This is a genomic window from Clostridium paridis (assembly GCF_016765615.1).
Taxonomy (GTDB): domain Bacteria; phylum Bacillota; class Clostridia; order Clostridiales; family Clostridiaceae; genus Clostridium_T; species Clostridium_T paridis.
This window is the reverse complement of record NZ_JAESWA010000019.1, coordinates 173,015-230,685: the sequence shown is the minus strand read 5'-3', so window position 1 is coordinate 230,685 and position 57,671 is coordinate 173,015. Positions and strand designations below refer to the sequence as shown.

Genomic DNA, 57,671 nt, shown 5'->3' with positions numbered 1-57,671 from the left:
TCAACTTTAGGTCTCGGAATAAAAGATTGTGGCGAAACCTTTCTTATTATTTTAGTATCGCAAAAATATTGAACTAAAATAGAAAGTGCTCCATATTCCTTGCAGTTAGGCTCAGCATTTATTCTTTCTGCAACTTCCTTTTGAATCATTATAGTTAGAGATTTAAAATTATATCCTTCATTTAAAAGTCTTGCTATTATAGGAGTTGTTACATAGTATGGTAAGTTAGCTACTAATTTAACACTTTTCTCTTCTCCTATTATTTTATTAAAATCTACTTTCAATGCATCCTCATGTACTAATCTAAAATTAGGATTATCCCCTAATTCATTTGTTAATATAGGAATTAATTCAGAATCTAACTCAATTGCTACAACCTTCTTTGCTTTTTTTAAAAGCTCTCTAGTTAACGTTCCTACTCCTGGCCCTATTTCTATAACCAAATCATCTGGACCAATCTCTGCTCCTGAAACAATATCCACTAGCACTGAATCATCTATAAGGAAATTTTGCCCTAAACTTTTGGTAAATTTAAAGTTATATTTTTTTACTAAATCTTGAGTACTTATATCCATAAATTATTTTTCACTCTCCATAAGTTTTTCTACTTCATTCATAGCTTCTACAAACTCTTCCTTGGTTATTCCATAGTTATTTAATCTTGAGATTAATTGATTGCTATTGCCATAACCTATTCCTAAAGCTTTCCCTAACAAATGTCTTCTCTCCTTAGCCTTATTGTCTCCAGTTAACTTAAAAAACATCATATCTTCAATGGTAAAGAAATCTCTCTTTTCTATCACTGTAGCTTTCGCTCTTTTTAATGCTTTTAATATAACCTGAGGTGTGGCATTTTCTACTCCAATATCCCCATCCTTGGTACCTTCGTCTCTTCCTATATAGGCATGCTTGATTCCAGGTACTCTTTTAGATATAATACTTCTAATCTTTTCACCAGCGTAGTCTGGATCAGTAAGCACTATTACACCCTTTCTTTTTTGAGCTTCTTTTATTCTATCTATTACCTTACTATTTATTCCAAATCCACCTACAGCAATTATTTCAGAGTCTACAGCTTTTTTAACAGCTGTAACATCATCTCTTCCTTCTACTACTATAACTTCCTTAATCAATGGAATTTCTCCCTTCATTAAAAATTGAAAAAGATGACTCACTTCTGAGTCACCTCTTCATTTTACCACTGTCCTGGATATGCGACAACATATAGATTTACACTTCTTACTCCCCAACTATAACACTCTCTATTGGAATTCATATATATATCTATTTTATTATTCTTTATGGCTCCACCAGTATCTTCTGCAATAGCATAGCCGTATCCTTCAACATAAACCTTTGAACCTAAAGGAACTATTCTTGGATCAACAGCTATTGTACTTATTCCTGATGGATTTCTTCTTGGGGTAGTTCCTGTTGCAGTCGTACCTCCTCCAGTATAGGCGCTTGCCTTAACGGACATTACTTTTTGATAGTAAAGTTTTGTATCTCCACCTCTGGAGAGCGCGATGAAATTTCTAGTACCTTCTGATACTATTTTATTAGTAGGTTCCTTAGTAACTTTTTCACTAACTGTTTTCCTACTAACTTCTACACCGTCTTCGTAACTTACTCTTACTGTAACTTCCTTTTCTCCTGGAGTTCCTTCCTGAACAGTTTTTGTAAATCCTTTATCCATATTGTCATCATTTTTAACGATGGTATCAAAGTCTAATGTTTTAGTTTCAACTACATCTTTTGTTTGAACTCTTATTATTTTAAACTTCAACCCTTCTGTTATTGGGGTGTCAGCATCAACACTTAGTTTATCATCATCACCAAGTTGAATGTTTTCAGCTGCTAACATATCATTAATGTTACTTTCGGCAGTTTCAATTTTTTGGTCCTTACCATCTACGGTAACCTCTACTGGTACAGCTTTCTTAACAGTTATTACCTCATTGTCATTAAGCATAGTATCTAATCCAGGTTCTACCTTATCTTTAGATGATAGAGATATGTTGCTGCCTTGTAGCGCCCCTTTAACAGTCCCTGCGTATGTCAATATACTCTGTTCTTCGCCGTCTATACGAACAATCACTGTCTTTTTCATGTTGTAAATTGTCAGTATTAACATGGATGCTACTATTAAAAACAACACGATTTTTGCCTTAGGACCGTTAGAAAAAACTCTTTTAGCATTAACCTTGAATTTTTCTACCATAATATTCCCTCCTTTGGCAAGAGTGTCTTTTGCATTATAAACGAATTTTAAATGCTTGTCAAACTTAACATCTCCTGCAATTTGTTGTAACTGTTAAAAATGCAACTTTTGCATAATAAATAATAAATAAGATGATGACTTAATATATCTATAATCTAAAACTTCTAACCCACCCTCAATAAATTCTCAATTTTAAAGTAACCTAGAAGATAAAATTCAAAAGGGGCTGTATATCTTGTTAACTTTACTACAAGATTTTTTAGATTATTTTAAACAGTTACGTAATAGGGAATGTACATTTCTTCAGCCCAAAGCTTGGTTATAGGATTTTCTTTTGTTTGTTTCACCACCAAAATAAAACTTGCAAAGATAATTTTACCTTATTTTTCCATATTGAACAACCTGTTAATATTATCATTAAATAGTTTGTTCGCTGATTCTGGGTGAATTTCTTTGATTTCAGCCAATTTTTCTATAATATACTCAATATAGCTAGACTTATTTCTCTTTCCTCTATAGGGAGTAGGTGCCATATAAGGACAATCTGTTTCAACTAATATCCTGTCCATTGGTACATCTTTAGCTACTTCTACTATCTTTTTTGCATTCTTAAATGTTACCACTCCTGTAAAACCAATATAATATCCTAATTTTATACATTCTCGTGCAAATTCTACGCTTCCAGAAAAACAATGAATAACTCCTATTACATTTGGATATTCTTTTAGTATTTCTAATGTATCTGCATGAGCATCCCTGTCATGAATTACTACTGGCAATCCTAATTCCTCTGCCAAACTCATTTGTTTTCTAAAAATTTCCTTTTGTACTTCCCTAGGTGGATTTTCATCCCAATAATAGTCTAAACCTATTTCTCCTATAGCCTTTACTTTTGTATTTTTACTTTTATCTCTTATTTCTTGAGCTGTATCTTCTGTAAATTCATCTGCATTCTCTGGATGTATTCCTAATGCACAATAGAAAAAATCATAATTATTTGCTAATTCATATGACTTTCTTAGTCCTTTTAAGGATGAACCACAATTTAAAACAGCAGTTACTCCCTCTTGATGAATTTGTTTTAATACTTCTTCCCTATCTTCATCAAAAGCCTCATCATCATAATGTGCATGAGAATCTATTATGTTATACTTATTTTCCATTCTTTACACCCCACATTTATAAATTATTGCATATTTTTTTATTTTTATTCATATAATAACTAATTACCTATAATTACATTGTTTATTATAGTTTTACAATTAAGTAAATTCAACACTCTAAATATATTATTAGTTGAACTTAAAACTCTGTACAACTATTATTTTCATATGTACAATAAAGATACAATAAGGTTTTTATAGGAAACTTAATTTATTCTTGTTTAAAAATGTCGGTTTCTAGACATTTTCAGGCATGAATAAATTATTAGTTGAACTTAAAACCTTATAAGGTTCTGCGAGAAAAAAATCGACGGCTCATAATTGCCTAGACGATTTTTTTATGATTGACCATATTATAAAACAGTAAGGAGGTTTTATTTTGGATAACTCTATATTACTAGAAGGATTGAAAGCCTGTAAATTATTTAAATCTTTTTCTGAAGAAGAATTAAATTCTCTAGCTACCTCAAAAGAAGCCTTTTTAAAAAGTTATAGTTCTGAAGATATTTTGTTTATGGAAGGTGAAGAATGTAACCATCTTAGCGTGGTTGCGGAAGGAACCATCGAAATAGTTAAATTAGACTCTGAAGGCAATATACTTATAGTTTCAACCTTAGAAAAAGGGAATGTTTTTGGAGAAAATCTTCTTTTTGGCGATATGCATTTCTATCCCATGTCAGTAGTATGTAAAAACTCTGCTAACGTATTTCACATAAGAAAATCTTATGTTGCAACCTTACTACAAAAAAATTATGAATTTTTACTTATATTCTTAAAAGTATTATCAAATAAAGCTATGGCTTTAAGCTCAAAATTAAAACAGGTTAGCATGAAATCTCTAAGACAAATGATTTGTGATTATATTTTAGATATTTATAATAAAGAAAAGTCTTTAGATATTTGTTTGAATATGTCAAAAAAAGAGTGGGCTGATAAACTAGGTGTTCAAAGACCTTCCTTATCAAGAGAACTTATGAACATGAAAAAAGATGGCTTAATTGATTATGATCGTAAAAATATTAAAATATTAGATTTAGAGGAAATCGAAATTAATAAATAGTTTTATTTTGACACTTATTTGACACATTAATAATATATATTTAATATTGTAAAGTTGTTAAAGCATTATTATTTACCCTTATACCATCATATTTTAAGACTCTTGAATAAATCTTATCCCCCTTTGATCAGATTTTCAAGAGTCTTCTTTTTTTACACTTTTTCTTCCTTAAGTTTAATTAATTCTTCCGTTGCTTTAATCTTATCTATTCTCTCAAAAAGCACTGAAACTTCCTTAACGTTTGGTTCTTTGATTTCAATAAAGCTCCAAGTAGGATCTTGTATTGAAAGAAATTCTCTTATTTTCTCACATGAGAAAGGTATAAATGGTTCTAATAAATTTGAAAGATTCGCTATTATTTGAACGCAAGTATACAGTGTCTTTTCACAATTTTTTTTATCTTTTTCAATTTTTATCCATGGTTTTTCATCATCAAAAAATTTATTAGCTTTTCTTATATATGCGAAAATATCTTCTAGTGAACTTCTAAATTCTCCATCTTCTATTTTCTCTCCTACTTCTACATATAAATCAAAAAATTCCTTTTCCCATTTAGGATTTAATTCACAATTTGAAAGCTTTCCACCAAAATTTTTGTGGATAAATACCAATGTTCTGTTAACAAAATTTCCGAAGGCACCTAGAAGTTCTCCATTATTTGAATTTATAAATTCCCTCCAAGAGAAATCAGTATTCTTAGTTTCTGGTCCGTTAATAGTCAAAAAATATCTTATTGCATCAGGATCATAATTTTTCACCATATAAGGAAGCCATACTGCCCAATTCTTCGTAGTAGAAAATTTCTTTCCTTCTAAATTCATATATTCTGAAGATATTATTCTTAAATTAGGCTTTTTAATCCCAAGCCCATTTAAAAGAGCTGGAAAAATAACAGTATGGAATGGTATATTGTCTTTTCCGTGGACGAAATAAATTCTTGAATCTTCATCTTGCCAATATTCCACCCAATCTTCCCCTCTATCTTCACAAACCTTAATACTTGAAGATAGATATGCCATTACAGCCTCAATCCATACATATATTCTTTTGTCCTCATACCCTTTAAGCGGTACTTCAACTCCCCAGGAGATATTTCTAGTTACAGCCCTATCTCTAAGACCTTCATCAAGATATCTTTTAGTAAGTTTTATAGCATTATCTCTCCAGCCATCTTGCTTAATCCAAAGCTTTCTTACATCATTCTCAAACTTAGAAAGAGAGAAAAATAAATGATTCACCTCTTTAACTTCTGGTTCTTTTCCACAAGACTTACACTTTCTATCAATTAAGTCCTCTGGGTCTAGAATTTCTGAACATTCCTCACATTGATCTCCTCTTGCTGTACCGTGACAATGTGGGCAAATACCTTCTATCAATCTATCAGTTAAAAATTCTCCACATTCATTACAATAATACTGGGTAACAGATTTTTCATATATATATCCTTTTTCATAAAGCTCAAGTATAAATTTTTTAACGATTTTATGATGATATGGTGAACTTGTTTTACCAAATAGGTCATAAGAAAATCCTAGTTTTTCAAAACAATCTTTAAATTCATCATTGTATCTCTCAGATATTATCTCAGGTGCTACCCCTTCTTCTTTTGCTTTTATGGATATTGGTGTGCCATTACAGTCACTACCTGAAACAAATATTACTTCATCGCCCATTAATCTATGATATCTAGCCAGAATATCTCCTGGCATTAAGGAGGATAATCTACCTACATGTAACGATCCATTGGCATAAGGCCATGCATTTCCAATAACTATCTTCACAATATACCTCCTATTTATAAAATCAGAGTTTAGATAATAAAAAACCCTATTACCTAACCTCTGAAATTTATTGTGTATTTTCTATACTATCTTACTTCACTTCCAGTTGGTAATTCTCCTGGATTAACTACAAAAAGTTCTGAATCATCATCAGTTGCTGCAGCTAAAATCATGCCTTGAGATAATTCACCTCTTAATTTTACAGGCTTTAAGTTTGCTACAAGCACAACATTTTTCCCAACTAACTCTTCAGGTTTATAATATTTTGCTATTCCGGAAACCACTTGTCTTTGCTCTCCACCTAAATCAACCTTAAGTTTTAAAAGTTTTTTAGCTCCCTTTATTGCTTCTACTTCTAAAACCTTAACTACTCTTAGATCTATTTTTTCAAAATCTTCTATAGTAATTTCTTCTTTTATAGGCTTAATTTCAATTTGTTTATTAGCTTTTATTGAAGCTTCTTTTAGTGCCTCTAGTTCTTTAAGCTTTGCATCAACATCAATTCTAGGGAATAGGTTCTCACCTTTTACCACTTTTGTGCCTGCTGCTGTTCCATCAAATGCTGAAAGAGAATTCCAAGTGTCAACTTCAGTATTAATTTGTACACTTATCTTCTTTGATGTATCAGGTAGGAATGGAAGTATTAATACACTGATAAATCTTAAGCTTTCTGCCAAGTTATATAGAACAGTTCCTAACCTATCCTTCTTTTCTTCATCTTTTGCTAATATCCATGGTGTTGTTTCATCGATGTATTTATTAGCTCTTCCTATAAGTGTCCATATTTCTTCTAAAGCTTCTGGTATTTTTAAGTGATCAATTGCTTCTTCAACTTTCTTTGGTGTTTCTAGTGCTAACTTAATAAGCTCATCATCTATGTCTTCTTTAGCTAAAGGTGCAGGGATTATTCCTCCAAAGTATTTTTCAACCATAGCTACTGTTCTAGATAATAAGTTACCCAAATCATTACATAAATCGGAATTAATTTTCTTAATGAATATTTCATTATTAAATAATCCATCTGCTCCAAAAGGTATTTCTCTTAGCAAGTAATATCTTACTGCATCTACGCCAAATTCTTTTACTAGTACTACAGGATCAACTACATTACCTTTAGATTTTGACATTTTCCCACCATCTACTAGTAACCAACCATGACCGAAAACTTGTTTTGGTAATGGTTCACCTAAGGCCATTAGCATAATTGGCCAATAAATTGTGTGGAATCTTAAAATATCTTTTCCAATTAAATGTACGTCTGCTGGCCAATACTTTTCATATAAAGATTTATCTTCTCCACCATATCCTAATGCTGTAATATAGTTAGAAAGTGCATCTATCCAAACATAAACTACATGATCTGTATCAAAAGTTACAGGAATTCCCCAATTAAAACTTGTTCTTGAAACACATAAATCTTGAAGACCTGGCTTTAAGAAGTTATTAACCATTTCATTTTTTCTTGATTCAGGTTGTATAAAATGCGGATTATCTTCTATATGCTTAATCAATCTATCAGCATACTTGCTCATTTTAAAGAAATAAGCTTCTTCCTTTGCTTTTTCTACTGGTCTTCCACAATCAGGACATTTACCATCTACAAGCTGAGTTTCAGTCCAGAATGATTCACATGGTGTGCAATACCACCCTTCGTATGAATCTTTATATATATCCCCTTGATCATAAAGTTTCTTAAATATATCTTGAACTGCCTTCATATGATAATTTTCTGTAGTTCTAATAAACTTATCATAGCTTATATGCATAATATCCCAAAGATCTTTTATTCCAGCAACAATTCCATCAACATATTCTATAGGCGTTACTCCCTTTTCTTCAGCTATTCTTTGAATCTTTTGACCATGCTCATCTGTACCAGTTAAGAACATTACGTCATATCCTGTTAATCTTTTAAATCTAGCTAACGCGTCTGCTGCTACTGTTGTATATGTATTACCTATATGCAAATTTGCTGATGGGTAATATATTGGGGTTGTAATATAATAGGTTTTGTTTTTACACATAAATGAATTCCTCCTCTTGTATAAAAAATCGTCAAGGCGATTATGAGCCGTCGATTTTTTTCTCGCATCTGCCTTTCCAAACGTATGTGAGGAAAAATTGGCAGGCGACTAATTTTATCTTTTACTCTTTAGGGAATCTAGTAAATTTTCAGATTATAGTTCAAACTTATAGTGTTATTCATAACCTTAAAATATTATAAATCTCTAAAGAGTAAAAAAAAAGTCTCTACATAGGATTTTCCCTATGTAGAGACGCATTATACGTGTTACCACTCTACTTTATGCTAATGTTACCAAATAGCACCTTTGTAAGTAACCTGATGATTACCTTGCAATGTAACGGTTGCTCCCGTGACTCCCTAACATTATGATATAAATTATACTCTAATCATATAGTTCAGAAGCCCTACTCCAAGACCATCTTCACAAAATTTTCACTCACTGGCTTTCACCTTTTCCAGCTCTCTTATAAGAGTTTCCATCTTGCTACTCTTCTTTTCCTAGCATTTAATTAAGAATTTATTTTCAGACTATAAATAATATATTATTCCAAATTTAAATTACTGTCAATATTATAAGGTTTTAAAAAATTTATCCAGTATGGGTTCTACTTCTCTAAGATTTTTATTTAATATATCTTTTGCTTCAGGTGTTAAAAATTCAAGATGTTTTCCTAGCTCTTCAAGCATCTTATCATTTTCTCTTTCCAAAAGTTTTTTGCCCTCTTCAGTAAGTCCATAAAAGGTATTTCTTCTATCATTTTCATCAGTTTCTCTATATACAAGATTCTCATCTGATAATCTATTAAGCATAATACAAATACTTGAAGTAGACACTTCTATAGTTTGAGATAACTCCTTTAAGGTTATTCTTTCTTTTGAATTTAATGCAGTAAGAGTCCTAAATTGCTCTACTGTTAATCTAGTATCATATTTATAAGTATTAAATTTTCTAATTAATCTCTTTGTAAGTATTGCAAAATCCATTAAAGTTCTTGCAGTTTCTTTATTATCCATAGATTCCTCCATTTTTTTGCTTCTCTTTAAGATAACCAACTTCAGCTATTGGTTTACGTATTGGTTATCTATAATTTTACTACATTATATTATAAAATTACATAAATTCTTAAATTCAGGCATTATTTATCAAATTTCTTTTAAAACCAAGCATATATTCCTTCTCCTAAGGTTCTAATAATTAAATAAATATTGTATTATATTATATAGGGTTTTAAGTTCAACTGATAACTTATTTATGTAAGTATAAGTTAAGTTTCCTATAAAAAACCCTATAATTGAAACTAATGAAATCTAACATTTGGAGGTACCTTATGAAGTTAACAACCTTACCTAAAATCGGACTAAGAAATGTTAAAACTGCACTATCCGTATTAGCATGTATATTATTTTTTGAAATAATACGTTGGGGACAGTCACCATTTTATGCCTGCATAGCATCTGTTATATGTATGGGTGATTCAGTTGAGAACTCTATGAAAGCTGGAAAAAACAGATTAATCGGTACTTTAGTTGGTGGATTAAATGGTATAATCTTCATATTTATATATCCTTTTGTTCCAATACCTCTACCTTTACTAGTTAGTTTAGGAATCGTAATAGTTATATATACTGGAGTTTTAATAAAAAAACCTGCTTCCGTATCAATTAGCTGTGTAGTTTTTCTAGCTATAACTACAAATCTAAAAGGACTTACAAGTTATGGCTATGCAATCAACAGAATTATTGAAACAGCTGTAGGCATAATCATTGCAATCTTTGTAAATAAATATGTAAATTTCCCTTCTAGGGATGATTCTTTGTCTGAATAGTTATAACTTATAATAAATTAAGAGGAACTCAAAATATTTTGAGTTCCTCTTTTAAATTTCTATCCTATACTTCCTCTTGCTTTTCCCATTCTAACTATCCATTCGTTTAGGATTTTTAATTCTTCAGTTTTACTTGAAAGCACATCTTCTTCAACACCCATTAAGTGCATTACTATAGGCTTAGTTGTTTTTAAAAGTGTGTGATAGAATTCATTATCATTAAGATATTCGAAATCTACTCCTAGATCTAAAATTTCATTTGCTAGTTTTAAATCTTCCTCATATTCTAATCTAGCAGATTCATCTATTATTTTCTTTGGAACCTTTGCATTTGCAAATAGAGCTGCAAATCTAAAGTCCTTTCTTATTTGTGGGTAGAATTCTTTAAGTTTATCTATTCCTTCTTGTCCGTACTTTTCTTTTATTTCTTTGAGACCTCTTCCCATTCCTAAAAATTCTGGTGGCATACCTAATGTATACATAGCTCCAGTATAAGATATTGCTCTAGGTACTGAGAATTCTACATTAAGATCAATAGAAAGTAATTCTTCCTTTAATTTAGCATCTTTTACCCAGTCTGCAATCTTATCTATTTCCGGAAGTTCTCTTGAATACTCAAGACCTGTTTTAGTCTTAGTTAATCTATCTCTATTCTTAGGAATAAAGTCAGATACGAAAGAAACTGTGTTTATTATTTTTAGGAAAGTTGTTAAGTAATATTTTGAAAATATACCTATGTATTCTTTCATTAACTCTACATCTTCCTCTGAGAAGTTTCTAGGAACTGATTTTTCTATACTACTATTAAGCTTATTTACAGCTTCTTTTGCCTTTTCAGGACCATGGTCATATCTTAAAGCTGATTGAAGAGTAAAAGTTTTAACCCCACCATATGTTTTAATCATGCTATCAACATTTTCAGCAGTAAAATGTCCTCTAAATGGAAGTGATCCGCAACCTAATATTGGTGCCACTTCAACATCATGTTCCGCTCCCCACTTATATGCCTTATCAATTGCCATAAGTACAGATAAAACTCCTGATATTAATCCATAGGACATCGCTGAGTCTGAACGAGCAAGCATGAATCTTAAGGAGTCAAATTTAGCACCTTTCTCCTCTGATGCATGGTAAAACTCATCAAATATCTTATCTATATTTACTAATGCTGGTACTCCCTCAACTAGTGGAATTATTCTTATTGAGTTTTCTTCAAACTTTATATCGTAATTTTTATTTCCTAATTCAATAACTGAATTAACTCTGTCTTGAAATTGACATACTTCTTCACCTGTCTCAACCATTGGCACAACTACTTCTTTTATAGCTTGATATCCTGTGTGTTGATAAGCTTGAACGTTTGTTTCAACTATTGACATTATACTCATTAATTGTCTAAATACTGATTCTTTATTTGCATTAGGAATTCTAGGTGTAATTGCTACATCTTTTCCTGGAATTATTCCTTTTCCTATTAACCCTAAAGCTACTTGAGATGTTTGATGATAAGGTGTCAATTTTCCTTCAAAGTCAATCATTATTTCATCTATTCCAAGACCCCCATCTTTTTGGAATGTTAAACCCTCTATAGCCTCTTGTGGTTCTTGTTGTATAGATACATATGTATCTACATTATCTGGATGCTGCGTCATCATTGAGTAAGGAATTTTATTCATAATGTACCCCCAAATGAATTTTTATTTATCTTATAGTTTCAATTTTAACACATATTTTAATAATGTAAAGACTTTGAGCGTTACATATGCAAGTTTATTTTTTTCAACTTGCAACATGTAATTAATTTCATATATTTTTATAAGCTATTATAAAGTTCCCGATTTAATGATACTAACTATAAGCCACAAGCCTAAAATAGCTGCTACAAAATATCCCGCTAAACCTATTAGTGACATTCCATAAATTTGTATAGGTCCTTGATTGTATATTATTAATGAGGATCCAATAATCATGGCTGCAATGATCATTGAAAATACCACTCTATTTACCATTTTATTTAAAGCTTGAATTGATTTGTCTAAGTCTTCAACCTGAAGTAAAAACTTAGCTCTTCCTCCTTTTACACTATCTACAAGTTCCAAAAATTTTGTTGGTATAGAGAAGGTACTCTTAGCGAAATCATATGCTCTATATATTAATTCTTCTCTAGTCATATCTTTTAGAAAAAAGAACTTATTTCCGCTGCTTATGGTATTCATAAGTAATGTTAATATATCAACGTTAGGAGATAACTCTGTAATTACTCCCTCAAATATCACCATGCTTCGAGCTAGAAGCACAAGATCTCTTGGCATCAATATATTATTTTTAGACGAAATAAGCATCAACTCTTGCAGCATTTGAGAAATTTTTATGTTTTTTAAGGAGGTGCCTAAATATATATCTAAAAAGTTTTCTACATCCATATAAAGGACATTTCTCTCTACCTTTCCATTCTTAACTCCAATTGATAGTATAAAATCAACGATTTTATTAATATCTTTAGTTCCTAATGCTATAATAACATCATTTAACGATGCTTTGATTTCTGGAGAAATTTCTCCCATTATTCCAAAGTCTATAAAACATATCTTCTTCTCAGATATAAATATATTTCCTGGATGAGGATCACCATGAAAAAAACCATCTTTAAAAACCTGTTTAAAATATATAGAAACTAATTTTTGAGATATATCATCAAGATCATATCCCTTACTTATTAATGTCTCCTTATCATTAATTTTATAACCTTCAATCTTTTCCATTACCAATATCTTTTCTGTACTAAATTCATTAACTACATCAGGTACTCTAAGAGGTATTACATTAATATTGTTTTCTTTAAACTGTTTTAAATTTTCCCCTTCAATTCTAAAGTCCAATTCTTTTTCTGTCATTGCTTTTATTTCATTTAATGCTTCTAAAGGATCAACTAAAGTTTCTTTTATTCTTCCTTTTATAAGTCTAGCTAACCGAATTAATATCCTCATATCCTCTTCCATTAGCTTTTTAATGTTTGGTCTTTGAACTTTAATAACAACTTTTCGTCCATCTCTTAATATTCCTTCATGTACCTGTGATACTGATGCTGATGCTAATGGAACTTCGTTGAACTCCAAGAAGCATTCATTTATTTCCTTTTTCATTTCTTCTCTAAACACATTTTTAACATCTTCAATGGACATTTTAACTGCATCATTTTGTAGCTTTTTTAGTTCTATAATATACTCTTCCGGAACAATATCTGGTCTAGTACTTAAGATTTGCCCTATCTTTATAAAGGTAGGACCAAGTTTTTCAAAAGCTTTTCTAAAATTTTCTGCTTGTTTCTTTTTATCTTCAGCTTTATTATCTTTTATCAGCCCAATTCCATAGTATGTAAGAACAGATATAATCTGTCTAAACCTATCTAAAGTATACTTTTTCACTTGCTCCTCCCACCTTTACAATACTTTTAAATATAAGATAAGAGGATGTTAATCATTCTTTGACATCCTCTTCATTACTTTGTGCTTTTAAACAGTCTTCTGTTCTAAAGCCTCTATTCTCTTAACTAATTCATTTAATTCTTCTCTTTTTACATAACCAAGGTCGCTTAGCAATCCTTCTACATCTTCTCTATTTAATGGTTTAACTTCTTTTGCTTTATTAGAGAAGTTTGTCTTTAATTCCTCAGTTAATTCTTTTCCGTCCTCAACTGTTATTCTACCCTTTTCAACTAACTCGTCTATTACCTCAGATGCCTTCTCATAAGTAGTTGATACTGCTCCAACTCCTGCTAGTAACAGTTTTTTAACTTCACTTATCATAAAATCATCTCCCCTAAACTTATTACCTATATTATACCACTTTTGCAAAATTATAATGTAACTTTTTATATTTATGTTTATCTTTGAAAACTTATTTCATAAATTCTTCTATTTCGTGAGCTTCTTTTATCATATTCTTTGTCAAAACCTCATTACCATCTTCAGTAATAAGCACATCATCTTCTATCCTTATTCCAATTCCTTCTTCATTAATATATATACCTGGCTCTACAGTGAATACCATACCTGGTCTAAATTCCACATTCCTCTTACCTACATCATGAGTATCTAAACCTAAACTATGTCCTATAGAATGCCAGTAGTATTTTCTAACATCTTCTTTATCTTCTATAAGACCTAGCTTTACACATTCCTCACCAATCCATTCAGTGGCTTTATCATTAATATCCTTAAAGCTTACTCCTGGTTTTAATTCTTTTATTACTTTTTTATTTACTCTTAAAACTGCTTCATATACTTCTTTTTGCCTCTCTGTAAACTTACCGTTTATTGGGAAAGTTCTAGTGATATCCGCATTATAATATTCACATTGTGCTCCTAAATCAAAAAGGATTAAGTCTCCATCCTTCATTTCTGAATTATTGTTAATATAGTGAAGTATAGTAGCATTCACACCTGCAGCTGCTATTGTCTTAAATGCAAAATCCTTAACGCCTCTTCTTTTACAATTAAAATCAAAGTATGCCTCTAATTCATATTCTTTTAAGCCTGACTTAGAGTTTTTCATTAAAAGCTCAACGCCTTCAACAGTTATGTCTATTGCTTCCCTAATATATTTTATTTCTTCTTTACTCTTTATCATTCTAATACTAGCAATTTCATTATAAATATTCTTAATTTCCTTATCAGGATATTTAAACTTTAGTTTTTTTGCAAATTCCTCTTCTAGTGTAGCTCTTTGAGTATAGCTATCCCTTTCCAAGTTAAGATATACTGTTTCAATACCTTCCTTAAACATAAAACTGTGAAGTTCATCCTCAAAATCTTTTGTATATTGTATTTCTTCGAACGCGCCTCTTTCCTTTGCTTCATTATCTCTAATAGATTTCCCTACCCATTTTTCTAGCTCCAAATCTGGTTCCTTAATAAACAATATCTCCTGGTCTTCTTTTCCTTTAACCAAAAGTAAAATTATGTCCTCTTCATCTATTCCTGTAAGATAATAAAAATTTCTATTCGGAGTAAACTCATAAGCTTCATCTGCAGTTTTTTTAGGAGCCTTACCTGCAAAAAGAAGCGCTATACTATTTTCCTCCATATGTTTGAATAATGCTTCTCTATTCTTTTTAAAAACTTCTGCTTTCATATAATTAAACTCCTTTACGTTTTTTATTTATATATAATGCATTAAAGAATTTACATGTCGCCGTCCAACTCTTAGACGTCTTAACTAAGAGTTGGACCAGAGATGTAATATGATTTTGCATTATATTTACAATAATTATATCATACAAAATTACCTGCAAAAGTAAATTTACTTCATTTGTATTTAAAGTGCTTTTTATATATAATTAACCTCAGACGAGAATAGTTATGCATCTTAAACTATGAGGAGATTTTTATTATGATAAATAAAAGCAGTATTAAAGAAGTATTAAGTTTAGCTCTTCCTGCAGTAGGAGAGATGATTTTATATATGATGATATGGGTTTTTGATACAATGATGGTTGGAAAATATGGAGGAAATCTTTCAGTTAGCTCCGTAGGATTATCTTCAGAAATTATTACTACTTTTTCTAACATACTCATTGCTTCTGGTATATCTATTGGAATAACTTCCTTAGTTGCGAGAAGTATGGGTGCAAAAAAAAGTGAACGAGCTGAACAATATGCATCTATAGGTTTCTTATTAACGCTTATAATAGGATTTTTTCTTTCACTAATATTCTTCTTTTTCTCAAAAGAGATTCTTACTTTAGCTGGTGGAAATAATGATGTAGTTTCCTTGGGAACAGGATATATGAAGATAGCCTCTATAGGTATTTTCTTTTCAATGTCAATGAATGCTCTTAATGGTACATTAAGAGGTTCTGGTAATACTAAAACTCCTCTAATCGCATCAATTATAATTAATATAATAAATATTTCTCTAGACTATATACTTATTTGGGGTAGATTTGGACTCCCTGAGTTAGGCATAAATGGAGCTGCTACTGCTACTTGCATAGCTCAAATTGTAGGTTTTGTTTTTATATTCGTATATGTATTTAAATTTTCTAAAATCAGGCCAAGATTTAGATATATTGTAGAGCTTCAAGGAACTAAACTTTCTTCTTTAGTTCGTCTATCTATACCTTCAGCACTTCAAGAAAGTGCCTTCAGCATAAGCAGACTTTTAAGCAATATATTTATTATTTCACTTGGAACTATCTCCTTCGCTTCAAACCAGATTGCCACCACAATAGAATCAATAAGCTTTATGCCAGGTTGGGGCTTTGCTGTTGCTGCAACAACATTAGTGGGCCATAAAATAGGCGAAGGAAATTATAAAAAAGCCAAGGAATATGCTAACACTTCTATTTTCTTAGGCGTTATTATAATGCTATTTTGTTCTTTGTTGTTTTTAGTAATTCCTAATACTCTTATTAACCTATTCATTACATCATCGGAAAGAGAAGTTATCACCTTAGGAACTTACTGTTTAATGATTGCATCAATTGAACAACCTTTCATGGGAATATCTATGATTGTTGGTGGCGCATTAAAAGGCATTGGAGATACTAAAACCCCATTTAAAGTTGCTATGTTTTCCTCTTGGATTATAAGATTACCTCTTATGTATGCTGCTATTTATGTATTTAGGCTCCCTGTTACTTTTGTATGGATTATAACGTCAATTCAATGGGCAATAGATGGAACTCTAGTTTATACTTTATATAAAAGAAAATTTAACAAATTATATTCTTAACTTTAACCTTCATAAATTTATCCTTGTAATATTAAAACTATTTAATTCATAGTATGTAATTAGTAAGTTTATTTTATATAGCCTTAATATGCTATATATAGGAGGAGTAATTTATGAAAAGTTTGAAGGAAACCTTTGAAACTATAGGTATTAAACAAGTATTAAATTACATCGAAAAAGACCCTGAGAAAAATATTCCCAAGGTATTAAACTGGGTAGAAAAGCTTGATAAAGGAGATATTTATCACGGTGCCTATGAAACTATTCGTGAAGGAATCTCTGATCCCAATAGCAATTGGAATACTCTTATTAAAAGCTTTTATACCGATATTAATCCCTCGGTAAGGAAGAAAATTTTTGTTAACTTTATAGTGAAGTCTGCAATTTTAGGAACTGAACGAAGAGAATCTCTAAAAGCTAAATATGATTGCAATATTCCTTGGGCTATATTAATGGACCCAACCTCTGCCTGCAACTTAAAGTGCATTGGCTGCTGGGCTTCAGAATATGGTAATAAATTGTCCATGGATATTAATACACTTGATAAAATTATTTGCCAAGGTAAAGAACTAGGAATATATATGTACATATATTCTGGCGGTGAACCCTTGGTTAGAAAGAAGGATATTATTTCTCTTTGTGAAAAACATGATGATTGCATATTCTTAGCTTTTACAAATGGAACACTTATTGATGAAGACTTTTCAAATGAAATGCTTAGAGTTTGCAATTTTATACCGGCCATAAGTGTTGAAGGCTTTGAAGCTGAAACAGATATGCGTAGGGGAATAGGAACCTATAAAGCAGTTATTGATGCTATGAACTTATTAAAAGCAAAAGAATTGCCGTTTGGTTTTTCCACTTGCTACCATAGCAAAAATACTGATGTTGTTGGCTCGGAAGAATATTTAGATCTAATGATAGAAAAAGGGGCTAAGTTTGGTTGGTACTTCACTTATATGCCAGTAGGGATTAACTCACCTACCGATCTTATGGTTTCAAATACTCAAAGAGAGTTCATGTATAATAGAATCAGAAAATTTAGGGAGGAAAAACCCGTATTTACTATGGACTTCTGGAATGATGGCGAATATGTCGATGGTTGTATAGCTGGGGGAAAGTGTTATATGCACATTAACGCTAATGGAGATGTTGAGCCCTGCGCTTTTATTCACTATTCAAATATTAACATTAAGGAATCTTCTCTTTTGGATTCTTTGAAATCACCTCTTTTTATGGAGTATAGAAAAAATCAACCTTTTAACTCTAATCATTTAAGACCATGTCCATTACTAGATAACCCAGATTATTTAAAGGAGATGGTTAATAACTCAAAGGCTAAATCTACCGATTTAATGGAGCCTGAAAATGTAGATTTTCTTACTTCAAAGTGCACTGAAACCTCAAAAAGATGGGCATTAACTTCTGATGAACTTTGGAAAACTTCTCAAATAAAGAAGTGTGAAAAATGTAATAGATGCAGTTAATTATAAAAGGTGTTTCCAAAACTTATTTGGTAAACACCTTTTATTATTATTCTATTTTTTCCAGTCTTAATGTTGCTTTATTAACTAATATCTTGTAACTAATTACGATTCCTATAATTAATGCTATTGCAACAATACTTATTCCAAGTAAATTTGATACTGCAAGTGAACCTGCTACATAAAGTATTATTGAAACTATAATTATTAACAAAGTAACACCCATTGTTTTAAGAACATTTAAGTTGTTCTTTACTGCTTGTTGTTCACTTTCCCATTCTAGTTTAGGTGCATAAGTATCAATTATTACACCTAAAATACATATAAGTGTAATTACTATCTCTCCAGCTAGAAAAGCTCCAATAACTACAAGTATATTCGCTTTAAAAATAACTAATCCTAACGCGCATATTAAATTTGTTATACTACTTAATAAAATAGCAACATATACCTTCGCTAATAGTTGAGTCTTCTTTGTTGTAGGCAAATACTTTGTAACAAATATTTCTTGTCCTTCTCTAGATATAGCTGTTGATGCTATAGCATTAGCACTTACAAAGAAAGCCATGATTCCTGCATATCCAGCTAATATTATCAAAGAAACACCTGTACTAGATATTAATTTAATGACTTCCCCCATTCCATTTGATGCTCCTCCAAGAAAAGGAATTACAAAAACTATAATTGGCAATACCAAAGTACTAATACAGTTAATAACATAAGATGGAGTTCTAAGCAATACTTTAACTTCCCTCTTCATCCAAGTGACTAACTGAGAATTTTCCTTAAGTAAATTCTCTTTTTGTTTGCTAGATAAAATTTTTTTATTTGAGTTAGACTCTGATATTCCTACTACTCCTTTAATATATAGAGTATCTGCTAGTTTATATAAAACAAGCATAACAATAGCAATAACCAGTACTAATAGCCCTATATTAATTAAGCCCTTTCCAGTAGAGCTTTCTGTTAATGCATAAGTAGAAAACTTTACATTAAAAAATATAGTGGTCATTCTATCAAATATTGATCCCTGTCCAAATATAGCCTGAATATCCTGAGGATTATCAACTTTAAATCCATTTCCCATTCTTTGCATTACAACATTAATGCTAAGTCCTAGGATTATTCCTAAAAATCCAACTATAACTTTAAAAGCATCCTTGTGTTTAGATAGATTAGTAAATCTCATTAGTACAAAGCTAAGAATAGTTCCGTATGCTATTGGAATTATAGGTAAAGTCAAAAATACTACTATAGAGTACAAATAATATATAATTCCTGCTCCGCTTATTACCCCATAAGTAAGTACTGCGGGAACAATACATGCTAATATTATATATTCATAGAATAACAAAGTTAAAAATTTTCCTATTACTATATGGGATGGCTTTATTGGTAACGGCAATAACCACTCTACATCTTGAGAAAAATAAAATATGCTTATTATTCCGGTTATACCAAATATGAATACTACTGTGGAAGCTGCATTAAATAATGTGCCTAAAATCAATTCTTTTTGATTTAATTGTACTAAAGGTTCATATATAGCCGATATTAAAATAGTAATAGGCACAGCTATACTAACTAAAAGTATTAATATAGCAATTACAGTTGCTACTTTTTGACCAGTCCCTTTTAAACTTGCAGTAAGTCCATGAAGAAAGTTTTTAAGAAAAAATTTAGTTAATATCCAAAGCTTATTCATTTTCAGTCATCTCCAAGAACATTTTTTCCAAGGACTCATCTACTGCAAATTTATCTTTAATTTCATCTAAGGTTCCGCAGAATAAAATTTTGCCTTTATTTATAATAGCAACTCTATCACATAGCTTTTCTGCTACCTCAAGAACATGAGTTGAGAAAAACACATTTTTCCCTGATTCAGCATGTTCTTTCATCATCTCTTTTAATATAAATGATGATTTAGGATCTAGTCCTGTCATAGGCTCATCAAGAATCCAAACCTCTGGATTATGAAGTAATGCCCCCATCAATATTATCTTTTGCCTCATTCCGTGAGAATAGCTCTGAAGCTTATCTCCTAATGCATTCTCCATTGAGAAACGTTTCGATAATTCATCAATCTTAACACTTCTCTCTTGGGAAGGGACATCATAAATATCCGCCATAAAGTTCAAATATTCTATACCTTTCATCCTAAGAAACATATCTGGATTATCTGGTACATAACCAAAACTTTTTTTATATTCCAATGGTTTATCCTTTAAACTTAAACCATTAATTAATATTTCACCTTTTGTAGCTTCAATGATTCCTGTAATCATCTTAATAGTAGTAGTTTTTCCTGCCCCATTGGGACCTAAAAATCCAAATATTTCTCCATCTCTTATCTCAAGGGATATGTCATCTACAGCATTTACTTTTCCATTGTAACTTTTAGTTATTCCATTAATCTCAATCACTTTTATCACCTCAACTTCATTATAGCTTAGCAATATTAAGAAAATCTTAATTTTTCCTCAAAATTTTAATAAGTGATATTTTTATAATAATATTTTCACCATAAGTATAGATAATATAATTGCTGTTATATCTGCCATTACTGCTGCCCATAAAGTATGTCTTATCTTTTTAATTTTAACTGCTCCATAGTATACAGTTATGGTGTAAAATATTGTTTCTGTAGTTCCCATGAGTACAGATGCTACTAGACCTATATAAGTATCTGCCCCATAATTTTTTATAATGTCAGTAAATACCCCTACTGCCCCGCTTCCTGATAATGGCTTTATTAATACTAATGGCAGTATCTCTTTTGGTAATCCTATTAATGAAGTAATAGGTGACAATATAAAATTAAGTATATCTAACAAACCTGCTTGTCTAAATATATTAACGCCTATAATCATCGCTAAAAGATATGGAAATATTCTCATACATACTTTTGCTCCGTCTTTGGCCCCTTCCACAAACCACTCATAAACTTTTTTGCCACTTATCATACCGTAAGTTATTATAATAAAAAATATTATCGGGATTATACTCAAACTTAAATATTTAATCATATTCCCCTCCTAAAAATACCTTTGAAGTATTTTTGAAGCAACAACTCCCACAACTGCTGCTCCTCCAGTTGCAACCATTGCTGGTATTATTATTATGGCTGGATTTTTTGAATCACAAGCTGCTCTTATAGAAATTATGGTTGATGGAATAAGCTGAATGCATGCAGCATTTAGCACTAAGAACAATGCCATATCATTAGAAGCTTTAGATTTGTCTTTATTTAATCTTTGCATCTCTTCCATTGCTTTTATTCCAAAAGGGGTTGCAGCATTTGATAATCCAAACATATTTGCTGTTATGTTCATTACTATGGCACCTAACGCCTTTTCATCTCTGGCTGCATCCTTAAATATGACTCTTAGTATTGGCCTTAGTACCTTTGCTAATTTTTCCGTTAACCCACTTTTCTCTGCAACCTTCATTACTCCACACCAAAAACACATCATCCCTACAAGTCCAATAATAAGCTCAACAGATGCTCCAGAGGAATCTACAATACCTTTACTTATCTCTGCACCTTTACCTGTAATAAGTCCCACTATAATTCCTAAAGCAATCATAAAAAACCAAATATAATTTATCATCTTACACCTCATTTATTTAAATATTCTTATTTATGATAATCTGATAAAATATATGCCTTGAAGCCTTAGTTAATACGTGATAGGATTTAATTATAGATTAATGATGCATAATCTATAATTAATTTAAGCTAGATTATTAAATTTCAAGGAGACTTATTTATGGAAGAAATTAAGTTAAAATTAGCACAACAAGAGGTTGATGAAGCTTTAGCAACTGTTGAGTCTATGGAACAAGTAATTGACGGAGAGAATTCAAAAGAGATATTAAAAGAAAAGTTCTTTACTCTTTCTCAAAAAGTACAAGAATTAGAAAACTTATTAAAGACTGAAGGAATACTATAAAATTTCAATAGAATACTCTATTAAACAGTAAATTACCCATAAAATCATTTTTTGATTTTATGGGTAATTTATTTATAATATAATATTAATTTTAGTTAATTTTACACTTACTTCCATTAACTCTTAAGAACTCTCTATGTTTCTTATATTCTCCATCAAAAGTTTCAACTAACGTCCAGAAGTTCTTTGAATGATTCATCTCCCTTAGATGACAAAGTTCATGAATCATTACATAATTTATTACTTCCTCCGGCATCATTATAAGCCTATAATTCAAATTAATATTTCCCTTAGAAGAACAACTTCCCCATCTAGTATTTACATCTTTAACTCTTACATCATTAAATTTAAACCCTAGTGTTTCTGCTTTTTCTACAAACATCTTAGATAAATACGCTTTCCCTATCTTCTTGTACCATTCAGTTAAAAGATTTTTTATAATTGTCTCTTTACTTTTTTCTTCATTAAAAATAAATACTTCTATTTCATTCCCCGTATATTTCAATCTATTATTAGACTCGTATATATATTGAAGCTTTATAGGAATCTTTTCTCCTAATAAAAATACATATCCTTTCTCTAAAACACCTTTTTCCTTCGATACTTTTGCTTCAAGTAGCCTCTTTTCAATAATCGTTTTATTTAAATTAACTATCTCTTCAATATATTTTTTTGTAGTATATTTTGGAACAAGTACAATTATCTCATTTTCCTCTGATATTTTTATAGCAATTTTCTTTCTTCTACTATTTCTTACTATTTTATAATCCATATATTTAATCCTTAAAAATAAGTAGACTTATCATATTCTTAATGATAAGTCTACCTTAATTTTCTCATAAAATTCAAAAACTATTTGCAACTTTCTCTTTCAATTAGTTCATGCTCTAAAACATAGTGAGCTTGATCTATTGGTTTTTGATTTATTATCTTTATTAACATTCTCATAGCAACAGATCCCATATCATACATTGGTTGAGCTACTGTTGTGATTTTAGGATAGAAAAGTTCTGCTACAGATATGTTGTTGAATCCAATTACTTTAACATCTTCAGGTACTTTTATACCTTTATCTCTTAAAGCATTTATTGCTCCCATGGCAACTTCATCTGATCCGCAAACTAATCCATCAAGCTTTTTACCTGAAGATAATATTTCATTTATTCCTTCATAACCAGTATTAGCTTTTAATGATTTGAAGAAAGTAAGATTCTCATCAACTTTTACATTTGCTTCCTTTAGAGCTTTTTCATATCCATTGTATCTTTCTGCCCAAGCATTTAAAGCTTCTTTTTCCATTCCTATGTATCCAATATTCTTTAGTCCTTTATCAAGCAGATACTTTGTAGCATCATAAGTTGCCTTAACATTATCAATAATAACACTTGGAAGTGTTCCTTCTTTATCCTTAGTTTCTACAAGAACTGTCTTTAAGTCCAATTCATTAATTAAATCTAATGTTTCGTCTTGTAGTGATGAACTCATATATAGAACTCCATCAACCATTTTTTCTTTAAGTACCTTCAAGTATTCTTTCTCTTTTTCTCCATCAAAATCAGAGTTGCATAGAATAACATTATAATCATAGATATTTGAAACATCTTCTGCTCCTCTAACTACTTCTGGATAAAATTGACTTGATATGTCTGGAACTAATATTCCTATAGTTTTAGTCCTTTGTGTTTTTAAACTTCTAGCTACTATATTAGGTCTATAACCCAATTTCTTTATAGCATCTACAACTTTCTTTTTTGTTTCTTCATTAACTACATCGATATCATTTAGAACTCTTGATACAGTAGCTATTGACACGCCTGCTTCTCTTGCTACATCCTTAATAGAAGTCGCCATTAATATCACTCCCATTCACTTATTTATTTCAGCTTTATAATTAACAATATGAAATTCACAGTCTCATAAAACGTTTTCCTACTCTAATTATACGAAATGCAATTTGCGTTTTCAATTGTTTTCATAACATAATTATCATTTTAACAATAATAAATAAAAAATCAACCCTTATTTTTATATTCGAGGTTGATTTTTCTAACAATTATACGTTTGCATTAATTTAATTATTAAGGAATTGGAGATACCCTCCAATTCCTTAGGATTATTTAAGAATTAATCTTTACTTAGATCTTCTCTACAGCCATATTTAGCTTTTCTCCATTAATATTGCTTTCTGCATAATTCGTATCTTCATTAAAGAATATATTCTCAGTTAAAGTTTCCTTTTTAATATTTTCTTCAAACTTTTTAGCAACATTTTGTAGCATCTCATTACCAGCTAGATATAAGTTAATTTTATCAGCCACTTCAAAGCCACTTTCTTTTCTCATGTTTTGTATCTTAGAAATAATCTCTCTTAAGTGTCCTTCTTCTTTTAATTCTTCAGTTATAGCTGTATCTAAAACTACACCTATTGAACCTTCTCCTGCAAAGGCATATCCTTCTAAACCTTGCATAGTTACAAGAAGACTTTCATTATTTAACACTATTTCATTTCCTTCAATTGATATAACTTCTTCTCCACCAGATTGAATCTTTTGAGCAAGTTCCATTTGATCTCTTGAAGCTATTTCTTTTCTTATTGCAGGAATCATCTTACCATATGCTTTGCCTAATACAGGTAGATTTGGTTTTATTTCAAAATTAACATATTTTGATAAATCAGCACCAAAATCAATATTCTTTATATTAAGCTCATCCTTTATTATATCTCCATAATATACTGGAAGTGATGCAGTAGATACTAACATTTCACCTAGTGGCTGTCTGTTCTTAATGTTTGCAGTATTTCTAGCACTTCTTCCCATCTTAACTATTGCATATGCTAGATCCATTTCATTTTCTAATTCATGATTAACAGCTGATGCATCATATGCTGGCCAAGTGCATAAATGAACACTTTCTGGTGCATTGTTATCCAATGAAACTACTAAACTTTGATATATAGCTTCAGTCATAAATGGTACAAATGGAGCTGCTACTTTTGTTAAAGTTACTAATACATTATATAACGTTGTATATGCACCAATTTTATCTTCATTTAATTCTGTAGTCCAATATCTTGCTCTATTTCTTCTTACATACCAATTTGATAACTCATCAACAAAATCTTCTATATCTAATGCTGCTTGAGTTATCTTATATCCCTCTAAATTCTCTTCAACAGTCTTTATTAATGTATTTAACTTAGATAATATCCACTTATCCATTACATTATCTGATTTGAAATCAGCATATTTTGTAGCATCAAACTTATCTAAGTCAGCATATAGAACATAGAAAGAATAAACATTCCAAAGAGTGCTTAGGAACTTTCTTTGAGTATCTGCAACATCATCCTTAGAGAATCTTGTTGGTAGCCAAGGTGCACTAGCTGTATAGAAATGCCATCTAGTAGCATCTGCTCCTACTGAATCTAAAACATCATTTGGAGCCACAACATTACCTTTAGATTTTGACATCTTTAATCCTTTTTTATCTAAAACGTGTCCTAATACTATACAGTTTTCAAAAGAATTTTTATCAAAAATAGCTGTTGATATAGCTAATAGTGTATAGAACCATCCTCTTGTTTGATCCACTGCTTCTGAAATAAATTGAGCTGGGAAATTTTCTTCAAACAATTCTTTATTTTCAAATGGATAGTGTAATTGTGCAAATGGCATTGATCCTGAGTCAAACCAGCAATCTATAACTTCTGCATATCTCTTCATTTCTTTTCCGCACTTATCACATTTTAAATGAACATTATCAATGAATGGTTTATGAAGCTCTATATCTTCAGGAACATTAATTCCTTTTCTCTTTAGCTCTTCTATACTACCTATACATTCTCTATGACCACATTCACATTCCCATATTGGTAGTGGAGTTCCCCAATATCTATCTCTTGATATACCCCAGTCTATAACATTTTCAAGGAACTTACCAAATCTTCCTGTTCTTATGTTATCAGGATACCAATTTATCTTATTATTATTTTCTATTAGCTTATCTCTTAATGAAGTAGTTCTTACAAACCAGCTATCCTTTGGATAATATAATAGTGGAGTATCACATCTCCAGCAATGTGGGTATGAGTGAAGGTGTTTTTCTGCCTTGAATAATTTATTATTTTCTTTTAAATATTCAACAATACTTTCATCACATTTCTTAACAAATTTTCCTGCCCAAGGAGTAACTTCTGGTTCAAATTCACCTTGTGCATTTACTAAATTAACTAATGGAAGATTGTATTTCTTACCGATTAAGCTATCCTCTTCACCGTAAGCTGGTGCAATATGAACTATACCAGTACCATCAGATAAAGTTACATAGTCACCATGAACTACATAGAAAGCTTTTTCTTCAACCTTGGCAAAAGGTAGCAATTGTTCATATTCTGTTCCTAAAAGCTCTTCGCCTTTAAATTCTCTAATTATTTCATAATCTTCGCCTAAAACTTTTGTAGCTAAATCTTTAGCTAGTATATAAACTTCATCATCCTTTTTAACTTCAGCATATACATATGCTTTGTTGATACATAACGCTACATTTGATGGTAATGTCCATGGAGTTGTTGTCCATGCTAGTATATATTTATTTTCTTCTCCCTTAACTTTAAACTTACCAATTGCAGTTAAGTCTTTTACATCCTTATATCCTTGAGAAACTTCATGTGAAGATAAACCAGTTCCGCATCTTGGGCAATATGGCATTATCTTATGACCTTTATATAAAAGTTCCTTATTCCACATTTCTTTTAATGCCCACCATACAGACTCAATATATGAATTATGATAAGTTACATATGGGTTCTCCATATCAACCCAATAACCTATTTTATTGGTCATTTCTTCCCACATGCTTACATAACTAAATACACTGTCTTTACACTCTTGAACAAACTTCTCTACTCCATAATCCTCTATTTGTTCCTTACCTGAAATTCCTAATTTCTTCTCTATTTCAAGCTCAACTGGAAGACCATGCGTATCCCATCCTGCTTTTCTTATTACTTTATATCCCTTCATAACTTTAAATCTTGGGATAATATCCTTCATTACTCTTGTTAAAACGTGACCTACGTGCGGCTTACCATTAGCAGTTGGAGGTCCATCATAAAAAGTAAAAAATTCTCCTTCTTTATTCATATCGAAGTTTTTCTGAATAACATCTTTTTCTTTCCAAAGGCCAGCTATTTGGTTTTCCATATCTACAAAACCTTTAGATGTATCAATCTTTTTGTACATAACTTTTATCTCCCTTCTCGGAATTGTAATAATAATTTCAGAATAAAAAATAAAAAAAATCGTCAAGGCGACTATGAGCCGTCGATTTTTTTCTCGCATCTGCCTTTCCAAACGTATGTGAGGAAAATTTGGCAGGCGACTAATTCTATTTTTTTATTCTTTAGGGACTCTTAGTTAAACCTTAACTTGCAATTCAAACTTATAAGGTAATCAGCTTCCTTAAAACAACATCAATTCCTAAAGAATAAAAAAAACTCCATCCAATTGGACGAAGTTATATTCGCTATACCACCATTAGTTTAACGCTACTAAATAAGTTTTGAACTATTTCAAAAAACTTAGTAGTTATCTCAAGTACTATCATACTCTATCCTTTAACGCAGGCCAACGGGAAAAGCTTACTAAAGATTTCAATTGTGAAACTTAACTTATGCTTGGTAGAAAATTGCGGTTTCTGGCGATTTTCTGTCATGCTTAAGTTGTAGTTGAACTTGAAATCTTAAAGAATTTTAGTTGAACTTAAACTCTTAAATGAATTTTAATTGAACTTGAAATTCTAAAGAGTCTAATCATGAACCTTTAATTTACACTTTTACATGCATAAATTATTAGTTAATTTGCAAAACTCTATATGATATTGTTCAGCCTCCAACTCCCAGGTGATTTTCCTTAAACCTAGCTATGACTTTCCACCATACAGTCACTCTCTAAAAACTAATATTTTTAAGTACTTGCCCTGTTCATAGTCTCTAGAGAAATTATATACTAGGGTTTTTAAATTGTCAACGAAGTGGTAAATATTTTAATTATGTAACTAATAATTTTTATTAATTAATATTGACTTTTATTGAGCGGTATGTTTTAATATAGTTACAGAAAGAAATCCCCCACTCTCCCAATACTTTAATATACTTAAAGAAAATGTGAGGTAAAATTTGACATGGATAATAACTTAAATGAAGAAGTTTTAGATAAACTTACAAAGGTTTGCTTATGTAAAGCAATCCCTAGATCCAAAATTAAAGCAGCAATAAGGAACGGTGCTACTACCGTTCAGGAGGTACAAAGAGCAACTGGCGCTGGATCCGGTGGTTGTTCAGGAAGAAGATGTACCCCTAAGATACAAGAGCTAATTGATAAAGAATTAGCTATGAAATAACCAATATCTCCCCTTATCGTATTGGTAAAAACATTTTATATCTCCCTATTTATATTATGGAGTCTCAAAAATATTTTTGAGGCTCCATTTTTGTTTGTATTATATAAATCTATTTACACCTAAAGCAATTTATTTTCCTTATTCCTTTCTAAGCCAGCCTAAAATATTCTCTCCATCACCTAATGTATATTTACCATCTTTTATAGTAAGCTTTATATCTTCCCTTGTCTTTTCATAGACATTTTGCTGTATTACCTCTATACTGTTCTTCTCAACTTTTGTTACTATTGCAACATGTCCATATTTACCTTCTGAAAAAACAATTATATCTTCCTTTTTAGGACTTATCTTGCTCCCATTCTTATATTGTATTAATCCTCTTTCAATATTTAACTCTCCATCCTCAATTCCATCCTTATAGAAATCCTTTGCATTTCCTTTTGTAGAGTTCATCTTAAAATTTTTAGCGTAATAATAATATCTAACTATAAATTCTGGGCATTGCCATTTATAACCGAATATATACCCATCCTTGCTTTCACTAATTCCATGAGTAGCTAGTATATCTTTTCCATTAGAATAAACTTTTACTCCATTAAAACTATCTATACCCCTATTTGATGTTCTTGTAAGTATAAATGAAATTAAAATTGAAATTAAGCATACTGATAACACACCCACTATTAAGAAAGTTATTAATTTAAGTTTATTTAGAAATCTATATCTAGTATTCATTTAAGTTATCCCTAAAACTCCATGATAGTGGATGTCTCGGGTACCCCCTTAAACTCATTTCACCAACTACAAATACTTTCTTTTCTTCCTTAGCCTCCAGTATACATTCTCTCAATATCTTGAGAACACTTTCAATTCTTTCATTATAAAGTGTCTCCATTCCTTTTATTGGTTCTCCCCATGCCAGTATTATTTTTTGTGATTCTCTTATTGCATTTTTTATTACTTCATCATTTCTTATAGTAATATCCCCCTGACCTACTACACCTCTATTTCCTACTATATAATGTTTATAATCCTTATCTAATTTTCTATTTATCATATCACTATTCAAATCATGTTCAACAAATAGGTTTACCATTATGAGTTCCCTTACTTTTTCCTCAGGACAAATCTTTAACTTAAAATATTTAAAAATTCTTTTTGTTACCTTGTTACACTGTCCATCTTGTACCCTATATGGATTTCTCCCAATAACTAAGTATGTTTCCCCATCTTTATTGCCAAAACTTATACCTATTCTAAAACATCTATCTCCATCCTTATCATATATACTATTTAATAAATGTTTATAATGATTTTTAGGATATCGAAATCCCCCCATCTCTTTACTCCTTTATGTCTATTATAATTATTAATATACAATATGAATAAAGTGTACTTAATTATGTGCTTAATTACATAAAAAAGAAGATAAAAATATTTTAATTAATATTTTTATCTTCTTAAAATTATAGTTTTCCTAGAAGTTCTTTAATAATATCTACCTGATTAACTGTAAGGCCCAAAATCTTCCCCATTGACCTAGAGTCATATCCTTCATGAATATACCACTTAAAACTTTCTAATTTTTCTGGACTTGTAATGTAATCCTCTACCCTGCTTGAGTCATCTTCTGATATATCTTTTAATTCTGAACTAATTTTATCATAAAGATTCATTTCCTTTATTTTATCCCAAGTCATAAAAAAATCCCTCCTTTCTACCTATACTTAGTATGTGAGAAGGATGAGATTTTTATAATAATTTATTCAATATTAGTTTCTAATTTTTTCAAAAGTGTCTTACTTATTAAAACACATATTCCAATCTGTATTATATACCCTATAATTGCTATTGCAGTAAAGTCAGCTATAGCTCCATAGATACCATTAATTACCCCAGCAGCTAAATATACATATATAGCTTTCTTCTTCCACATGAATATTCCTATAATAGCTACTAAAGTTATTAATGATAAAATCGTTGATATTACAATCTGCATAGGTGTTAATGGAGTATAGAACTGTGCAAATGTAGGCTGATCTTTCAGTATTTGTTGCATACGTTGCTCATTAAAATATGTTGAAAGACCTAGAAATGAAAAAATACCTTGAATAACTAAAATTATAGTAATAAGTATACCTCTCTTCCTTTTCTCCATGTAAGAATCCTCCTTAAGTTTATATAATTAATAATACGATAAGTAAAAAATATAGTAAATAGGCAACATATATAAATCAAGTACTCTATATGCTATAATCTAATGTGAATTTATATTAAGGAGTGGAATTATGATTAGTAAGTTCTATTTAAATAAAGGCATTACAAAAAAATCACTTCATGGTCGCCCATGGATATACATAAGCGAAATCAACGAATATGATGGAGACTATGAAAATGGTGATATTGTTGAAGTTTATGATTCAAAAGGAATCTTTATTGGTAAAGGTTACATAAATGATCGTTCAAAAATAACTATTCGAATTTTAACAAAAGACATTGAAGAAGAAATAAATGAAAACTTCTTTAGAGAAAAACTTCATATGGCGTGGAATTATAGAAAAAAAGTTATCGACACTTCCAGCTGTAGATTTGTTTTTGGTGAGGCTGATTTCCTTCCAGGACTAACTATTGATAAATTTGAAGATTATTATGTAATCCAAATATCTACATTAGGAATGGATAAATATAGAGATGTAATTGTAAAATTACTTGTGGAGGACTTTGGTGCTAAAGGTGTTTACGAAAGAAGTGATATAACTACTAGAGAAATTGAAGGACTGGAACAAAAGAAAGGCTTCTTAACAGAACCTTTTGATACTATGGTTCAGATAATTGAAAATGGTGTTAAATACTATGTTGATATTGAAAATGGTCAAAAGACAGGATTTTTCCTTGATCAAAAGGAAAATAGAAAGGCTATCCATAGAATATGTAAAGATGCAGATGTATTAGATTGCTTTACTCATACTGGTTCTTTTGCTCTAAATGCAGGTATTGCTGGTGCTAAGTCAGTATTAGGTATAGATGTTTCTCAGCATGCTGTAGATTTTGCTAGAAAAAATGCTGAACTTAATGGTTTATCTGATACAGTAAAATTTGAATGCCATAATGCTTTTGATATCCTTGCTGATTGGTCAAAAGAAGGCAAAGAATTTGATGTTGTAATTTTAGATCCACCTGCCTTTACAAAATCAAGAGATACCATTAAGGGTGCAAAAAGAGGATATAAAGAAATTAACCTACGTGGTCTTAAAATGGTCAAAAAAGGTGGCTACTTAATAACCTGCTCCTGCTCACATTATATGAGCCAGGAACTATTGTCTGAAACCATAATGGATGCAGCTAAAGATGCAAAAAGGCAACTTAGACAAGTGGAATTTAGAACTCAATCCTGCGATCACCCAATACTTTGGGGCTCAGATGAATCATATTATTTAAAGTTTTATGTATTCCAAGTAGTTTAATATATATGATTTGATTTAAGCAGAAACCATATGTGGTTTCTGCTTAAATTTTTATACTAAGTAAAAATTTAAATATTTTTTTCAATACTACTTTATAGTATAGAGTAGTCTATAGTATAATATATACAGGAGGTGTATTTTTTGGAAATTCATAAAGAAATGCTAAAGGGCTATATCGAAAGCATCATTCTGTCACTTCTAATAAATGAAGACTTATATGGTTATGAAATTTCGAAGAGAATACGACTAATCAGTAAGGACAAATTTGAAATAAAAGAAGGTACTCTATATGTAGTTTTAAAACGACTAGAGAGTAATGGTCTAGTCTCAACTTATTGGGATGATAACGAAAGCGGTGGCGGAAGAAGAAGATATCACAAAATAACCAATGAAGGTTTAAGTTATCTTAAACTTAAAAAGGAAGAATGGACATTTTTTAGAGATATATTAGATCTTTTCTTTAAGGAGGTATAGGAATGAAAGAAATAGATGATTACATCGAATCTTTATATAAAAATTCCAAAGAAAATTCAAAAGAAATAGAAGAATTAAAGGATGACATGAAGACTCACTTAATTGAAACAATAGAAGAATTAAAAAGAGAAGGCAACAGCCAATCTGAAAGTATAAAAATTGCTCTAGATAGATTTGGAGAAACAGCCGTGCTAGAGGATGAATTGTCTGAAGTCGTTCCTATTTATAAAAAAGGCATGAATTCTACGCTACTATTAGCTATTGGCGCATTAGTAATATTGTTTTCACTAATAATATTATTAATTTCAGAAGGTAGCTTTGGTGGATTAAAAGGAATAATAGTTGTATTTTTGTTACCCCCTGCCTATTTAATTATTAGAAGTGCAACCTTAAAAAATCAAACTAAATCAGAACATGATTTTAGTATGTCAACTGAATTATATAAATTTATTTATATATATTATATTAGTGTGCTCATTGGTACAATGTTATTCCCTATATATAATTATCCATGTTTTCGAGATCCGGTTCAATTTGATATAGGGCTCATTCCAATTAAGTGGACTATTGATAATATAAGTACCTCTCTTCAACATGGCATAACACTAGATCATATATTACTAGGACGTCTACGCATGATTGCTCTATTTATGCCATTAGGCTTCTTAGCTCCAATTATTTCTGCTAAGTTTAAAAGTATTAAATCAACTTTATTACTTGGAACAAAGGTATATTTATCAATTTCCTTAGCTCATATTTTTCTATGCCTAGTTGGATTATCTGAAAACATTTTTATAATAATGAGTTTTGATATATTATTTCTTTATCTTATTGGAGTTTTCCTTGGACACTTTTTATTTTCTTTTTTGAATAAAAAACGATATTTAAGTTTTTATAAAAATCTTATAATTTTATGTTCTTTTATTACTATTACTTTCTATTTCTATATTTTTCTTTTACGTAATTAAAATTACATACCCCGAGAATACAACCTATTCTCGGGGTTCTTTTATTCTCTATACTTTCCTTGATAATAATCATTATCTTCCATAGCTTTATCTATAGCATTTAATACTTCCCACTTTTTTAAGCTCCACATTGGTCCGATTAATAGACTCCTTGGCGCATCTCCAGTTAATCTATGCACAACCATATTTTGAGGAATTATATTTATACTTTCACATATAAGCTCTACATACTCCTCTTGAGTAAGAAATTTGAGCCTTCCTTGCTCATATAATTTTACCATTGGTGTATCCTTCATTAAATGCAATAGGTGGAACTTTACTCCTTGTATATCCTTATTAGAAATATATCTAATAGTCTCAAGCACTTCTTCCTTGCTCTCTTCAGGAAGGCCAAATATAGTATGTACAACTACATCAATTCCTCTTTCTCGTAACTTTTTTAAAGCCTCTTCAAAAACATCTAAAGTGTATCCTCTATTAATAAGCTTGGCTGTCTTTTCATGAACTGTTTGTAAGCCTAGTTCTATCCATGTATATACTTTGCTGTTCATTTCCTCAAGTAAATCTAAAACTTCGTCAGATAAGCAGTCAGGCCTTGTAGCTATTGCTAATGCCACTACATCCTCTTGCTCTAATGCTTCTTGATACTTATTTTTTAAGACTTCAATGGGTGCATAAGTATTTGTGTATGCTTGAAAGTATGCTATATACTTTCCATTCTTCCACTTCTTTGCCATCATATCTTTAATATCTATGAACTGCTTCGAAATAGAAAAATTTCTATCTCCTGCATAATCTCCTGAACCTCTTTCACTACAGAACAGACATCCTCCGCTACTAATTTTTCCATCCCTATTTGGACAAGAAAATCCTGCATCTAATGAAATTTTAAAAATCTTTTCTCCGAATTTCTCTCTTAAAAAATAGTTTAAACTTAAATATCTTTTGTTATCCCAAAGGACTTTTTCCATTTGCTCACCTTTTTCTATTTATTGTACATGTACATTATACTAAATATACAAAATCCTTTTAAAGTATCTTAGTCATTTTAGTTTTAAACCTAAGATGCTTTAAAAGGAATATTTAATCTAACTTCTCAATGTATACATATATATTATATTACAATTTTTCTATTTTTGAATCCTTTAAACCTACTGAATATTCACCAAGAACATCTTGTCTTACACCTTTTACTCCATCTATTGGCTCAACTTTAAAATATAACTTATAATCATTGACATTTTTTACAACTAAGTTATACATATTCTTAGGGAAATTTTCATCAAACTTTATATCTAAGACATCTCCACTATTAGCTTTATATATATTAATTCCTTTTCTCCCACTTTTATCCGAATGCTGAACTATAATGTTTTCTTCGTCTTTACCGAAAATCATCATGTCAACCTTTTTATCAGTGTATATATCTAAGGTCACAATCTTCTTACCAATTGGTGTTTCAAGTATGCCTGATGTTTCCGCTCCACTGCTAGCTCCTCCAGCGCCTGAGCCACCACCTGCTCCAACACCTGAACTGTCACCTACTTCTCCACTAGCTTTTTTCTTTTCTTCTTCATCTATTTCTACTATTCCTAGAATGGTCTTATCTCCATCCTTTGCTGTTATTGCTACTTTCTTCCCTTCATAGGCAATGCTTGCTACTCCAAATTCCTTAGGAACAATGTTTTCTTTGTAAATAGGAGCTTTATTAATCTTCGGATATATTTCTCTTGGAAAGTTTGAAAGCCTCATTAATAAATATCCTCTTACGTCATCTCTATATTTCACTCTTAAGAAAGAATCTTGACTATACACTTCCAACTCAGTTGAAGATTGTACATCATCTATTTGATATTCTCCACTTTCACTTTTATCAATCTTTACTGCATAATTATCTAAGCTTCCATTTGGACCATCTGGTGAAGACTTTACGACTCTATACATGTAATAGATATTTTTTCCTGTTTCTTTTGTATCCCTTTTTTTATATGTGATTATCGGATTTCCCTTTTTCTCTATATTCTTATTATTACCATTTAAATCTGGAGTACTAATTCTTCTCAAGTTTGTAAAATCATTTTTTGATAAGTAATCAATATATTGATTTGCAAGCTGTTCACTCTTTACATAATCAAAGCCTGCATCAGCACTTGCACTATCTAAGTTATTTTTGCTCTTTTTACAGGCTATTAATGAAATACTTATTATAAATATAATAAAAATACTTATTGCTCGTTTCAACTTAATACCTCCATTCTTTAGTTTATAAATTTAGCTTTTCCAAAATAAAATAAACTATTTATCCAATAACATTGAGAATAAATAAAGACACTCATTTATATATTTTATATATAATGCATAAATTTTTTAATCGCATATTGGGAGATTATTAGGAGGGATATACTTGAAGGTAGAAATCAAAAAAATTTTTCAAGTTGCTGCAGTGTTTATTGGAACTATTGTTGGCGCTGGACTTGCTTCGGGAAAAGAAATAACTCAATTTTTTACTGTCTACGGTGTTAAAAGTTTTATTGGAATAGCCTTATGTGGTTTATTCTATATTCTTATGGGAATTATTATTTCCCGAATAGGAATAGATAATGATCTAGATTCCTACTCTCAGGTAATAAAGAAAGTAAGTCCAAATATATTAGGAAATATCACTGGGATTATTACAACATTATATTTAATATCAAGTGCCTCTATTATTCTTGCTGGCTCTGGAGCACTCTTAAATCAATTTTTTGGAATTCCAAAAATCGTTGGAACACTTATAATGCTTATTTTGGCACTTATGACCCTATTAAGAAGTACGAAAGGACTTATTGAAATAAATTCTATAATAGTCCCATCACTTATTATTGTAATTATAACTATTATGCTACTCTATATTTTTTTCTATAATGACTTTTTAACTTTTAAAAACTTAAATTCATTTCCTGTTCAAAAAGAACATTGGTTTATTTCAACTATTTTGTATTCTGGATATAATATACTTTGCTGTAGTGGGGTTTTAGTTCCTTTAGGTAAAGAAATGAAGAAGAAAAGCACTTTATTTTGGGGCATAATATTGGGAGCTATTGGTTTAACCCTCTTATGCTTCTTAATAAATATTATGCTAATGTTAAACCAACCTTATATATATAAATATGAGATACCTTTACTTTATGTAACAAATAGGTTTGGAAACATTATTCAAGGATTTCTGCTTATAATTATTCTTCTTGAGATGTTTTCTACTGAAGTTTCAGATGTTTTTTCAATAAGTAAAACTCTTGAGCAAAGCTTTAAAATCCCATTTAAAATTGGAATATTCATAATTATATTTATAGCTCTTCCTATTTCACAACTTGGCTTCACTAATCTAATTTCCACCTTATATCCTATGTTTGGATTATTAAGCTTAATTTTCATTGTCCAATGCTTATATTTTTATATTAAGAACTATGTATTAAAAAATAAGTAATTTATTTTAACGCCTCCTAGATGTATAATCTTTAGGAGGTGTTTTTAATGAATTCTTTAGATATGTTAAATAACTGCAATTTATGCTATAGACAATGTAACGTTAATAGGAATAATAATATTCTAGGGTACTGTAAGGCTGGAAAAAATCTTAAAGTAGCTAGAGCTGCTTTACACTTGTGGGAAGAGCCTTGTGTTTCAGGAGAAAGTGGTTCTGGAACTGTATTCTTTTCTCATTGCAACTTCTCCTGTGTATTCTGCCAAAATCATCAGATAAGCCAAGAACATTTAGGCAAGGAGATTACTATTGAGAGATTAAGTGAGATATTCCTAGAACTTCAAGTTCAAAATGCTAATAACATTAATCTAGTTACTCCAACTCACTATATTCCTCAAATAATTGAAGCTATTAAAATCTCTAAAAATAAAGGTCTTTCAATTCCAATTCTTTATAACACAAATGGTTATGATACCTTGGATTCAATTAAAGCTTTACGTGGCTTCATTGATGTTTACTTGCCTGATTTTAAATATTATGATGATAAATATGCTATAAAGTACTCTAACGTTAAAAATTATAGAGAAAATCTTATGCCAATTCTCATGGAGATGTATGACCAAGTTGGAGATGCTAAATTTGATAAGAATGGTATTATACAAAAAGGCATGATTATTCGCCATCTTATGCTGCCATCTCTACTTTTTGATTCAAAAAAGGTTATAGATACAATTCATGAAACATTTAATAACAAGGTTTATATTAGTATAATGAACCAATACACTCCAATGAATAAATCTTATAATTTTCCTGAGATAAATAAGCCTCTTAATCCAAAGCACTATGATTCTCTTGTAGATTATGCCCTTTCCATCGGAGTAACAAAGGGTTTTATTCAAGAGGAAGGAAGTAGTTCTAAAGCATTTGTTCCTAGTTTTTTAAATGAAGGCGTCTAATAAATAAAGTGGAATTTAAGGGAGCTATAAAGCCCCCTCAAATTCCATATTTTTATAACATATTATCATAATAAGAAACTCTTGGCATTTCAGTATTTGCAAAATTATAGCCAATTGGTGGCACAAATATCTTTTCTTCTCCATCTATTGATGCCCTTAATTCTGCTATTTTAGTAACTCCTACATAAACATCAGATATCTTATACCATGTAGCATAATCTACAACTCCTGTTTGTGGTAATGAAAATACACCTTGAAATACTTTTACAGCTTCAGCTACTTTAGGTCCATACTTTCCATCTACATTTAATTTAGGAATAGCTGGATAATTCTTAGAGATAGCGTTTAAGTAAGTTTGAATATCTCTTACAGGCTGACCTGTTGAACCAATCGTTAAGGTTGTTCCTGGATATGACTTAGGTATTCCTTTTACCTGTGGAGCAGTTGATAATTCTATATCACTTCCGTAGTAATTTGTTAGTATTTCATATGGAGGTGTTCCTTGATCTCCCATATACTTACTTCCCCATTGACTTAACCATTGAGGGCATTTAACTCTTTGTCCATCACAATATTGTGTAAGCAATGGTTGTTTGCTTCCTGACCTTTTTACAAAACTAGTAAAGATTTCATCAACAACTCTACTTATATTTTCATATATATTTCTCCCATAGTTAAATGCATGGTCAAAAGCCGTAGAATTTGTAATATCAAAGCTCTTCCCTTTTCCTCTATACCATTCTGTAAATATTCTATTTAGTGTAAATGAAAGTATGCAATATACATTTGCTCTTATGGTACTCTCTGACCAAGTTGAATAAATCTCACACGATGCAACATTCTTGATATAATCTGTAAATCTAACAGTGTAGTTAGGTCCTTCTGAATCGGGTGTACCTTGATGCACTATAACAAACTCTGGTACGACTGGTTGGGATAAAACAACTCCACTCGAAGGTGGTGGCAAAGGTTTTTCTGGACTTTCAGGTATTTTAGGTGGAAAGACACCAAAAAGTGTGTTTGCTTGTATAATTATTATTTGTTGTCTAGTGGCTCTATTAGTATTCTCATTCAAATTTGCTGGTTGAATTGCAGTTCTTTCCGGAAATATCTGGCATCCCCTGATATTTAATGGATCAAAGCCGCTTCTTTCTACTTTTACATCACATAGACTATAAGGCATTTGCGCTGAAGGGTTTTGGGAGTATTCTACTGGAGGGGCATCTACTTCAATTTCAGGTGTAAGCCCTGAACTATCAGTTACAACATCATATACTTGACTTCCACCCCCTTGGGTATTTACTGTTATTCTACTATTATCTACAGGTACATAGCTATTCCTTACAAAACATTGCACCTTTATTCTTCCTTTTGGCAAAGCTTTATTCTCCCTTAAATTACTTTCTAGGTTATTATATGAAAAAGTAGTTATATTGTACTTATACTATAAAATCAAATGAATATTTTTATAGTTATCCACAAAAAAACACATTACTATCTCCTTCATAAATCGTTGATATTAAAAAGTTTCTTGGTTAGTTATCCACAATATTATTAACTTTATCCACATTTTCCCCACACTTTATAAACTTAAATAAAAAAGTAGTTGTAAGCTCATCTGACTTACAACTACCCTCTTTGATATATTAAAGTTCTATTTCTATCTTATCTAACTTAGCTAGTGGTTTTATATCCTTTATACTTACTGTATCTGTAACTAAGTTTCCTTTATTTGAAACTAATAGAATTTTTGTATTATCTATTTTTTTGACTTGTCTTACTATTCTTTTTCCTTGGTGCTCCAAAAGCATAATACTATTGTTTTCTATTTCTTTTACAGAGTGAACTAAAGCTTTATCTCCCTTAGATATTCTAAATCCAAGCATATCATCTTCTTCAATTACTATGTAAAATACTTTATCTATTGTATATCCATTTATTTTATTCGAATGTACTGGTAATTCAACTGCTCCAAATTCCTTAGTAAAGCTATAATCATAAATAGGTACTTTTCTAAAAACTGAACTAAATGCATTGCTCCAATCTTCATTCACTTCCCTAAGATCCATCTTAGGAGTCGCAATAGACGGAGCTACCTTTCTAGCAGGTTCCTTTTTAACTTCTTTCATCAATTCTTCATCAGTTACAACCATGCTTATATCATTTAAATCTGTATTTAGTACTTTCCCTATTCTATCTATTAGATTTTCACTTAATACTTTTCTTCCAAGCTCTACTTCATTTATATACTTCTCTGCTAAACCAAGTTTTTTTGCTAAAGCCTTCTGAGTTAAGCCACTACTTTCTCTAGCATTTTTTATCTTTTCACCAACTCTACTCAAAGTTCTTTCTTCCTTCCGCTAGTTTTTTCAAATAGTCAAATTACAAATAAATTTCTCTATTTATTTTTTTGCATTTGCTTTATACCATTCTCTCTCTTCAACTAAGTGCTCTACTAAATACTTAAAACTCCAATTTATAGATGTAGGTGTAACTACTGCCTTGATTGCATTTGGAGAAATGCCTTTTATTATACTAAGCATTATCTTAAGTTCCTCATCAGTAAAATTATTAAAGACTACCACTTGCTCTTTAGATGAATTGCTTTCAAATGTCTCAAACCTTAATCCGTCAATTATATCCTTAAGTTTCATATTTATCATCTCTTTTGATACAATGACTGTATCGTATTTATCTGAGTTAAGAACACTGCTTTGCTCTTGACTAAATCCATAAACTAATACAGTTTTTTGGTTATTCAACATATACATCCCTCACTTAAATTGTTTCTGGTTCATCATATGATACGCCTAAAGTATCAACCTTAACTGACTTAATTACTTGATCCTCATATGGTTTATCTCTAAAATCTGTTTTTGTAGCTACTATTTCATCAGCAACTTCTATACCCTCGATTATTTTACCAAAAGAAGCATATTGTCCATCTAAATGTGGAGCATCTGCTACCATTACAAAAAATTGACTTCCTGCTGAATCTGGATGCATTGCTCTTGCCATTGATAAAACACCTTTACTATGCTTTAAATCGTTTTTAAATCCATTGCTTGTAAATTCTCCTTTTATTGAATATCCTGGGCCACCAGTTCCTTGACCTTCTGGACATCCTCCTTGTATCATAAATCCTGGAATTACTCTATGGAATATCAATCCATCATAAAACCCTTTATTTATTAAACTAATAAAATTTTTCACTGTATTTGGAGCAATATCAGGATATAATTCTGCCTTCATCTCCTTACCATTTTCCATTGTTATTGTAACTATTGGATTACTCATTTGTCTTTCTCCTTTCAACAATAAAACATTAAATATATACCCTATATATTATTATATATTTAACGCCAAATAATTCCTATATTTATTAAAGATTATACCTAAACAATTGGATATTATCAATTACTCTATAATAATTAAAATAAACTTCTTATTATTTTCTTCATAATAATTAGAGACAAAAAAAAAAGAGGTCATTCCTCTTCATTTCTTAGGAATTCCACTTTGGAATTCCAACCACATATCTAAATCATTTTGCCTTTAGACAAAATTCTCTAGCGCAATATTATCATCTTCTCTATATAAATAAACTTTAACTGTTTTTATTATGCTGTATATGCTGTACCTTTAACCACTCTAGTATAGTCTTCATAATTTGATAAGTTTTTCACATTTACTTGATTAAAAATATAATCTCTTCCTTGCTTATTTATTAGATCAGTGAATAAACAACATAAAAATGTACTTGGAATTCTCTTGAATCCTTCAAAATCTAGAACCACTTCTTCTTGGATATTTTTTTCCACCATATCCCTAACTATAATAGCATCCTCTACTGCAAGCTTTTCTCCTAAACATTTTTTGATTTTAATTTCCATAAAAAACACCCCTTATTTACTGAATAATAGAATTTATTTATATTGCTTTATCTTTTATTTAAATTTTCAGAAAATTCTCTCCCTGTTAATAATATATCAAACTCTCAATAGTCTGTCAATATTTTAACAAACTTTTTTATTAAAAAAAAATTAGAAGCTTTCTTATCTCTTCTAATTTTTCTATTATCTATGTTATATTTTTTCTAAGCATTTATTAATGTATGACTCAATTTTATCTTTTCTTCCAAGGTATTATATATTTTAACATATCCTTTTTCTGACTCAATTTGCTTTATTTCATTCCTAATTAATTTTCTTTTTAACTCTTTTACAGTCCCCAGACTTCCATCAAGAATTGTAACCTTTTCTCCAACAACTTTTTGTATTGTTTCTTTAACGAAAGGATAATGTGTGCAACCCAAAACTATTGAAGCTATCTCTTCCTTTGATGCCTCTTCAAGAATCTTCTTAAGAAATTGCTCCAATCTCTCCCCATTCAAGATCCCATTTTCCACAAATTCAACCAATCCCGGACATGGAAGTGGATATATATCCTTTCCAAACGAATATTCATTCATTAAATTCTTAAACTTTTTTTCCTTCAGAGTAGCATTTGTTGCCATAATGACAATCCTTCCCAATTGCTGCAATTCTACTGCTGGCTTTAATGCTGGTTCTATTCCTATAATAGGCATATTTCTATATTTTGCTCTAAGCTCCTCTATAGCTACTGAAGTTGCAGTATTACATGCAACCACAATTGCCTTTACTCCTTTTCCTAATAAAAATTCAACATTCTCTAAAGTTAATCTTTTTATTTCTTCTATAGATTTAACACCATAGGGTGCATTAGCTGAATCTCCTAAATAAATATAGTTTTCTTCTGGCATATGTTCAATTGCTTTCTTTAAAACGCTTAGTCCCCCAACTCCAGAATCAAAGAAACCTATAGGTCTATTCTTAATAAGCTCTTCCATCATGTTATCACTCCATTAATTAAGTTCATATAAATAAGCTATTAATAATTAATATATATTAATTATATCACCTAATTATTAGAAATGTATTATGATTTTTAATACTACATTTTTAACTATCTAAAAATAGCTTTCAGATACTGAAAATAGTAGTGATTATGTAATAATTTTGGCTCATTTATATAGTTATTGTTAAAATTCTATAGTATAATTATACTTATCTGTTACTAGTATGAGGTGTTATTTATGAGGCTGGTGCCTATTGAGTGTATAAAAGAAGGAAGTTTTTTAGCTAGAACTATTTTCGATGAAAATGGTCGAACTCTTCTAAAGGAAGGGATTAAATTGAATACGGCACTTATCAAACGGATAAAATCCATCAATATCTTCTCACTTTACATAATTGATGAATATAGCTACAGTGATATAGAAGATATAATCAAACCTGAATTAAGGCAAAAATCTATTAAGATTGTTAAAGATACTTTTTCTAATATAGAGAGAATTGCTAATTACATATTTGATTCTAGCACCTCTTCAAAAGATAAAAATCTTTTACTTAAAGAAAGAGAAGGATACTTAAAAAACATCTATGATGTGGCTTTAGAATTAATTGATAATATATCTGCTAACAAAAATATACTTGTTAATTTGGTAGATATTAAAAGTATGGATAACTATACATATCAGCATTGTGTTAATGTAGCTGTTCTTTCATTAGTTATGGGAGTCGCTTTAAGGTTGCCACGTTCAGACTTACAGGATTTATGTATCGGTGCTCTAATTCATGATATAGGCAAGGTATGTGTTCCAAAGGAAATAATTCTAAAAGATGCCGAGCTGACAGAGGAAGAATTTAATATAATTAAGTCTCATCCTCAAAAAGGTTATGATTACATAGGCAGTACTACAGAACTTAGTTCAGTGGCTAAAATGATAATATTACAGCATCACGAAAAACAAGATGGTACTGGATATCCTTTCGGCTTAACTGGTAATGAGGTTAACCCACTTGTAAAAATAGTTGCTATAGCTGATGTATATGATGCGTTAACTTCTGATAGACCTTATAAAAAGGCTGCTACACCTAATGAGGCCTTAGAATACATTATGGCTAATGTTGGTACTCATTTTGATATAAATTATGTTGATTTATTCACGAAAATTATTGTCCCATTCCCTACAGGTACCGTTGTAAAATTAAGCAATGGAGAAATTGGTGTTGTGGAGGAAACCCCTCCTAATTACCCATTGAGACCTAGAATAAAAATATTAAAAAGTCCATTAGATGAAAATAGAGTGGGTTCCATCATAAACTTATTAAAAGATTTATCCCTTGTTATTTCTGGGATTCAATATGAAGTTTAAAGTACATAATTTAAAATAGGACATTAAAGAATTTATATTCTTAATGTCCTATTTTTTATCTTAAATTTAAGAATTTAATGCAATATAATTCTTGCTCAATATTTCAAAGGAATAAAAACTTGCCTTCTGAAATGGATTGTTATTTATGATTTCTTCTGCCTCTTTTAAGTTTTCTGCTTGAAAAATCATTGTAACCCCATCCTTATTATATTTCCCCCCACAAAGAAGATACTTATCAAAAAGTCCTTTCTTATTCTTGTGCGAATTTTCTTTTATACCCTCTTTAAAGCTTCTATCAAATTTATAGTTTATTTTAACAAATATTCCACTAGTCTTTTTCATATTAATAACCCCCTAAATAAATCTATATAAAGAGATTATCAATTCTCTTTACATAATAAATACTATGCCAATCTATCTATATTTATTACTATTATTTTTATGCGAACATATATTCTATATTTATATATTACCGAACACATGTTCAACTGTCAATACTTATTTACGTCTTTCAAATAAATATTTATATTAAGGGGTGCACTCTTAAATCTCTATTTCACATCCTATCGCTTTTAAGGCCTCAACTGCCTCATTCCTCTTATCATCTTTTACTAATATATAATCTGTATCATAAGTTGATATTGCAAAAATGCTTATCCTCTGCTGAGCAAGTGCTCTACTTATAGTTGATAATATTCCAATTAATGAAAAATCCAAAGGTCCTTGCACTTTTAAAGCTCTCCATTGTTTCTCACATTCTATTCCTTCAGGAATATGTTCTTCATTACATACTATAGATAATTCATCATGGGTTTTAGTAATCGAATAAATATCGCTTTGCAATGCCCACCTAGGTATTTCATCTTCAGAGCTTAACCTACAAACTCCATAATATTTTTCTAATAGTTTCAATTCCAATTTAAAATCCTGCATTTATTATTTATCCTTTCTACTGATATTTTAAAAATATTAAAAGCCTAGGAGGACATCACTACGATATCTCCCAGGCTTTTATCCTTCCGTGTACACAATAATTATAATTGTGCGTTTTCTCTCGGACCTGACCAATTCTTTTTTTTGCGGAACCCTAGAAAACTTTTTCTCCACTTTATTAATTTAATTGTATCTTACTCTTCTACAATATTAAATACTTCAAGATCCTTTTTACAGGTTTGATTAACTTTTACATTTACTATAGCATTAAAAGTATCTAACGCTGTAACTACTCCAATATTTCTTTCTACGGCTGCTCTTCTTAAAATAAAGCCATCCCTTTTAGAATCATTGCCTTTAGTAGGGGTATTAATCACTAGATCAACTTCCTTATTTTTAATTACATTCATTATATTCGGTTCTTCTTCTGCAAGTTTTCTTACTACTTCAGCTTTTAATCCTTCTTTTCTTAAAAGCTCTGCAGTTCCTGATGTTGCAACGAATTCATAATCTAGTCCCTTTAATTTTCTAACTATACTTAGGAATTCCTCTTTATCATGATTATTTATAGTTGCTAATATTTTTCCAGTATTTCTTTCTGGATATAACCCAGCTGCAAGCATTCCTTTATATAAAGCTTCTTCTAGTGTTTTACCTACTCCTAACACCTCACCTGTAGACTTCATCTCAGGTCCTAATGAAACCTCTACATTAGGAAGTTTTTGAGTTGAGAATACTGGAACTTTTACTGATACAAGTTTAGGTTCTTTATATACATCCACACCATATCCTAAATCTTTAAGTTTTTCACCTAACATAACCTTAGTAGCTAAATCAACAATTGGTACCTTACTAACTTTTGATATATATGGCACGGTTCTCGATGCTCTAGGATTAACTTCAATCACATATAGCTTATCTTGATATTCTATAAATTGAATATTAATCATTCCCTTAATGCCTATTTCAATTGCAAGTTTCTTAGTATATTCTAACACCTTATCTTTAATTGACTTACTAAGATTTTGACTAGGATACATTGTTATAGAATCACCTGAGTGAACTCCTGCTCTCTCTAAATGTTCCATTATACCTGGTATTAAAACATCTTCTCCATCTGATATCGCATCTACTTCTATCTCTCTTCCCATTAGATACTTATCTATTAATATAGGACTTTTAGTGTCTTTCTCAAAGGCATTACTTAAATAATATATCAACTCATCTTCATCATGAGTTATTTCCATGCCTTGGCCACCTAATACATAGGATGGTCTAACCAGAACTGGGAATTCTAATTCTCTTGCTTCTTTAATTCCATCCTCTATTGTCCATACTCCTTTTCCTTTCGGTCTACTTACTCCAAGTTTTTCTAGCATTTCATCGAACTTTTCTCTATCTTCTGCTAAATCAATTTGATCTGCAGTAGTTCCTAGTGTCTGAATATCCTTTTCTTTTAAGAAGTTAGCTAATTTTATTGCCGTCTGTCCTCCGAATTGAAGTATTACCCCATCTGGCTTTTCTTTTTCAATTATATTAAATACATCTTCTTCCGTTAATGGCTCAAAATATAACTTATCGGATATATTAAAATCTGTACTTACTGTTTCTGGATTATTATTAACTATAATAGTTTCAATTCCCAGCTTTTTAAGAGCTATTACACAGTGAACTGATGCATAGTCAAATTCTATACCCTGACCTATTCTTATAGGTCCAGACCCTATAACCATTACTTTCTTTTTGTCTGATACCTGCACCTCATCATATTGTTCATAGGTAGAATAATAGTATGGTGAAAGTGCCTCAAATTCTCCCCCACAGGTATCAACCATCTTATAACTTGGTTTAATATTCCATATACTCCTAAGTTTATATATATCTTCTGGAGTGGATCCTAGTAAATCTGCTATTCCTTTATCTGAAAAGCCTTTTCTTTTTAAATTTTGTAGCCATTCCTTATCTAATTGTTCAAGCTTACTTAGTTTTAATCTTTGTTCTTCCTCAACAATCCACTTAAACTTTTCAATAAAGAATATATCCATTCCAGTTATTCTTGATACATGTTCAACTCTATAATCCCTTCTTAACATTTCTGCAAGAGCGAAGATTCTCTCATCATCTGGAGTTTTTATTCTTTCTCTAAGTTCCTCTAAGCTTAAACTTCTGAACTTTTTATGCTCTAAAGAATACTTTCCAATCTCCAAACTTCTAATACCTTTTAAGAATGCTGCTTCAAAATTAGCTCCTATGGCCATTATTTCTCCTGTAGCCATCATCTTAGTTCCTAAAGCCCTATCTGCAGAGAAGAATTTATCAAATGGCCATTTTGGTATTTTAACCACTACATAATCTAATGTAGGTTCAAAGCATGCATAAGTTTTCTTAGTAACTGCATTTTCAATTTCATCTAGTCCATATCCTAATGCTATTTTTGCTGCCATCTTTGCAATTGGGTATCCAGTTGCTTTAGATGCTAGCGCTGACGAACGTGAAACTCTAGGATTTATTTCTATAACTGCATACTCAAAAGAATCTGGATTTAATGCAAATTGTACATTACATCCTCCTTCAATTCCCACTGCATTAATTATATTTATTGATGCCGTTCTAAGCATTTGATATTCTTTATCTGATAATGTTTGGGATGGAGCTACAACTATTGAATCTCCCGTATGGATTCCTACAGGGTCAATATTTTCCATATTACAGACTGTTATGCAGTTTCCATAGGAATCTCTCATAACCTCATATTCTACTTCCTTCCATCCTTTAACACTCTTCTCTAACAAGCATTGGTGAATTGAGCTTAATTGTAACCCTGAAGCTAATGTTATATTTAATTCTTCTTCATTATTTACTATTCCTCCACCTGTTCCCCCTAAGGTATATGCCGGTCTAACAACTACTGGGTAACCTATTTCATTAGCTACCTTTCTTCCTTGTTCTAATGTTGTTACAATTTCACTTTGAATTACAGGTTCATTTATTCTTTGCATCATGGCTCTGAATAATTCTCTATCTTCACCCTCTTTAATGGATTCAACAGAAGTACCTATTACTTTCAATTTATATTTATCTAATATTCCTTTTTCATACAACTCTACAGTTAAGTTTAGCCCTGTTTGGCCACCCATTCCTGCAAGTAGAGAATCAGGTCTTTCTTTTTTTATTACTTTCTCAACAAACTCTACAGTTAATGGTTCAAGATATATTTTATCAGCTACTTCTTTGTCAGTCATAATTGTAGCCGGATTTGAATTTACTAAAACAACCTCTATTCCTTCTTCTTTTAAGGCTTGGCAAGCTTGCGTTCCTGAATAATCAAATTCTGCTGCCTGCCCTATAATAATTGGACCTGAGCCTATAACTAATACTTTTTTTATATCTTTATTTAATGGCATTTCCTTACCTCCTAATACTTCTAAGCTTAAAGTGAATATTTCATAAATTTATCAAAAATATATTCTGAATCTTTTGGCCCTGGGCATGCTTCTGGATGGAATTGTACTGAATATATAGGTAATTCTTTATGCTTCATTCCTTCTATGGTTCCATCGTTTAAATTAACATGAGTTACCTCTATATTTTCTGGTAATGTGTCAACAACATATCCATGATTTTGTGATGTTATATGCACTCTATTACTTTCCAAATCCTTAACTGGATGATTACATCCCCTGTGTCCAAATTTCAGCTTTGAAGTTTTTCCTCCTAAGCTTAAGGCTAAAAGTTGATGACCCAGGCAAATTCCTACTATAGGTTTCTTTCCAACTAGGTTCTTAATATTTCTAATTACATCCGGAAGATCTTCTGGATCTCCAGGACCATTTGATAAAAATATTAAATCTGGATTAACCTTTAATATTTCTTCTGCCTCTGTATCTGCCGGAAATACAGTTACCTTGCATCCTCTATTCAAAAAATTTCTTATTATATTTTGTTTTATTCCGAAATCCATTATTGCTACATGTTTTCCAGTCCCATCTATTGTATATATTTCTTTAGAGGTAACCATCTTAACTGCATCTTCATTGGAATAACTATTGAGCTTAGGTTTAGCTTCTTGAAGACTGATATCTTCTAAGGTAATTATGCCTTTCATAGTCCCATTATTTCTTAGTATCTTTGTTAATGCTCTTGTATCTATTCCTTCTAATCCTATAATTTTATTTTGTTTTAAATAATCTTCTATTTGAAATTCACATCTGAAATTACTAGGGTAAGAACATTGTTCTCTTACAATAAATCCTTTAACTTTAACTGATTTAGATTCTACGTCTTCTAGATTTATTCCGTAATTTCCTATAAGAGGATAAGTCATAGTGACAATTTGTCCATAATACGAAGGGTCTGTTAAAACCTCCTGATATCCTGTCATCCCAGTGTTAAAAACTACTTCTCCAACACTTTCTTTTAAATATCCAAATGCTTTACCTTCAAATATAATTCCATTTTCCAATATTAGCTTTGCTTTCATAATAGCCCTCCTAATTTAACTATTAAAGCTAAGAATACACCTTTTTATCTAAGAAAGATCCCTTATTCTTTTGCATAAACAAAAGGATAATAAAGGGATTAAACTATATCATTAATCCCTTTATTATCCTCCAAATAGTTAAACGCAAAAACGCGTATAAAGACAAAGCTGTTAAGTTTTTAATATCAAATGTTAACATAACAACATACTCCTTTCTGGCCTCACAGGACCAATTTAAAGTGTATCTAACTTTATTTTCTTAAAGATATTCTATGTTATAGTCTTCCATTTGTCAAGAAGGTCTACAATTCCTTTTTTTGTTATATTAAAAGAAACAGCTTGAGTAAAGGGATTTATCAATATTATTATTTATACATAATTTATTCATTTCTTTCTTAAAATATACTTAGCCCCCAATTTAATAGTCAGTATATATCTTCATTATACTTTTCTTTATATATTTATTCAAGATATTTGTTATATTTATACGATAATTATGCATATTTATTCATATTTTTTCTATTAATCCCTATCTAATACCATTTTTTATAATGCAAAAGGACTGTTACATAAGTAACAGTCCTTTTCCTTGCCTAATTATTATACCTTGTCTTATTTTGAAGCCTTCTTAATTATTATCTATCCTAGTTATTATGTCAATGGATTTAGTAATTATATTTATTTTTTTCCTTAATTTTTTTATTTTTTTATTCATAATACTTAAATTCTACTTAGTAACCATTTTATAAATACTGAATATAATACTAATTGAGATTAATATAAAAGGATGTTTTTATGTATAACTCATATGAAAATTTCGACTTTGATTCCTCAACTGTTAGATTTTTTTCTCATGGTGAGGAAATAGATGAAGTTGGAGAATTTGAAGTAGACGTAAATTATAGTATTCCTCCACTTTTTAGGTTTATTAGTCTAGAAGAAGAATATGGTGATGGCTATAGAGAAGAAGAGGATGATGTATTCTTCAATCCTATATATGGATATAGGCAACTTCCAAATAATATGATGCCTCCAAATATAGTAGATCCTTCAGCATTTCAATTTTCTCCAAACTATCCAAACAATCAATTTTCTCCAAACTATCCAGGCAACCAAGTTCCTCCGAACTATCAATACAATCAACAAGGTGCACCTGGTAAAATGCCAAGTGCTGCGGGCCCCATGAGCAGTCCACCTAATTTTGTTCCTTCAAAGTCTGAAAGCAAAAAGTATGGCACTGAAAAAGGAGTAGGAGCTTATAAGGTTGACTATGGTGCAATAAGGCCTTGTACTAATAGATTTATATACATTTGGCAAAGGAATGGTAATGCTTACTGGGCTTACTTAACTTATGTTGGTCCAAGGTCCGTAGCTGGATGGAGATGGATGGGCTTTAGATGGGTATACTTTGGCTTAGATCTAAATAGAATAGACAGCTTTACATGTTATTAATAAACGACTAACACCTATAAAATTAAACCCACAGAATATTATAAGAATTCTGTGGGTATTTTCATACAAATGTGTCATTGCTATACAAACAATTGTGAACTTATAAGTTTTTTAGTATATTCCTCTTTGGGATTCTCTAATATCTTCCTAGTTTCTCCTATTTCAACTATCTTCCCCTTATTCATTACTGCAATTCTATCACATAAGTGCTTTACCACCTTTAAGTCATGGGAAATAAACAAATAAGTAAGTTTCAATTCCTCTCTTAGGGTTTCTAAAAGATTGAGTATTTGACCCTGTATAGATACATCCAAAGCTGAAACCGGCTCATCACATATTATAAAACTCGGTTTTGTTGCTATAGCTCTAGCGATTCCTATTCTCTGCCTCTGTCCCCCACTCATTTGATAAGGATACTTGTATTTATCACTCTCAGATAACTCTACCAAGTTTAGTAATCTTGTTACCTCACAATCTAGTTCTGAATTATCAACTATTTTATGAAGTTTTAATGGTACTTTTAGTAATTCATCAATTGTCATTAGTGGATCTAACGTCCCTTGACTTGCCTGGAAAATAATTTGCAAGTCTTTTCTTAACCCTCTCATAACATCATCATTTATTTTGGTTAAGTCCATATTTTTATAAATTATTTTACCTTCATCTGCTTTTATAAGATTTAGAATTAGTGATGCGGTTGTACTTTTACCACATCCACTTTCACCAATAAGGCCTAAAGCCTCTCCTTCTTTGATTTCAAAACTCACATTATCCACTGCTTTAATAAGATTCTTCTTAGAAAGAATATTTTTCTTTACAATATAGTGCTTAGATAGATTTTCAACTATTATTATATTTTTATCCTCTTTATTCAAAAAAAATCACCTGTATCTTCTAAAATACATCTTACCCTTCTACCATCTATATTTCTTACCTTTGGTATTCCTTCTAAACATCTAGAACTCTTATACTTACATCTATCATAAAATGGGCATTGATCCTTAAACTCATCCGGACTAGGTGCTTTCCCTATTAGAGAGTATAATTCCTTATCATTATTATCTAAAGATTCTACGCATCTTATGAGCTCTTTAGTATATGGATGTAGTGGCTTGTTAAGTATGTCCTTAGTACTACCTTCCTCCATAACTAATCCTCCATACATTACAACTACCCTACTACAAATATATCTAACCACATCAAAATCATGTGTAATTATAATTATTGAAGATTCATCCTTTATATTTATATCTTTTAAAAGATCTAATACCTTCTTTTGTAAGGAAGCATCTATCGCTGCTGTTGGTTCATCTGCAATAATTATCTCTGGTGAGCAGAGGGTGCTCATTGTAATAAGCACTCTTTGACAAAGCCCTCCGCTTAACTGCCAAGGAAACATATTATAAACAATCTCTGCATTATCGATTCCAACTTTTCTCATAGCTGCAATTATTCTATTTTTGTCATTACTCTCCCCATGAACTTTTAGAACTTCTCTTAGCTGTTTGCCCACTTTCTTATAGGGGGTTAATGCAGCGCTAGCATCTTGAAATATATATGATATTCTTTTGCCACGTATTTCACGCATATCTTTCTCTCTTAATTTTGTAAGTTCAGCATTATCAAAAATAATGCTTCCACTATCTATTTTTAAATCAGAATCTTGCGTTAATCTAAGTACGGAAGATGCAGTTACTGTCTTACCACTTCCTGACTCACCTAGTATACCTAGAATCTCTCCTTTGTTAAGCTGAATATCAACACCTCTAATTACTTGAACAAATCCATTATTAGCTTTAAAAGAGAGCATTAGTCCACTTATATTAAGAATTGTATTATTATTCATCAACTCACATCCAAACTAATAATTTATATTTGAAATAGACGATACTAAGGTCTTTACAAAATTATTTTCAATCTCATCTTTTTCCATCTCATTATTATTTTCTTTATTTAACAGCAATATTGTTGGTACAGCCCCTTTATAATACATAACTTCTTTAGAATTAGGACCTTTTTCTATTATTTCACTAACTTTTTTCTTACTTATATTAGGTTCAACTATTATATTATTTTTCTTTATCTTTGATTCAAATTCATGATTAAATGCCCAAGAAAAATACTTTGTTACAGAGATTTGTTGTGAATTAATAACCACAGTATTTCCATTAACGTTCATATTAGTTAGGTCAATATTTAAAACAGTTTTATTCAGTAAAACAAGTGGATTGTCTACATATTTCTTCACTCCCGAATACTCCTCTGTTAAATTACCATCCCAAAATGCAATTATTATACTTCTTCCTTGATTATTATTGTCCTGGTACAACTTTCTTGCAGCCTCAATAAGCATTTTCATTTTTTCGATGATATTCTCCCTATCATCAGAAAAGTAGTTGTATCCCATGCTTATCATTATATATTCATTTGATAAATTAGGATTCTTTCCTGGCAAGACTCCTATTACGTTTCTTCCCTTACCAGTTAAAGTACATGCTTTAAGGTTAATCTCTATTTCAGTATCGTTTTCTAGATATTTAGAAGCCTCCTTTGTTATATATATTAAAGAATCGCCTGTCATCTTGCTGCTCATAGCAGAAGGCAAGGTATCATTAGTATTTAATACATCTATAACTCCTAATGCTTTTGATTTTTCTTTAATATTATTTGAAAATTCTTCAATAGCTTCTCGAGAATAAGTTTGTTCGTCAAATAACACTAGTTTATTATCAAATATCCTATAGTCCTTTAGATTAAACATATCCACTGAATCACCCTTAAATATTTGTCCTTTTAATGAATAATCCTTATAATCTAATAGAGCAAAGTCTTTACCAAAGACCAAATTATTTGATTTATCTCCATTTTTTATTGTGAATGAATACTCTTTAGCAGAATTTAACTTATCTACATCATAGGTTTGAATATAATCTTGTCCAATTGGCTGAAACCCTGCTTCTTTTAAGGACTCTTTTAGATTATCAGCAGTATATTTTGCCTCTTCACTACCTATTAATACTTGATTTTTAAATTCCCAACTCATTATCTTTGCTGCTTGTTTTTTAGCTTCTTGACCCTTATAATATCCAATACCTATATTTGAAATAAATAACAAAAGTATTCCCGCAATTACTACTACTGCTGCCTTTTTAAAATTCTTCTTTTTATCTTTTAATATATCTGAAAAACCTAACTTCTTTCTTGAAAACATTTCTCTTAAGCCTTCTCCAAATAAGTTAAAACTAAATATACTAATAAAAAATGCTACTGCAGGAGAAAATACCATCCAAGGAGCTGCACTTATATATGCAATTGAAGATGATATCATGCTTGCCCACTCTGGTTCCACACTTATATTTAATGTCTTTCCTCCATCTAATAAAATTCTTATATTTCCTACATATGCTCCAAAAAGACCCAATTCCATAATCATAGAAAGGGCTAATGCCATCTCCATAAATATAAGCACTATAAGCTCCGGTGAAAGATGTGGTAATACATTTTTAACTGCAATTAATATATTACTTTTCCCTATTGCTCTTTCCCCTGTAATAAAGGGCTTGGATAATATGTTTTCAACTCTCTCTCTTACCAGTCCCGCTACCTTACCAAATCCCACTATAGTAAGCACAATCACAAAGGCCAATATAGATTGTTCCTTAAATAGGCCCAAAAAGAAACTTATCCCTAACACAAGAATACTTATAATTAGTGCTGGAATTGCACTAAATACTAAATTAAATAAACTTATTATAGATTTACATAAGTTATTCCCAAATCCTGCTGCTATACCTAATGGAATAGCAATTAGGAATCTACCTAAAACAACTAAAATCCCTATTTCCAAAGTAAGTCTAGTTCCGTAAACTAGTAAGCTTAATTCATCTCTCCCCAGTTGATCTGTCCCTAGTATATTTTCCTTTGATGGTGAGAATGGAGCCCCTTGAATTGATATTGACGCTCCACTTTTCTGAGCTGTTGTTTTAATGCCCTCTATAGCATATGGATTATAGTGGGTAACCTTTTCTGGAAAAGCAACAAGAATTAAGATAACTGCTATTATTATTCCTCCGAGTATGAGAGGTAAGTTAAGCTTTTTCATTTTGGTTTCCTCCTAATATATTACCTCTTTTAAATGGATTAACTATTATAGAAAGAATTTTAAATATAATATTTAAAATAAAGTAAACTATTCCTATACCAATAATCAAACATATACATGTCCAAATGTCGCCATCCTTAAAATAACTAAATAACTGATATACAATACCTGTATACCCAAATAGATATTCTACCACAATAACATTTGACATTATTATAGTTAACACCGATGGTAAAGTTTCGATTATTTTAATGACTACGCTTATTAGAAGATGATCTTTTAATATGCTAAAAGTTGATAATCCTTTTGCTTTTGCAGCCACTATATAATCTTTGTTTATTTCTTCTTTTACAGCTACCTGTGCCACTCTTGAAATATATGCAGTTGGAATAATAGCAAGGCAAAGTAGTGGTAGTAAGAACTGTGTAATGCTGCTATTTTCAGTTGAAATTATATGATTTTTTCTTAAATAAATAAATCCAAGCTGTATGCATACTGCCACAAATACATCCGGCAAAGAAAGTACCGCTACAGGCAATAAGAAACCTGCATTTCCACTATTTTTATTTTTAAAACTACTAAAGGTTCCTATTAATGTTCCAATGAAAAATGCTAGCATTAATGAGCTCAATATTAAGCCCAAACTTTTTATAATTGAAAAGCTAATAATATACGTTATACTAAATCCACTTAAGGTTTTACCAAACCCCTGTGTGAGAAAATCTCTTATAAACAAAATAGCGTTATTTGCTATATTGTAAATTGGATAATTCGATATATGTTCGCCACCATAGGAAACAACATCAAAACTTTTTGGAGTATAAGCTAAAAACGATATAAAGAACGTTGCTACACTTATCACAATAAGTATTTGTATAACCTTATCAAATATTGAAAAAGCACTTGAATAATATATAGTTTCCAGTACTTGTTCAAAAGATTTTTTTCTAGGTTTTAATCTATATACCGTCTTCAATACACTTATAATTATTGCAGCTGCTATTATTATTAAAATGAAGGCTTGCTCTGTTCCATTAAAAAGCCCATGATACCAATCTCCATAAACTTCTCTTTGCATATAGTTTAAAAGTACATTCCCAAAGCCGTTTATTGTATCTCTGTTTATTTTTTTAATATCAAAAATTGAAGTTCCCATCTTATCGCCACTTAATACTATTGCTGGGATATCATTAGTGTAAAATTCTTCCCCATCAGTACCATAAATATTGCTATTCATCATAGGAACAATGCCGCTTGCTGGACAATACGCTGCTAGTTTGCTCATTATTGTTTGTGCCACAACCCCATCTGTTGACATTATAAGATTAATATCAGATCTTTCTCCTACACTATTGAATACCAACACTTGCGTTTTCTCTAGTGGGAAGAGCGGATTATTCACATAATACTTCGAACCCTTCATTCCTTGATTAAAGCTATTCCATACAGCAAAAATTATAGTTTTCTTTGGACTATACTTTTGCATTTTTAATGTTCTAGCTTGCTCCATAAGCATGGCAATTCCTGATGCATCCTCATCTACATGTGATGAAACAATTAAATATCCTGCAGATTTATCACTTCCTTGAATCATCCCAAGAATATTTGGAGTATCTTGCATTTTAAAACTTACATCAACATTTAAATATCCATTTAGGTTCATTCCCACTGAATTACTTAAATCTTGAAATACATTTTGAGTAACAGTGTATATTAGTATAGATTTTCCATTCTTTTTCTGCATATCAAAAGAATTTTTTTGACCTATCCCATTTCCAGGAAAAATTACAGCTTTTCCACCACTTTGCGCAACATATTCTAACTTACTATCGCTTAATGGTACAGAAGATAGAATAATGTAATTTTCTAATATTTCTTTTGGAATTGATTCTATATCTCCTTGAAGCAGATAGAACTTACTATTAAAATTTCCTACTCCCCCGGAACCTGTGAGTGTTTCTCTAAAGTCCTCTCCATACTTAAAGCTTTTAATTACTTTATTATCTCTATCTCTTAAACTTAGTTCTGGAGATGAATTATATATAGGCACCATGGTTTTAAAATTTTGATAGTATGTCCCATTTTCTCCTGCTGGCTTGAGCCCTATCTCTTTGAAGTATTTTTCCAAGTATTTTACTTGTCCATCATTAGTATCTATTTTTGAAAGCTCATCTGTATTTTTATAAACATTATCGCTAGTAAAAATATCTTTTTGGAAGCTGTGCTTATTAATACTAAACGCGACTAAAACCACAACCAGTATAAGTAAAAAAAAGCCACCAAATCCTTTTACCCATTTCAGCACAATACCCCTCCTCATTTTTAATTTCACTGCCTAACTTTTATTGCTTTATTTTATTAGATTGCTAAATTTTTCAGAATCTCTTACAGGATCAAAATCATGCTCTTCTTTTGCTGTTTCTTTTACTGCTGCATCTAATTCAATTGCTTTTGTTAAATAATTTACAGTATTATCAACATCGCCTTTTC

General features: G+C 30.6%; 51 protein-coding genes, 1 pseudogene, 1 riboswitch and 1 other annotated feature (2 of these 54 running past the window's edge). Of the genes and pseudogenes, 13 read left to right on the top strand and 39 right to left on the bottom strand.

Going from position 1 to position 57,671, the window contains the following annotated elements; translation table 11 throughout:
- From rsmA to JK634_RS06435, 4 genes are all read right to left on the bottom strand, one after another.
- A protein-coding gene (gene rsmA / locus JK634_RS06450; RefSeq protein ID WP_202766814.1) for a 16S rRNA (adenine(1518)-N(6)/adenine(1519)-N(6))-dimethyltransferase RsmA crosses the window boundary here: on the bottom strand, positions 1–575 show its 5' portion. The gene continues 268 nt to the left of window position 1, outside the view; 575 of the gene's 843 nt are visible here — the first part of the coding sequence; the start codon lies at positions 573–575; its stop codon lies beyond the left edge, outside the window.
- Positions 576–578: 3 nt separating this feature from the next.
- Complete coding sequence (gene rnmV, locus JK634_RS06445; protein ID WP_202766813.1) at positions 579–1,133, bottom strand: ribonuclease M5; 555 nt, start codon at positions 1,131–1,133, stop codon at positions 579–581.
- Between the two features lie 62 nt (positions 1,134–1,195).
- Complete coding sequence (locus JK634_RS20525; protein WP_202766812.1) at positions 1,196–2,221, bottom strand: G5 and 3D domain-containing protein; 1,026 nt, start codon at positions 2,219–2,221, stop codon at positions 1,196–1,198.
- A gap of 380 nt (positions 2,222–2,601) precedes the next feature.
- Positions 2,602–3,384 carry a TatD family hydrolase gene (locus JK634_RS06435; protein WP_202766811.1) on the bottom strand — a complete coding sequence of 261 codons (783 nt, stop codon included), beginning with the start codon at positions 3,382–3,384 and terminating at the stop codon, positions 2,602–2,604.
- Positions 3,385–3,763: 379 nt separating this feature from the next.
- Between JK634_RS06435 and JK634_RS06430 the strand changes: the two genes are divergently transcribed.
- A complete protein-coding gene (locus JK634_RS06430; protein ID WP_243425567.1) occupies positions 3,764–4,444 on the top strand; it encodes a Crp/Fnr family transcriptional regulator in 681 nt (226 codons plus the stop codon).
- Between the two features lie 152 nt (positions 4,445–4,596).
- Here the strand turns inward: JK634_RS06430 and metG (JK634_RS06425) are convergent, their stop codons facing one another.
- The 3 genes and pseudogenes from metG (JK634_RS06425) to JK634_RS06415 all read right to left on the bottom strand — a co-directional run bounded on the left by metG (JK634_RS06425) (position 4,597) and on the right by JK634_RS06415 (position 9,265).
- Entirely contained in the window at positions 4,597–6,225 is a 1,629-nt protein-coding gene (gene metG, locus JK634_RS06425) for a methionine--tRNA ligase (protein ID WP_202766810.1), read from the bottom strand.
- Between the two features lie 86 nt (positions 6,226–6,311).
- Positions 6,312–8,258 (bottom strand): annotated as a pseudogene (gene metG / locus JK634_RS06420) (methionine--tRNA ligase); the annotation flags it as partial.
- 236 nt (positions 8,259–8,494) lie between these two features.
- Positions 8,495–8,760 (bottom strand) — a binding site (T-box leader).
- A gap of 61 nt (positions 8,761–8,821) precedes the next feature.
- Positions 8,822–9,265: a MarR family winged helix-turn-helix transcriptional regulator gene (locus JK634_RS06415; RefSeq protein ID WP_202766808.1), complete on the bottom strand. Its 444-nt coding sequence runs from the start codon at positions 9,263–9,265 to the stop codon at positions 8,822–8,824.
- A 314-nt stretch (positions 9,266–9,579) separates the two neighbouring features.
- Here JK634_RS06415 and JK634_RS06410 point away from each other — a divergent pair, with 314 nt between their 5' ends.
- A complete protein-coding gene (locus JK634_RS06410) occupies positions 9,580–10,077 on the top strand; it encodes an FUSC family protein (protein ID WP_202766807.1) in 498 nt (165 codons plus the stop codon).
- A gap of 59 nt (positions 10,078–10,136) precedes the next feature.
- Here the strand turns inward: JK634_RS06410 and ppcA are convergent, their stop codons facing one another.
- The 4 genes from ppcA to JK634_RS06390 all read right to left on the bottom strand — a co-directional run bounded on the left by ppcA (position 10,137) and on the right by JK634_RS06390 (position 15,210).
- A complete protein-coding gene (gene ppcA / locus JK634_RS06405; RefSeq protein ID WP_202766806.1) occupies positions 10,137–11,753 on the bottom strand; it encodes a phosphoenolpyruvate carboxylase in 1,617 nt (538 codons plus the stop codon).
- A 147-nt stretch (positions 11,754–11,900) separates the two neighbouring features.
- On the bottom strand, positions 11,901–13,502 hold the full coding sequence (locus tag JK634_RS06400; protein WP_202766805.1) for an AarF/UbiB family protein: 1,602 nt from the start codon (positions 13,500–13,502) through the stop codon (positions 11,901–11,903).
- 87 nt (positions 13,503–13,589) lie between these two features.
- Positions 13,590–13,883, bottom strand: a complete 294-nt coding sequence (locus JK634_RS06395) for a phasin family protein (RefSeq protein WP_202766804.1) — start codon at positions 13,881–13,883, stop codon at positions 13,590–13,592.
- Positions 13,884–13,974: 91 nt separating this feature from the next.
- Entirely contained in the window at positions 13,975–15,210 is a 1,236-nt protein-coding gene (locus JK634_RS06390; RefSeq protein WP_202766803.1) for an aminopeptidase P family protein, read from the bottom strand.
- Positions 15,211–15,465: 255 nt separating this feature from the next.
- Between JK634_RS06390 and JK634_RS06385 the strand changes: the two genes are divergently transcribed.
- Positions 15,466–16,812, top strand: a complete 1,347-nt coding sequence (locus JK634_RS06385) for an MATE family efflux transporter (protein ID WP_202766834.1) — start codon at positions 15,466–15,468, stop codon at positions 16,810–16,812.
- 113 nt (positions 16,813–16,925) lie between these two features.
- Positions 16,926–18,299, top strand: a complete 1,374-nt coding sequence (locus JK634_RS06380; RefSeq protein WP_202766802.1) for a radical SAM/SPASM domain-containing protein — start codon at positions 16,926–16,928, stop codon at positions 18,297–18,299.
- 46 nt (positions 18,300–18,345) lie between these two features.
- On the opposite strand, the gene JK634_RS06375 is transcribed toward JK634_RS06380, so the two are convergent.
- The 4 genes from JK634_RS06375 to JK634_RS06360 form a co-directional block, all read right to left on the bottom strand.
- On the bottom strand, positions 18,346–20,001 hold the full coding sequence (locus JK634_RS06375; protein ID WP_202766801.1) for a putative ABC transporter permease subunit: 1,656 nt from the start codon (positions 19,999–20,001) through the stop codon (positions 18,346–18,348).
- The gene (locus JK634_RS06370; protein ID WP_202766800.1) at positions 19,994–20,719 is read right to left on the bottom strand and encodes an ATP-binding cassette domain-containing protein; all 726 of its coding nucleotides are present in this window, start codon (positions 20,717–20,719) and stop codon (positions 19,994–19,996) included. The genes JK634_RS06375 and JK634_RS06370 overlap by 8 nt, the downstream gene beginning before the upstream one ends.
- 81 nt (positions 20,720–20,800) lie before the next feature.
- Complete coding sequence (locus tag JK634_RS06365; RefSeq protein ID WP_202766799.1) at positions 20,801–21,322, bottom strand: spore maturation protein; 522 nt, start codon at positions 21,320–21,322, stop codon at positions 20,801–20,803.
- 9 nt (positions 21,323–21,331) lie between these two features.
- Entirely contained in the window at positions 21,332–21,907 is a 576-nt protein-coding gene (locus JK634_RS06360; protein ID WP_202766798.1) for a nucleoside recognition domain-containing protein, read from the bottom strand.
- 159 nt (positions 21,908–22,066) lie between these two features.
- Here JK634_RS06360 and JK634_RS06355 point away from each other — a divergent pair, with 159 nt between their 5' ends.
- Positions 22,067–22,249, top strand: coding sequence for a hypothetical protein (locus JK634_RS06355; RefSeq protein ID WP_202766797.1), 183 nt, complete (start codon positions 22,067–22,069; stop codon positions 22,247–22,249).
- 91 nt (positions 22,250–22,340) lie between these two features.
- Here the strand turns inward: JK634_RS06355 and JK634_RS06350 are convergent, their stop codons facing one another.
- The 3 genes from JK634_RS06350 to ileS all read right to left on the bottom strand — a co-directional run bounded on the left by JK634_RS06350 (position 22,341) and on the right by ileS (position 27,492).
- Positions 22,341–23,021: a M48 family metallopeptidase gene (locus tag JK634_RS06350; protein ID WP_202766796.1), complete on the bottom strand. Its 681-nt coding sequence runs from the start codon at positions 23,019–23,021 to the stop codon at positions 22,341–22,343.
- 80 nt (positions 23,022–23,101) lie between these two features.
- On the bottom strand, positions 23,102–24,100 hold the full coding sequence (locus JK634_RS06345; protein ID WP_202766795.1) for a LacI family DNA-binding transcriptional regulator: 999 nt from the start codon (positions 24,098–24,100) through the stop codon (positions 23,102–23,104).
- Between the two features lie 284 nt (positions 24,101–24,384).
- Entirely contained in the window at positions 24,385–27,492 is a 3,108-nt protein-coding gene (gene ileS / locus JK634_RS06340) for an isoleucine--tRNA ligase (RefSeq protein WP_202766794.1), read from the bottom strand.
- Between the two features lie 940 nt (positions 27,493–28,432).
- Between ileS and JK634_RS06335 the strand changes: the two genes are divergently transcribed.
- Positions 28,433–28,651: a (2Fe-2S)-binding protein gene (locus JK634_RS06335; protein ID WP_202766793.1), complete on the top strand. Its 219-nt coding sequence runs from the start codon at positions 28,433–28,435 to the stop codon at positions 28,649–28,651.
- Between the two features lie 138 nt (positions 28,652–28,789).
- Here the strand turns inward: JK634_RS06335 and JK634_RS06330 are convergent, their stop codons facing one another.
- The 4 genes from JK634_RS06330 to JK634_RS06315 all read right to left on the bottom strand — a co-directional run bounded on the left by JK634_RS06330 (position 28,790) and on the right by JK634_RS06315 (position 30,809).
- Positions 28,790–29,386, bottom strand: a complete 597-nt coding sequence (locus JK634_RS06330) for a CHAP domain-containing protein (protein ID WP_202766792.1) — start codon at positions 29,384–29,386, stop codon at positions 28,790–28,792.
- Positions 29,376–29,990, bottom strand: a complete 615-nt coding sequence (locus tag JK634_RS06325; protein ID WP_202766791.1) for a DUF1643 domain-containing protein — start codon at positions 29,988–29,990, stop codon at positions 29,376–29,378. The genes JK634_RS06330 and JK634_RS06325 overlap by 11 nt, the downstream gene beginning before the upstream one ends.
- Before the next feature lie 127 nt (positions 29,991–30,117).
- Positions 30,118–30,351: a hypothetical protein gene (locus JK634_RS06320; protein WP_202766790.1), complete on the bottom strand. Its 234-nt coding sequence runs from the start codon at positions 30,349–30,351 to the stop codon at positions 30,118–30,120.
- Positions 30,352–30,413: 62 nt separating this feature from the next.
- Positions 30,414–30,809, bottom strand: coding sequence for a hypothetical protein (locus JK634_RS06315; protein ID WP_202766789.1), 396 nt, complete (start codon positions 30,807–30,809; stop codon positions 30,414–30,416).
- A 130-nt stretch (positions 30,810–30,939) separates the two neighbouring features.
- On the opposite strand from JK634_RS06315, the gene JK634_RS06310 reads away from it, so the two are divergent.
- From JK634_RS06310 to JK634_RS06300, 3 genes are all read left to right on the top strand, one after another.
- Positions 30,940–32,115, top strand: a complete 1,176-nt coding sequence (locus JK634_RS06310) for a class I SAM-dependent rRNA methyltransferase (RefSeq protein ID WP_202766788.1) — start codon at positions 30,940–30,942, stop codon at positions 32,113–32,115.
- A gap of 141 nt (positions 32,116–32,256) precedes the next feature.
- Complete coding sequence (locus JK634_RS06305; protein ID WP_202766787.1) at positions 32,257–32,589, top strand: PadR family transcriptional regulator; 333 nt, start codon at positions 32,257–32,259, stop codon at positions 32,587–32,589.
- A 2-nt stretch (positions 32,590–32,591) separates the two neighbouring features.
- Entirely contained in the window at positions 32,592–33,557 is a 966-nt protein-coding gene (locus JK634_RS06300; RefSeq protein ID WP_202766786.1) for a VanZ family protein, read from the top strand.
- 41 nt (positions 33,558–33,598) lie between these two features.
- On the opposite strand, the gene mnmL is transcribed toward JK634_RS06300, so the two are convergent.
- Positions 33,599–34,528, bottom strand: a complete 930-nt coding sequence (mnmL, locus tag JK634_RS06295; RefSeq protein WP_202766785.1) for a tRNA modification radical SAM protein MnmL/YtqA — start codon at positions 34,526–34,528, stop codon at positions 33,599–33,601.
- A 148-nt stretch (positions 34,529–34,676) separates the two neighbouring features.
- Positions 34,677–35,798: a hypothetical protein gene (locus JK634_RS06290; protein WP_202766784.1), complete on the bottom strand. Its 1,122-nt coding sequence runs from the start codon at positions 35,796–35,798 to the stop codon at positions 34,677–34,679.
- Between the two features lie 163 nt (positions 35,799–35,961).
- Here JK634_RS06290 and JK634_RS06285 point away from each other — a divergent pair, with 163 nt between their 5' ends.
- Positions 35,962–37,023 carry a YkvI family membrane protein gene (locus JK634_RS06285; protein ID WP_202766783.1) on the top strand — a complete coding sequence of 354 codons (1,062 nt, stop codon included), beginning with the start codon at positions 35,962–35,964 and terminating at the stop codon, positions 37,021–37,023.
- 47 nt (positions 37,024–37,070) lie between these two features.
- Positions 37,071–37,976, top strand: a complete 906-nt coding sequence (locus tag JK634_RS06280; RefSeq protein WP_202766782.1) for a radical SAM protein — start codon at positions 37,071–37,073, stop codon at positions 37,974–37,976.
- A 52-nt stretch (positions 37,977–38,028) separates the two neighbouring features.
- Here the strand turns inward: JK634_RS06280 and JK634_RS06275 are convergent, their stop codons facing one another.
- From JK634_RS06275 to murI, 6 genes are all read right to left on the bottom strand, one after another.
- Positions 38,029–39,354: a peptidoglycan-binding domain-containing protein gene (locus JK634_RS06275; protein WP_202766781.1), complete on the bottom strand. Its 1,326-nt coding sequence runs from the start codon at positions 39,352–39,354 to the stop codon at positions 38,029–38,031.
- Between the two features lie 268 nt (positions 39,355–39,622).
- On the bottom strand, positions 39,623–40,318 hold the full coding sequence (locus tag JK634_RS06270; RefSeq protein WP_202766780.1) for a S24 family peptidase: 696 nt from the start codon (positions 40,316–40,318) through the stop codon (positions 39,623–39,625).
- A 60-nt stretch (positions 40,319–40,378) separates the two neighbouring features.
- Positions 40,379–40,741, bottom strand: coding sequence for a DUF3783 domain-containing protein (locus tag JK634_RS06265; RefSeq protein ID WP_202766779.1), 363 nt, complete (start codon positions 40,739–40,741; stop codon positions 40,379–40,381).
- Between the two features lie 13 nt (positions 40,742–40,754).
- Positions 40,755–41,273, bottom strand: coding sequence for a peptidylprolyl isomerase (locus JK634_RS06260; protein ID WP_202766778.1), 519 nt, complete (start codon positions 41,271–41,273; stop codon positions 40,755–40,757).
- A 323-nt stretch (positions 41,274–41,596) separates the two neighbouring features.
- A complete protein-coding gene (locus JK634_RS06255) occupies positions 41,597–41,869 on the bottom strand; it encodes an STAS-like domain-containing protein (protein WP_202766777.1) in 273 nt (90 codons plus the stop codon).
- Positions 41,870–42,072: 203 nt separating this feature from the next.
- The gene (gene murI / locus JK634_RS06250) at positions 42,073–42,846 is read right to left on the bottom strand and encodes a glutamate racemase (RefSeq protein ID WP_202766833.1); all 774 of its coding nucleotides are present in this window, start codon (positions 42,844–42,846) and stop codon (positions 42,073–42,075) included.
- Positions 42,847–43,092: 246 nt separating this feature from the next.
- Between murI and JK634_RS06245 the strand changes: the two genes are divergently transcribed.
- The gene (locus JK634_RS06245) at positions 43,093–44,214 is read left to right on the top strand and encodes an HD-GYP domain-containing protein (protein ID WP_202766776.1); all 1,122 of its coding nucleotides are present in this window, start codon (positions 43,093–43,095) and stop codon (positions 44,212–44,214) included.
- Between the two features lie 66 nt (positions 44,215–44,280).
- Here JK634_RS06245 and JK634_RS06240 read toward each other — a convergent pair whose 3' ends face one another.
- The 4 genes from JK634_RS06240 to JK634_RS06225 all read right to left on the bottom strand — a co-directional run bounded on the left by JK634_RS06240 (position 44,281) and on the right by JK634_RS06225 (position 49,627).
- Positions 44,281–44,556: a YciI family protein gene (locus JK634_RS06240; RefSeq protein WP_202766775.1), complete on the bottom strand. Its 276-nt coding sequence runs from the start codon at positions 44,554–44,556 to the stop codon at positions 44,281–44,283.
- Positions 44,557–44,757: 201 nt separating this feature from the next.
- Positions 44,758–45,147: an ACT domain-containing protein gene (locus JK634_RS06235; RefSeq protein WP_202766774.1), complete on the bottom strand. Its 390-nt coding sequence runs from the start codon at positions 45,145–45,147 to the stop codon at positions 44,758–44,760.
- A gap of 65 nt (positions 45,148–45,212) precedes the next feature.
- Positions 45,213–45,316, bottom strand: a riboswitch (guanidine-I (ykkC/yxkD leader).
- A gap of 25 nt (positions 45,317–45,341) precedes the next feature.
- The gene (gene carB, locus JK634_RS06230) at positions 45,342–48,551 is read right to left on the bottom strand and encodes a carbamoyl-phosphate synthase large subunit (protein ID WP_202766773.1); all 3,210 of its coding nucleotides are present in this window, start codon (positions 48,549–48,551) and stop codon (positions 45,342–45,344) included.
- A 26-nt stretch (positions 48,552–48,577) separates the two neighbouring features.
- Complete coding sequence (locus JK634_RS06225; protein WP_202766772.1) at positions 48,578–49,627, bottom strand: carbamoyl phosphate synthase small subunit; 1,050 nt, start codon at positions 49,625–49,627, stop codon at positions 48,578–48,580.
- 795 nt (positions 49,628–50,422) lie between these two features.
- Between JK634_RS06225 and JK634_RS06220 the strand changes: the two genes are divergently transcribed.
- A complete protein-coding gene (locus JK634_RS06220; RefSeq protein WP_202766771.1) occupies positions 50,423–51,079 on the top strand; it encodes a hypothetical protein in 657 nt (218 codons plus the stop codon).
- An 80-nt stretch (positions 51,080–51,159) separates the two neighbouring features.
- On the opposite strand, the gene JK634_RS06215 is transcribed toward JK634_RS06220, so the two are convergent.
- The 5 genes in view from JK634_RS06215 to JK634_RS06195 are tightly spaced (at most 45 nt apart) and all read right to left on the bottom strand, a layout consistent with a single transcriptional unit that may run on beyond the window.
- Positions 51,160–51,954 (bottom strand): ATP-binding cassette domain-containing protein, encoded by a 795-nt coding sequence (locus JK634_RS06215; RefSeq protein WP_202766770.1) that lies wholly within the window; start codon positions 51,952–51,954, stop codon positions 51,160–51,162.
- Positions 51,951–52,925: an ABC transporter ATP-binding protein gene (locus tag JK634_RS06210; RefSeq protein ID WP_202766769.1), complete on the bottom strand. Its 975-nt coding sequence runs from the start codon at positions 52,923–52,925 to the stop codon at positions 51,951–51,953. The genes JK634_RS06215 and JK634_RS06210 overlap by 4 nt, the downstream gene beginning before the upstream one ends.
- 15 nt (positions 52,926–52,940) lie before the next feature.
- Positions 52,941–55,181: an ABC transporter permease subunit gene (locus tag JK634_RS06205; protein WP_202766768.1), complete on the bottom strand. Its 2,241-nt coding sequence runs from the start codon at positions 55,179–55,181 to the stop codon at positions 52,941–52,943.
- Positions 55,168–57,486 carry an ABC transporter permease subunit gene (locus JK634_RS06200; RefSeq protein WP_202766767.1) on the bottom strand — a complete coding sequence of 773 codons (2,319 nt, stop codon included), beginning with the start codon at positions 57,484–57,486 and terminating at the stop codon, positions 55,168–55,170. Before JK634_RS06200 ends, JK634_RS06205 begins: the two co-directional genes overlap by 14 nt.
- A 45-nt stretch (positions 57,487–57,531) precedes the next feature.
- Positions 57,532–57,671 carry the final stretch of a tetratricopeptide repeat protein gene (locus JK634_RS06195; protein ID WP_202766766.1) on the bottom strand. 571 nt of this gene lie beyond the right edge of the window, so 140 of the gene's 711 nt are visible here — the last part of the coding sequence; its start codon lies beyond the right edge, outside the window — the gene reads right to left on this strand; its stop codon occupies positions 57,532–57,534.

What these genes read in the sequence shown, in the direction of transcription:
- JK634_RS20525 (WP_202766812.1), bottom strand. Translation starts at nt 2,221, where the DNA reads ATGGTAGAAAAATTCAAGGTTAATGCTAAAAGAGTTTTTTCTAACGGT.
- JK634_RS06435 (WP_202766811.1), bottom strand. Translation starts at nt 3,384, where the DNA reads ATGGAAAATAAGTATAACATAATAGATTCTCATGCACATTATGATGAT.
- JK634_RS06415 (WP_202766808.1), bottom strand. Translation starts at nt 9,265, where the DNA reads ATGGATAATAAAGAAACTGCAAGAACTTTAATGGATTTTGCAATACTT.
- JK634_RS06410 (WP_202766807.1), top strand. Translation starts at nt 9,580, where the DNA reads ATGAAGTTAACAACCTTACCTAAAATCGGACTAAGAAATGTTAAAACT.
- ppcA (WP_202766806.1), bottom strand. Translation starts at nt 11,753, where the DNA reads ATGAATAAAATTCCTTACTCAATGATGACGCAGCATCCAGATAATGTA.
- JK634_RS06395 (WP_202766804.1), bottom strand. Translation starts at nt 13,883, where the DNA reads ATGATAAGTGAAGTTAAAAAACTGTTACTAGCAGGAGTTGGAGCAGTA.
- JK634_RS06390 (WP_202766803.1), bottom strand. Translation starts at nt 15,210, where the DNA reads ATGAAAGCAGAAGTTTTTAAAAAGAATAGAGAAGCATTATTCAAACAT.
- JK634_RS06380 (WP_202766802.1), top strand. Translation starts at nt 16,926, where the DNA reads ATGAAAAGTTTGAAGGAAACCTTTGAAACTATAGGTATTAAACAAGTA.
- JK634_RS06375 (WP_202766801.1), bottom strand. Translation starts at nt 20,001, where the DNA reads ATGAATAAGCTTTGGATATTAACTAAATTTTTTCTTAAAAACTTTCTT.
- JK634_RS06365 (WP_202766799.1), bottom strand. Translation starts at nt 21,322, where the DNA reads ATGATTAAATATTTAAGTTTGAGTATAATCCCGATAATATTTTTTATT.
- JK634_RS06360 (WP_202766798.1), bottom strand. Translation starts at nt 21,907, where the DNA reads ATGATAAATTATATTTGGTTTTTTATGATTGCTTTAGGAATTATAGTG.
- JK634_RS06355 (WP_202766797.1), top strand. Translation starts at nt 22,067, where the DNA reads ATGGAAGAAATTAAGTTAAAATTAGCACAACAAGAGGTTGATGAAGCT.
- JK634_RS06350 (WP_202766796.1), bottom strand. Translation starts at nt 23,021, where the DNA reads ATGGATTATAAAATAGTAAGAAATAGTAGAAGAAAGAAAATTGCTATA.
- JK634_RS06345 (WP_202766795.1), bottom strand. Translation starts at nt 24,100, where the DNA reads ATGGCGACTTCTATTAAGGATGTAGCAAGAGAAGCAGGCGTGTCAATA.
- ileS (WP_202766794.1), bottom strand. Translation starts at nt 27,492, where the DNA reads ATGTACAAAAAGATTGATACATCTAAAGGTTTTGTAGATATGGAAAAC.
- JK634_RS06335 (WP_202766793.1), top strand. Translation starts at nt 28,433, where the DNA reads ATGGATAATAACTTAAATGAAGAAGTTTTAGATAAACTTACAAAGGTT.
- JK634_RS06330 (WP_202766792.1), bottom strand. Translation starts at nt 29,386, where the DNA reads ATGAATACTAGATATAGATTTCTAAATAAACTTAAATTAATAACTTTC.
- JK634_RS06325 (WP_202766791.1), bottom strand. Translation starts at nt 29,990, where the DNA reads ATGGGGGGATTTCGATATCCTAAAAATCATTATAAACATTTATTAAAT.
- JK634_RS06320 (WP_202766790.1), bottom strand. Translation starts at nt 30,351, where the DNA reads ATGACTTGGGATAAAATAAAGGAAATGAATCTTTATGATAAAATTAGT.
- JK634_RS06315 (WP_202766789.1), bottom strand. Translation starts at nt 30,809, where the DNA reads ATGGAGAAAAGGAAGAGAGGTATACTTATTACTATAATTTTAGTTATT.
- JK634_RS06310 (WP_202766788.1), top strand. Translation starts at nt 30,940, where the DNA reads ATGATTAGTAAGTTCTATTTAAATAAAGGCATTACAAAAAAATCACTT.
- JK634_RS06300 (WP_202766786.1), top strand. Translation starts at nt 32,592, where the DNA reads ATGAAAGAAATAGATGATTACATCGAATCTTTATATAAAAATTCCAAA.
- mnmL (WP_202766785.1), bottom strand. Translation starts at nt 34,528, where the DNA reads ATGGAAAAAGTCCTTTGGGATAACAAAAGATATTTAAGTTTAAACTAT.
- JK634_RS06280 (WP_202766782.1), top strand. Translation starts at nt 37,071, where the DNA reads ATGAATTCTTTAGATATGTTAAATAACTGCAATTTATGCTATAGACAA.
- JK634_RS06265 (WP_202766779.1), bottom strand. Translation starts at nt 40,741, where the DNA reads ATGTTGAATAACCAAAAAACTGTATTAGTTTATGGATTTAGTCAAGAG.
- JK634_RS06260 (WP_202766778.1), bottom strand. Translation starts at nt 41,273, where the DNA reads ATGAGTAATCCAATAGTTACAATAACAATGGAAAATGGTAAGGAGATG.
- JK634_RS06255 (WP_202766777.1), bottom strand. Translation starts at nt 41,869, where the DNA reads ATGGAAATTAAAATCAAAAAATGTTTAGGAGAAAAGCTTGCAGTAGAG.
- murI (WP_202766833.1), bottom strand. Translation starts at nt 42,846, where the DNA reads ATGGAAGAGCTTATTAAGAATAGACCTATAGGTTTCTTTGATTCTGGA.
- JK634_RS06245 (WP_202766776.1), top strand. Translation starts at nt 43,093, where the DNA reads ATGAGGCTGGTGCCTATTGAGTGTATAAAAGAAGGAAGTTTTTTAGCT.
- JK634_RS06240 (WP_202766775.1), bottom strand. Translation starts at nt 44,556, where the DNA reads ATGAAAAAGACTAGTGGAATATTTGTTAAAATAAACTATAAATTTGAT.
- JK634_RS06235 (WP_202766774.1), bottom strand. Translation starts at nt 45,147, where the DNA reads ATGCAGGATTTTAAATTGGAATTGAAACTATTAGAAAAATATTATGGA.
- carB (WP_202766773.1), bottom strand. Translation starts at nt 48,551, where the DNA reads ATGCCATTAAATAAAGATATAAAAAAAGTATTAGTTATAGGCTCAGGT.
- JK634_RS06225 (WP_202766772.1), bottom strand. Translation starts at nt 49,627, where the DNA reads ATGAAAGCAAAGCTAATATTGGAAAATGGAATTATATTTGAAGGTAAA.
- JK634_RS06220 (WP_202766771.1), top strand. Translation starts at nt 50,423, where the DNA reads ATGTATAACTCATATGAAAATTTCGACTTTGATTCCTCAACTGTTAGA.
- JK634_RS06210 (WP_202766769.1), bottom strand. Translation starts at nt 52,925, where the DNA reads ATGAATAATAATACAATTCTTAATATAAGTGGACTAATGCTCTCTTTT.
- JK634_RS06205 (WP_202766768.1), bottom strand. Translation starts at nt 55,181, where the DNA reads ATGAAAAAGCTTAACTTACCTCTCATACTCGGAGGAATAATAATAGCA.